This window comes from Streptomyces sp. NPDC047981 (assembly GCF_040653315.1).
Classification (GTDB): Bacteria; Actinomycetota; Actinomycetes; order Streptomycetales; family Streptomycetaceae; genus Streptomyces.
Genome location: NZ_JBEZNQ010000037.1, coordinates 1 through 54,644, shown reverse-complemented (window position 1 = coordinate 54,644; position 54,644 = coordinate 1). Strand labels below are relative to the sequence as shown.

Annotated in this window: 55 protein-coding genes and 1 pseudogene (1 of these 56 running past the window's edge); 14 read left to right on the top strand and 42 right to left on the bottom strand. The window is 72.6% G+C overall.

From position 1 onward, the window contains the following. Window positions 1-26: the start of an aromatic acid exporter family protein gene (locus AB0E14_RS22485; RefSeq protein WP_362420875.1), read on the bottom strand. 1,180 nt of this gene lie to the left of the window's left edge; 26 of the gene's 1,206 nt are visible here — the first part of the coding sequence; it begins with the start codon at window positions 24-26; its stop codon lies off the left edge, out of view. Window positions 27-251: 225 nt separating this feature from the next. Between AB0E14_RS22485 and AB0E14_RS22480 the strand changes: the two genes are divergently transcribed. Next, a complete protein-coding gene (locus AB0E14_RS22480; RefSeq protein ID WP_362420785.1) occupies window positions 252-980 on the top strand; it encodes a VOC family protein in 729 nt (242 codons plus the stop codon). 82 nt (window positions 981-1,062) lie between these two features. Here the strand turns inward: AB0E14_RS22480 and AB0E14_RS22475 are convergent, their stop codons facing one another. Beyond that, window positions 1,063-1,674, bottom strand: coding sequence for a hypothetical protein (locus AB0E14_RS22475; protein WP_362420782.1), 612 nt, complete (start codon window positions 1,672-1,674; stop codon window positions 1,063-1,065). A 170-nt stretch (window positions 1,675-1,844) separates the two neighbouring features. Between AB0E14_RS22475 and AB0E14_RS22470 the strand changes: the two genes are divergently transcribed. Then, window positions 1,845-3,422 (top strand): GMC oxidoreductase, encoded by a 1,578-nt coding sequence (locus AB0E14_RS22470; protein ID WP_362420779.1) that lies wholly within the window; start codon window positions 1,845-1,847, stop codon window positions 3,420-3,422. 29 nt (window positions 3,423-3,451) lie between these two features. On the opposite strand, the gene AB0E14_RS22465 is transcribed toward AB0E14_RS22470, so the two are convergent. Both AB0E14_RS22465 and AB0E14_RS22460 read right to left on the bottom strand, forming a co-directional pair. Next, on the bottom strand, window positions 3,452-3,937 hold the full coding sequence (locus AB0E14_RS22465) for a carboxymuconolactone decarboxylase family protein (protein WP_362420776.1): 486 nt from the start codon (window positions 3,935-3,937) through the stop codon (window positions 3,452-3,454). After that, entirely contained in the window at window positions 3,934-5,013 is a 1,080-nt protein-coding gene (locus AB0E14_RS22460; RefSeq protein WP_362420773.1) for a dihydrodipicolinate reductase, read from the bottom strand. The genes AB0E14_RS22465 and AB0E14_RS22460 overlap by 4 nt, the downstream gene beginning before the upstream one ends. A 139-nt stretch (window positions 5,014-5,152) precedes the next feature. Between AB0E14_RS22460 and AB0E14_RS22455 the strand changes: the two genes are divergently transcribed. From AB0E14_RS22455 to AB0E14_RS22445, 3 genes are all read left to right on the top strand, one after another. Next, window positions 5,153-5,512 carry a DUF779 domain-containing protein gene (locus tag AB0E14_RS22455; protein ID WP_362420770.1) on the top strand — a complete coding sequence of 120 codons (360 nt, stop codon included), beginning with the start codon at window positions 5,153-5,155 and terminating at the stop codon, window positions 5,510-5,512. A 74-nt stretch (window positions 5,513-5,586) separates the two neighbouring features. Next, on the top strand, window positions 5,587-6,804 hold the full coding sequence (locus tag AB0E14_RS22450) for a phosphodiester glycosidase family protein (protein WP_362420767.1): 1,218 nt from the start codon (window positions 5,587-5,589) through the stop codon (window positions 6,802-6,804). Between the two features lie 139 nt (window positions 6,805-6,943). Continuing rightward, entirely contained in the window at window positions 6,944-7,744 is an 801-nt protein-coding gene (locus AB0E14_RS22445; protein ID WP_362420764.1) for a VOC family protein, read from the top strand. Window positions 7,745-7,836: 92 nt separating this feature from the next. On the opposite strand, the gene AB0E14_RS22440 is transcribed toward AB0E14_RS22445, so the two are convergent. From AB0E14_RS22440 to AB0E14_RS22430, 3 genes are all read right to left on the bottom strand, one after another. Then, entirely contained in the window at window positions 7,837-9,393 is a 1,557-nt protein-coding gene (locus AB0E14_RS22440; protein ID WP_362420872.1) for a hypothetical protein, read from the bottom strand. Window positions 9,394-9,534: 141 nt separating this feature from the next. After that, window positions 9,535-9,729: a hypothetical protein gene (locus AB0E14_RS22435; RefSeq protein WP_352190023.1), complete on the bottom strand. Its 195-nt coding sequence runs from the start codon at window positions 9,727-9,729 to the stop codon at window positions 9,535-9,537. A 113-nt stretch (window positions 9,730-9,842) separates the two neighbouring features. Next, window positions 9,843-10,694 carry a phosphatidylinositol-specific phospholipase C/glycerophosphodiester phosphodiesterase family protein gene (locus AB0E14_RS22430; RefSeq protein WP_362420761.1) on the bottom strand — a complete coding sequence of 284 codons (852 nt, stop codon included), beginning with the start codon at window positions 10,692-10,694 and terminating at the stop codon, window positions 9,843-9,845. A 138-nt stretch (window positions 10,695-10,832) separates the two neighbouring features. On the opposite strand from AB0E14_RS22430, the gene AB0E14_RS22425 reads away from it, so the two are divergent. Then, window positions 10,833-12,389 carry an oxidoreductase gene (locus tag AB0E14_RS22425; protein WP_362420758.1) on the top strand — a complete coding sequence of 519 codons (1,557 nt, stop codon included), beginning with the start codon at window positions 10,833-10,835 and terminating at the stop codon, window positions 12,387-12,389. A gap of 15 nt (window positions 12,390-12,404) precedes the next feature. Here the strand turns inward: AB0E14_RS22425 and AB0E14_RS22420 are convergent, their stop codons facing one another. The 10 genes from AB0E14_RS22420 to AB0E14_RS22375 all read right to left on the bottom strand — a co-directional run bounded on the left by AB0E14_RS22420 (window position 12,405) and on the right by AB0E14_RS22375 (window position 22,593). Continuing rightward, window positions 12,405-13,298 (bottom strand): NAD-dependent protein deacetylase, encoded by an 894-nt coding sequence (locus tag AB0E14_RS22420; protein WP_362420755.1) that lies wholly within the window; start codon window positions 13,296-13,298, stop codon window positions 12,405-12,407. A gap of 50 nt (window positions 13,299-13,348) precedes the next feature. Then, entirely contained in the window at window positions 13,349-14,017 is a 669-nt protein-coding gene (locus AB0E14_RS22415; protein WP_362420752.1) for an ATP-binding cassette domain-containing protein, read from the bottom strand. Beyond that, window positions 14,010-14,930: an ABC transporter ATP-binding protein gene (locus AB0E14_RS22410; RefSeq protein ID WP_362420869.1), complete on the bottom strand. Its 921-nt coding sequence runs from the start codon at window positions 14,928-14,930 to the stop codon at window positions 14,010-14,012. The genes AB0E14_RS22415 and AB0E14_RS22410 overlap by 8 nt, the downstream gene beginning before the upstream one ends. A gap of 101 nt (window positions 14,931-15,031) precedes the next feature. Continuing rightward, window positions 15,032-15,868: an ABC transporter permease gene (locus AB0E14_RS22405; RefSeq protein ID WP_362420749.1), complete on the bottom strand. Its 837-nt coding sequence runs from the start codon at window positions 15,866-15,868 to the stop codon at window positions 15,032-15,034. Beyond that, the gene (locus AB0E14_RS22400) at window positions 15,861-16,826 is read right to left on the bottom strand and encodes an ABC transporter permease (protein ID WP_362420746.1); all 966 of its coding nucleotides are present in this window, start codon (window positions 16,824-16,826) and stop codon (window positions 15,861-15,863) included. Before AB0E14_RS22400 ends, AB0E14_RS22405 begins: the two co-directional genes overlap by 8 nt. Window positions 16,827-16,849: 23 nt before the next feature. Continuing rightward, the gene (locus AB0E14_RS22395) at window positions 16,850-18,457 is read right to left on the bottom strand and encodes an ABC transporter substrate-binding protein (protein WP_362420743.1); all 1,608 of its coding nucleotides are present in this window, start codon (window positions 18,455-18,457) and stop codon (window positions 16,850-16,852) included. A 121-nt stretch (window positions 18,458-18,578) separates the two neighbouring features. Further along, window positions 18,579-19,658, bottom strand: coding sequence for an acyl-CoA dehydrogenase family protein (locus AB0E14_RS22390; protein WP_362420740.1), 1,080 nt, complete (start codon window positions 19,656-19,658; stop codon window positions 18,579-18,581). Then, on the bottom strand, window positions 19,655-20,851 hold the full coding sequence (locus AB0E14_RS22385; RefSeq protein WP_362420737.1) for an acyl-CoA dehydrogenase family protein: 1,197 nt from the start codon (window positions 20,849-20,851) through the stop codon (window positions 19,655-19,657). The genes AB0E14_RS22390 and AB0E14_RS22385 overlap by 4 nt, the downstream gene beginning before the upstream one ends. Then, window positions 20,851-21,816 (bottom strand): NADPH:quinone oxidoreductase family protein, encoded by a 966-nt coding sequence (locus AB0E14_RS22380; RefSeq protein ID WP_362420734.1) that lies wholly within the window; start codon window positions 21,814-21,816, stop codon window positions 20,851-20,853. The genes AB0E14_RS22385 and AB0E14_RS22380 overlap by 1 nt, the downstream gene beginning before the upstream one ends. A gap of 126 nt (window positions 21,817-21,942) precedes the next feature. Further along, window positions 21,943-22,593: an XRE family transcriptional regulator gene (locus tag AB0E14_RS22375; protein ID WP_362420731.1), complete on the bottom strand. Its 651-nt coding sequence runs from the start codon at window positions 22,591-22,593 to the stop codon at window positions 21,943-21,945. A 76-nt stretch (window positions 22,594-22,669) separates the two neighbouring features. Here AB0E14_RS22375 and AB0E14_RS22370 point away from each other — a divergent pair, with 76 nt between their 5' ends. From AB0E14_RS22370 to AB0E14_RS22360, 3 genes are all read left to right on the top strand, one after another. After that, window positions 22,670-23,650, top strand: a complete 981-nt coding sequence (locus AB0E14_RS22370; protein ID WP_362420728.1) for an NAD(P)/FAD-dependent oxidoreductase — start codon at window positions 22,670-22,672, stop codon at window positions 23,648-23,650. A gap of 41 nt (window positions 23,651-23,691) precedes the next feature. Then, the gene (locus AB0E14_RS22365) at window positions 23,692-24,591 is read left to right on the top strand and encodes an SDR family oxidoreductase (protein ID WP_362420726.1); all 900 of its coding nucleotides are present in this window, start codon (window positions 23,692-23,694) and stop codon (window positions 24,589-24,591) included. Between the two features lie 124 nt (window positions 24,592-24,715). Then, on the top strand, window positions 24,716-25,495 hold the full coding sequence (locus AB0E14_RS22360; RefSeq protein WP_362420723.1) for a VOC family protein: 780 nt from the start codon (window positions 24,716-24,718) through the stop codon (window positions 25,493-25,495). Between the two features lie 13 nt (window positions 25,496-25,508). Here AB0E14_RS22360 and AB0E14_RS22355 read toward each other — a convergent pair whose 3' ends face one another. The 6 genes from AB0E14_RS22355 to AB0E14_RS22330 all read right to left on the bottom strand — a co-directional run bounded on the left by AB0E14_RS22355 (window position 25,509) and on the right by AB0E14_RS22330 (window position 34,045). Continuing rightward, entirely contained in the window at window positions 25,509-26,342 is an 834-nt protein-coding gene (locus AB0E14_RS22355; protein WP_362420720.1) for an enoyl-CoA hydratase/isomerase family protein, read from the bottom strand. An 89-nt stretch (window positions 26,343-26,431) separates the two neighbouring features. Continuing rightward, the gene (locus AB0E14_RS22350; protein ID WP_362420717.1) at window positions 26,432-27,187 is read right to left on the bottom strand and encodes a PIG-L deacetylase family protein; all 756 of its coding nucleotides are present in this window, start codon (window positions 27,185-27,187) and stop codon (window positions 26,432-26,434) included. An 85-nt stretch (window positions 27,188-27,272) separates the two neighbouring features. After that, window positions 27,273-29,906, bottom strand: a complete 2,634-nt coding sequence (locus AB0E14_RS22345) for a P-loop NTPase fold protein (protein ID WP_362420714.1) — start codon at window positions 29,904-29,906, stop codon at window positions 27,273-27,275. A gap of 274 nt (window positions 29,907-30,180) precedes the next feature. After that, window positions 30,181-31,080, bottom strand: a complete 900-nt coding sequence (locus AB0E14_RS22340; protein WP_362420711.1) for an SIS domain-containing protein — start codon at window positions 31,078-31,080, stop codon at window positions 30,181-30,183. 113 nt (window positions 31,081-31,193) lie between these two features. After that, window positions 31,194-32,492 carry an alpha/beta fold hydrolase gene (locus AB0E14_RS22335; protein WP_362420708.1) on the bottom strand — a complete coding sequence of 433 codons (1,299 nt, stop codon included), beginning with the start codon at window positions 32,490-32,492 and terminating at the stop codon, window positions 31,194-31,196. 95 nt (window positions 32,493-32,587) lie between these two features. Further along, complete coding sequence (locus AB0E14_RS22330) at window positions 32,588-34,045, bottom strand: cellulase family glycosylhydrolase (RefSeq protein ID WP_362420705.1); 1,458 nt, start codon at window positions 34,043-34,045, stop codon at window positions 32,588-32,590. 153 nt (window positions 34,046-34,198) lie between these two features. Between AB0E14_RS22330 and AB0E14_RS22325 the strand changes: the two genes are divergently transcribed. Continuing rightward, window positions 34,199-35,362 carry a betaine/proline/choline family ABC transporter ATP-binding protein gene (locus AB0E14_RS22325; protein ID WP_362420702.1) on the top strand — a complete coding sequence of 388 codons (1,164 nt, stop codon included), beginning with the start codon at window positions 34,199-34,201 and terminating at the stop codon, window positions 35,360-35,362. Window positions 35,363-35,372: 10 nt separating this feature from the next. Here the strand turns inward: AB0E14_RS22325 and AB0E14_RS22320 are convergent, their stop codons facing one another. Genes AB0E14_RS22320 through AB0E14_RS22310 form a run of 3 tightly spaced genes read right to left on the bottom strand, consistent with a single transcriptional unit; the run spans window position 35,373 to window position 37,674 of the window. Continuing rightward, window positions 35,373-36,305 (bottom strand): ABC transporter substrate-binding protein, encoded by a 933-nt coding sequence (locus AB0E14_RS22320; RefSeq protein WP_362420866.1) that lies wholly within the window; start codon window positions 36,303-36,305, stop codon window positions 35,373-35,375. Between the two features lie 17 nt (window positions 36,306-36,322). Next, a complete protein-coding gene (locus tag AB0E14_RS22315; protein WP_362420699.1) occupies window positions 36,323-36,997 on the bottom strand; it encodes an ABC transporter permease subunit in 675 nt (224 codons plus the stop codon). Beyond that, a complete protein-coding gene (locus AB0E14_RS22310; protein ID WP_362420696.1) occupies window positions 36,994-37,674 on the bottom strand; it encodes an ABC transporter permease in 681 nt (226 codons plus the stop codon). Before AB0E14_RS22310 ends, AB0E14_RS22315 begins: the two co-directional genes overlap by 4 nt. Window positions 37,675-37,798: 124 nt before the next feature. Between AB0E14_RS22310 and AB0E14_RS22305 the strand changes: the two genes are divergently transcribed. Next, the gene (locus tag AB0E14_RS22305) at window positions 37,799-38,263 is read left to right on the top strand and encodes a hypothetical protein (RefSeq protein ID WP_362420693.1); all 465 of its coding nucleotides are present in this window, start codon (window positions 37,799-37,801) and stop codon (window positions 38,261-38,263) included. Window positions 38,264-38,276: 13 nt separating this feature from the next. Here the strand turns inward: AB0E14_RS22305 and AB0E14_RS22300 are convergent, their stop codons facing one another. The 13 genes from AB0E14_RS22300 to AB0E14_RS22240 form a co-directional block, all read right to left on the bottom strand. Continuing rightward, window positions 38,277-38,663 carry a VOC family protein gene (locus AB0E14_RS22300; protein WP_362420690.1) on the bottom strand — a complete coding sequence of 129 codons (387 nt, stop codon included), beginning with the start codon at window positions 38,661-38,663 and terminating at the stop codon, window positions 38,277-38,279. A gap of 174 nt (window positions 38,664-38,837) precedes the next feature. Next, on the bottom strand, window positions 38,838-39,668 hold the full coding sequence (gene nadE / locus AB0E14_RS22295) for an ammonia-dependent NAD(+) synthetase (RefSeq protein WP_362420687.1): 831 nt from the start codon (window positions 39,666-39,668) through the stop codon (window positions 38,838-38,840). A 125-nt stretch (window positions 39,669-39,793) separates the two neighbouring features. Next, complete coding sequence (locus tag AB0E14_RS22290; protein ID WP_362420683.1) at window positions 39,794-40,708, bottom strand: amino acid ABC transporter permease; 915 nt, start codon at window positions 40,706-40,708, stop codon at window positions 39,794-39,796. Next, window positions 40,705-41,370: an amino acid ABC transporter permease gene (locus tag AB0E14_RS22285; RefSeq protein ID WP_362420680.1), complete on the bottom strand. Its 666-nt coding sequence runs from the start codon at window positions 41,368-41,370 to the stop codon at window positions 40,705-40,707. The genes AB0E14_RS22290 and AB0E14_RS22285 overlap by 4 nt, the downstream gene beginning before the upstream one ends. 10 nt (window positions 41,371-41,380) lie before the next feature. Further along, entirely contained in the window at window positions 41,381-42,223 is an 843-nt protein-coding gene (locus tag AB0E14_RS22280; RefSeq protein WP_362420677.1) for a glutamate ABC transporter substrate-binding protein, read from the bottom strand. Between the two features lie 45 nt (window positions 42,224-42,268). Then, window positions 42,269-43,009, bottom strand: a complete 741-nt coding sequence (locus tag AB0E14_RS22275; protein ID WP_362420674.1) for an amino acid ABC transporter ATP-binding protein — start codon at window positions 43,007-43,009, stop codon at window positions 42,269-42,271. A 112-nt stretch (window positions 43,010-43,121) separates the two neighbouring features. After that, window positions 43,122-43,580 carry a type II 3-dehydroquinate dehydratase gene (gene aroQ, locus AB0E14_RS22270; RefSeq protein WP_362420671.1) on the bottom strand — a complete coding sequence of 153 codons (459 nt, stop codon included), beginning with the start codon at window positions 43,578-43,580 and terminating at the stop codon, window positions 43,122-43,124. Between the two features lie 32 nt (window positions 43,581-43,612). Continuing rightward, window positions 43,613-44,758 carry a 3-oxoadipate enol-lactonase gene (gene pcaD / locus AB0E14_RS22265; RefSeq protein ID WP_362420668.1) on the bottom strand — a complete coding sequence of 382 codons (1,146 nt, stop codon included), beginning with the start codon at window positions 44,756-44,758 and terminating at the stop codon, window positions 43,613-43,615. Then, window positions 44,755-46,095, bottom strand: coding sequence for a 3-carboxy-cis,cis-muconate cycloisomerase (gene pcaB / locus AB0E14_RS22260; protein ID WP_362420863.1), 1,341 nt, complete (start codon window positions 46,093-46,095; stop codon window positions 44,755-44,757). Before pcaB ends, pcaD begins: the two co-directional genes overlap by 4 nt. A gap of 11 nt (window positions 46,096-46,106) precedes the next feature. After that, entirely contained in the window at window positions 46,107-46,676 is a 570-nt protein-coding gene (pcaG, locus tag AB0E14_RS22255; RefSeq protein WP_362420665.1) for a protocatechuate 3,4-dioxygenase subunit alpha, read from the bottom strand. A gap of 5 nt (window positions 46,677-46,681) precedes the next feature. Further along, window positions 46,682-47,452 (bottom strand): protocatechuate 3,4-dioxygenase subunit beta, encoded by a 771-nt coding sequence (gene pcaH, locus AB0E14_RS22250; RefSeq protein ID WP_362420662.1) that lies wholly within the window; start codon window positions 47,450-47,452, stop codon window positions 46,682-46,684. Between the two features lie 22 nt (window positions 47,453-47,474). Further along, a complete protein-coding gene (locus AB0E14_RS22245; RefSeq protein WP_362420659.1) occupies window positions 47,475-48,152 on the bottom strand; it encodes a CoA transferase subunit B in 678 nt (225 codons plus the stop codon). Then, a complete protein-coding gene (locus tag AB0E14_RS22240) occupies window positions 48,149-48,901 on the bottom strand; it encodes a CoA transferase subunit A (RefSeq protein WP_362420656.1) in 753 nt (250 codons plus the stop codon). Before AB0E14_RS22240 ends, AB0E14_RS22245 begins: the two co-directional genes overlap by 4 nt. 147 nt (window positions 48,902-49,048) lie before the next feature. On the opposite strand from AB0E14_RS22240, the gene AB0E14_RS22235 reads away from it, so the two are divergent. Both AB0E14_RS22235 and AB0E14_RS22230 read left to right on the top strand, forming a co-directional pair. After that, window positions 49,049-49,507, top strand: a complete 459-nt coding sequence (locus AB0E14_RS22235) for a MarR family transcriptional regulator (RefSeq protein ID WP_362420653.1) — start codon at window positions 49,049-49,051, stop codon at window positions 49,505-49,507. Between the two features lie 79 nt (window positions 49,508-49,586). After that, window positions 49,587-49,928, top strand: coding sequence for a hypothetical protein (locus AB0E14_RS22230; RefSeq protein WP_362420650.1), 342 nt, complete (start codon window positions 49,587-49,589; stop codon window positions 49,926-49,928). 22 nt (window positions 49,929-49,950) lie between these two features. Here the strand turns inward: AB0E14_RS22230 and AB0E14_RS22225 are convergent, their stop codons facing one another. Next, window positions 49,951-51,645 (bottom strand): IclR family transcriptional regulator C-terminal domain-containing protein, encoded by a 1,695-nt coding sequence (locus AB0E14_RS22225; protein WP_362420860.1) that lies wholly within the window; start codon window positions 51,643-51,645, stop codon window positions 49,951-49,953. Window positions 51,646-51,792: 147 nt separating this feature from the next. On the opposite strand from AB0E14_RS22225, the gene AB0E14_RS22220 reads away from it, so the two are divergent. Further along, entirely contained in the window at window positions 51,793-52,983 is a 1,191-nt protein-coding gene (locus tag AB0E14_RS22220) for a 4-hydroxybenzoate 3-monooxygenase (RefSeq protein WP_362420647.1), read from the top strand. Window positions 52,984-52,998: 15 nt separating this feature from the next. On the opposite strand, the gene opcA is transcribed toward AB0E14_RS22220, so the two are convergent. Then, window positions 52,999-53,922 (bottom strand): glucose-6-phosphate dehydrogenase assembly protein OpcA, encoded by a 924-nt coding sequence (gene opcA, locus AB0E14_RS22215; RefSeq protein WP_362420644.1) that lies wholly within the window; start codon window positions 53,920-53,922, stop codon window positions 52,999-53,001. 56 nt (window positions 53,923-53,978) lie between these two features. After that, window positions 53,979-54,644: pseudogene (locus AB0E14_RS22210) on the bottom strand (MFS transporter); the annotation flags it as partial.

Sequence of the window (54,644 nt, the reverse complement as noted above, 5' to 3'; positions counted from 1 at the left end):
CCGGCTCGTCGTAGCGCCGCGCGCACGTCCCTCACCTTGTCAGGTTTTCGCAACGGTTGCCTCTTCGCATGCCGGACACGGACGGTGAGGGGGGGACGCGTGCCGGAACCGGCTCGGGACGGGCGTGCCGGAATGGCGATCTCGCCGGGGTTACGGTGGGATGAGAGCGATCACGCGTCCACGACGGATGGATGAAGGTTGTGTCGACCTCGAGCCATGCGGTGTCCGGCGCCCCTTGTTGGGTCTCTCTCATGACCCGCGACCTCCGCGCCGCCGAGACCTTCTACGGGGGTGTCTTCGGCTGGGAGTTCCGGCCCACCCGACTGGGTGAGGAGTTCTCCGTAGCGCTGCGTGACGGTGCCCCGGTCGCCGGCATCGGCGCCCTGGCCCCGCGCCTCGCGGTGGCCGTCGCCTGGACGCCGTACTTCGCCGTCGACGACGCCGATGTGACGGCGGCGCGCATCAGGGAGCGCAGCGCGACGGTGGCCGTGGGGCCGCTGCGCTTCGGGACGGGTCGGGCGGCGCTCGCCTCGGACCGCGAGGGGGCCGTCTTCGGTATCTGGGAGGGCGAGCTCATCCCGGACTGGAGCGTGGGCAAGGGCGGTGCTCCGGCGTGGCTGGAGCTGCGGACGAGGAACGCGTTCGACGCGGCGATCTTCTACGCCGAGGTCCTCGACTGGGCCGGTGAGCGGCCCGGCTGCTGTCAGGTGAGCTACGAGGACGACCATGTCGTCCTGAGCCACGGGGGCACCACGGTCGCGCGGCTCTACGGCGGCGCGGTGGAGGCGGCCCCGGACCCGCAGGTGAGGCCCCGCTGGCACGTGCACTTCCGGGTCCCCGACGTGGACGTGGCGGTCGAGGACGCCGTCGGTCTCGGCGGGACGGTCATGTCGCCGGTCCGGCCCTCGGGCAACGGCCGTTGCGTCACGCTGCGCGATCCCGACGGCGCTCTCTTCACCGTGGCCGACAGCGTGGAGTGAGGCGGGGGGGGGCGCCCCAGTGAGCCGGGCACGCGTCCTGGGGGCGCTGTGAGTGGGCGTCCCGTCCCGGGCGCCCCCGGCATCACTCCCCCGCGTGGGCGGCGCGCCGGATGGTCGCGTCGACGAGGGCGAGGGCCTGCTCGGCGGTGCGCCCCGGGGCGCGGTTCCAGGGGCCGATGAGTCCGGTCCAGCCCTGGGCGCGCAGTTCGGTGACGATCCAGGCGGCGGAACGGTTCATGGTGTCGGTGCTGCCGTGCCCGAGGCGGTGCGCGGTGAGCAGGGCGCCGCAGAGGCAGCGTGCGCCGCGGGCGTCGCGGAGCCGGTACGGCCTGTTCTGCCAGCCCCACTCGACCAGGACGCGGCGGGCGTGCGCGAGGTGGACGGAGGGGCGCACGTCGGGCTGTCCGAGCCGGCGCCAGGTGTGCAGCCGGTCGGGCAGGATCGCGCCGAGCCGACCGGGGAGCGGCCGCTCGGCCGGCGGGGTCGCGGGGATCGCGTCGAGCGCGGTGGCGACGAGCTGGTCGACGGGGACGGAGAGCAGCCGGCGCCAGTCCTCCGGCTCCGGCTTCTTCACGCCAGGTTCGGGCGCCGGCGGGAGATCCCAGTGACGGACGATTTCCTGCCACGCGGCGGTGTCGTGGAGCGCGGCGGCGGCGCGGTCGAGGTCGTCGGGGGCGCGGGTCGACGGCGTCATGCGGGCTCCAGGATCGGCGTGTCTCGGCAGGGGAACGACACATCAATATGTCGGCTTTGTCCCGAACATTCTTGAGCGATCCAGCCAAAAGTTACCCATAGGTATGCCGTGACTTCCCATGCGGGCAGCAGTAGAACTCGTTCCCATTCCACCGACAGTGAGGACTCCTCATGGCTGTTACACGCCGTGGATTCATCACGGGAACAGGTTCTATTCTCTCCGCTCTGGCACTCCCCACCCACGCCTACGCCTCGGCCACCCAGTCCCGAATCCCCGCCCTGGTGATCGGTACCGGCTACGGCGGCTCCGTCGCCGCGCTGCGGCTGGCCCAGGCAGGTGTCGACGTGCGCATGGTCGAGATGGGCATGGCCTGGGACACCCCCGGACCCGACGGAAAGATCTTCGCCAACACCACCACCCCGGACTACCGGTCCTTCTGGCTGCGCACCCGCACGAAGCAGCCACTCAGCCAGTTCCTGGGCTTCCCGCTCGACAAGGACGTCCCGCGCCACACCGGGATCCTGGACGCCGAGGAGTTCGGCGGCATCACCGTCTACCAGGGCCGGGGGGTCGGCGGCGGCTCCCTGGTCAACGGCGGCATGGCGGTCACGCCGCGCCGGGAGAACTTCGCCGCGATCCTCCCGACCGTCGACGCCGCCGAGATGTACGACGTCTACTACCCGCGCGCCAACGCCGGGCTCGGCGTCAACCAGGTCGATGTGTCCTGGTGGGAGAGCGCGGCCTGCTACCAGTACGCCCGGGTGGGCCGTAAGCACGCCGAGCGCTCGGGGTTCCCGTTCGTCTTCGTGCCCAACGTCTACGACTGGGAGTACATGAAGCAGGAGGCGGCGGGCGCGGTCCCCAGGTCGGCGCTCGCCGGCGAGGTCCTGTACGGCAACAACCACGGCAAGAAGTCGCTCCAGAAGACCTATCTGGCGCAGGCCCGGGCGACCGGGCGGGTCACCGTCTCACCGCTGCACCGGGTCACGTCCGTGACTCCCGCGTCCGGTGGCGGCTACACCGTCGACATCGAACGCCTGGACACCGGCGGGAACGCCACGTCCACCGAGACCGTCGTCGCGGACCGGGTCTTCTTCGCGTGCGGCAGCGTCGGCACCAGCAAACTGCTGACCAAGCTGCGGGCCACCGGTGCGCTGCCGGGCCTCAACGGCGAGATCGGCAAGGGCTGGGGCGACAACGGCAACGTCATGTGCGGCCGGGCCAACCACATGTGGGACGCGACCGGCAAACTCCAGTCGTCCATGCCCACCGCCGGCATCGACAACTGGGCGGCGGGCGGCGCCTTCGCGGAGGTGGCTCCGCTGCCGACCGGCATCGAGACGTACGCCTCGTTCTACCTCTCCATCACCAAGAACCCGAACCGCGCCGAGTTCACCTGGAACCCCACGGCGGGCCGGGTCGAACTGAACTGGCAGACGGCCTGGAAACAGCCGTCGATCAACGCCGCCAAGACCATCTTCGACAAGATCAACGCGAAGGAGGGGACGATCTACCGCACCGACCTGTTCGGCGCGTACAAGATCTGGGGCGACCACCTCACGTACCACCCGCTCGGCGGCGCGGTGCTCGGCCGGGCCACCGACAACTACGGGCGCCTGCACGGGCATCCGGGCCTCTATGTGATCGACGGCGCGCTGATCCCGGGCAACACCAGCGTCAACCCGTTCGTCACGATCACCGCGCTCGCCGAACGCAACATCGAGAAGATCATCGCCACCGACCTCTGAGTCGGTCCCGGCTCAGGAGGGTCACGCGCTCAGGACGTCGGCAGCACGCAGGCCGCGTCGAGTCCGAAGACCCGGTTGAGCCGGCCGAACGACAACCAGGAACCGATGCTCATCGTCAGCTCCACGATCTCGGGCTGGCTGTAGTGCGCGGTCATACGAGTCCAGAAGTCCTCGTCCTCGTCGAGACCGTGGTGATCCAGGGCGTACCGCTCGGCGTACTCCGCGGCCAGCCGCGTCCGGTCGTCGAAGGCATCGGTGGTACGCCACTGGGTGACGGCGTCCGCGAACGACTCCTCGACCTTCTCCCCGTCCCGGTCGGTCCGCCAGTCGAGGCAGAACAGACAGCCGTTGATCTGCGCGACGCGCAGCCGGGCGGCCTCGAACTCGCGCAGGCCCAGGGTCGTATGGGCGTAGACGGAGAGCGAGAAGTTCGCGGCGGCCGTACCGATCTCGGGGACGATCTCGCCCCATACGTACTCGATCGGGTGCTTGCCCTCGGGAACGTCGATCCTCATGGTCGCTTCCTTCCCAGTCTGCCCACTGCCGGGCGCAGCGGGACGTCGAGCGCGTCGTAGAGGCCTGGCTCGGCGTCCACGAGCCAGTCGATCGCGTTCACCAGCCGGCCGACGGCCGTGGCGTTCCCGCCCGCGGAGCGGTTCGCGTCCTCGTCGGTGGCCTCGACCGTGACCTCGATGCGCGGGCGGCCCTCGATGACCACCCGGTGGGCGCCCACGCCGTCGGGCGGGGTGGGCCAGTCGGGGGCGCAGGAGGGGTGGATCCGGGTGACGTGCTCGATGACGATGCGGGGTTCGCCGCCGACGACGCCCTGCACCTCGAACCGCACGGCGCCCTGGGTGCCGGCCTCGAAGACGCCCATCGTGCGAGTGGTCACGGTGGTGTCGAGGGCGCGACGGGCCATGGTCTCGCGGATCTCGTCGAGTTCGACGCCGAGGGCTCGGGCCATCAGCCGGACCTGGCCGCCCCAGACCATCGTGGGTATGGAAGGGGCGAGCATCAGCGGTTCGTACTCCATGGGATGCCCCATGCCGATGAGATGGCGGACCGACTCCTCCTGCTCGTACGTCGAGTAGTCGAAGATCTCCTGGCAGCGGACGACGTCGACGGTGGAGCCGAGGCCGCTGATCAGCAGCGGCAGCACGTCGTTGCCCCAGCCGGGGTCGACGCCCGAGACGAAGAGCGAACCGCCGCCCTCGGCGACGGCGGCGAGCACCGGGTCACGGAACTCGGGCGGGGCGCCGCGCTGGTCGTAGAGGGGGTAGAGCGCGGGGGTGACGACGACGGCTCCGCCACCGACGGCCCGGACGACGTCGGCGAGGGCCTCGTCGGGCCGGACGTCCCCGGAGGCGGCGTACACCACCGCGTGGGGGCGCGCGGCGAGCACGGCGTCGATGTCGTCGGTCGCCGCCACCCCGAGAGGGCGGTCGAGTCCGGCGAGGGCGCCCGCGTCACGGCCGACCTTGGCGGGGTCGTGGACGAGGACGGCGGCGAGGGCGAGCCCCGGGTGGGCGTCGACGGCCCTGATGGCCGCGCGGCCGACATTTCCGGTACCCCAGACAACGGTCGGAATCATGCGGGGAGAGTAACCTGACGCATCGTCAGTTCCTAGAGCCGGGAACGACTTCGGCTCACCTCTTGAGGCGACGCAACGCGGTCGCAACCTCCGGCGGTGTTCCCTGGGCCCTTCGAGAGCGTCGCGAAGGGAGCGGGAGATGGAGCAGCCCGGCGCACGTGTGGAGTTGACGCCCGTGGCGGCCGAGCTGCTGCGCGGCCTGCGCGAGGCGCACGGCCCCCTGATGTTCCACCAGTCGGGCGGCTGCTGCGACGGCAGCGCCCCGATGTGCTACCCCGCGGGCGAGTTCCGCACCGGTGCCGCCGACGTCCTGCTCGCCTCCCTGGAGGTCGAGGGCGTCGCGGAGCCGATCGCCTTCTGGATGTCGAAGGCCCAGTTCGAGGTGTGGAGCCACACGCGGCTCATCGTGGACGTCGTCCCGGGGCGGGGCAGCGGATTCTCCCTGGAGGCCCCGGAGGGCGTCCGTTTCCTCATCCGTTCCCGGCTGGTCGGCTCCTGACCCCGTCATCGCCATGCGCGTGCGCTGAACTGCTCGGCACACCCGTCAGTTGACTTCACGTCAGGGGAGCGATCGTGAGGATTCGGGTCGCGCGTCCACGCGTGCCGGCGATCGTCCTGCTGGCGTGGTGCGCCCTCCTCGCGGCGGCCACGCCGGGCACGGCCGACGCCGTCCGGACCGAGGTCGCCCGGGGCGTCGCGTACCGCACGGTCGATGTGACCGGCGTCGGCGGTCCGGCCCGGATCCATCTGGTCTCGGTGGACCTGCGGGCGCCCGGGGTCCGCGTCGGCCTCCTCACGCCCGGCGCGGTCGCGGCCCGTGCCCCGCTGTCGCAGCTCGCGGACGCGCGTGGCGCGGTCGCCGGGGTCAACGGGGACTTCTTCAACATCACCGAGACCCAGCACCCCGGTGTCGAGGCGACCGGCGCCTCGGTCGGCCCCGCGGTCGCGGGACGGCGCGCGCTGAAGTCGGCCGTACCCACCGGTCAGCGCTTCGGGCCCGCGCTGCCGCCGGGCATCGACACCCGTGAGGTCCTGGCCGTGGGCGTGGACGGCCGGGCCCGGCTCGGCCGGCTCGCACTGGACGGCACGGTGGCCACGCCCGACGGCCGGATCCCGCTCGGTGGGCTCAACGTCTACGCGCTGCCCGTCGGCTCGGTCGGCGTGTTCACCGCCGACTGGGGCGCCGCCTCGCGCGTCCGCGCCACCTGTGGCACGGACACCGACCGTTCCGCCCCCTGCTCCACGGAGACGTACGAGGTGACGGTGCGCGACGGCCGTGTCGTCGACGTCGCCGACACGCCCGGGCGGGGGCCGATTCCGCAGGGCTCCGAGGTTCTGGTGGGCCGGGAGGACGGCGCGCGGCGGCTGCGGGCCCTGGGGGTGGGCGACCGGGTCGGCGTCCACCACCGACTGGTCGCGGAGGGTTCCCGGGTGCCGTCCCTTCTCGCCGTCGGCGGGTATCCGGTCCTGCGGGCCGGTGAGCCACTGCCCGGTCTCGACGGGCGGACGACCGCCGTCCGCTCGGCGGCCGGGGTCGCGGACGGCGGCCGCACGCTCCTGCTGATGGCCCTGGACGGAGGCCCGGAGTTCCGCACCGGGCTGACGGTCGCCGAGGTGGCGGCGGTGCTCGACCAGGTGGGCGCCGTCGACGGCTTCAGCCTCGACGGCGGCGGCTCCTCGACGCTCGTCACCCGGGAGCCGGACGCCCCGTCCGTCACCGTGCGCAACCACCCCTCCGGGGGCACCGAGCGTCCCGTGCCGAACGGCATCGGCGTCTTCGCGCGTCGCTGACTTCCCGCCGACGGCCTGCCGGCACGGACCGGACACGTTCGGTCACCGAGCGGTGCGCGCGAGCCCTGGCTAGCGTGGGTGGCGACAACCTCATCGACACCGTTTCGCACACCCCTCGATCGGAAGAGAGAGATCCGTCATGGCCGCACGACCTGAAGGCACCCCGGTCTGGACCGACGCGATGTTCACCGACGTCGAAGGTGCCAAGACCTTCTACGGCGACGTGCTGGGCTGGACCTTCGGTGAAGCCTCCTCGGAATTCGGCAACTACACGCAGGCGTACCGCGACGGCAAGGCGGTGGCGGCCGTCGTCCCGCCCATGCCGGGCCAGGACGGCTCCCCGCAGTCGGCCTGGTGTCTGTACTTCGCCTCGCCCGACGCCGCCGCCACGGCCGAGAAGATCAAGAGCAGCGGCGGCACGGTCCTGATGGAACCGATGGCCGTGGGCGACTTCGGCTCCATGTGCCTGGCCCAGGACCCGGCCGGCGTCACGTTCGGCGTCTGGCAGCCCGGTACGCACAAGGGGTTCGAGCTGGAGGGCGAGCCCGGCTCCTACACCTGGGCCGAGGTCTTCACCCGGGAGCCGGAGAAATCTGACGCCTTCTTCACCTCGGTGTTCGGCTACAACGCACAGAAGATGGTCGACGACACCATGGACTTCAAGGTCTTCGACCTGGGCGGCGAGATGCCGGTGCTGGGGCGGATGAGGATGTCGCCGGACGACTTCCCGTCCGAGATCCCCTCGTACATCCAGGTCTACTTCGTCGTCGACAACTGCGACCAGGCGGTGGACAAGGCCGTGAGCCTCGGCGGGCAGAAGCTCTTCGGGCCGATGGACAGCCCCTTCGGGCGGTTCGCGGCGGTCATGGACCCGCAGGGCGCGGCGTTCGCGGTGATCGACACAAAGACCACCGTGGGAGAGATGCCCGAGATGGTCTGACCGTACGAGGTCCGATCCGTACCGGGTCCGATCCGTACGCGCGAGGGTGCCCGGGGCCGCGCGGCGCCGGGCACCCTCGCGCCCCCGCTCCGTCAGCCGCCGTCGCGGACGGCGACGATCCCGTTGAAGACGCCGACGTACGCCGTACCGTCGGGCCCGATGGTGATCGGGGCCCAGTTGTTGTCGTAGGCGGGGCCGGTGCCGGTGAGCCGGCTCCAGGCGCGCTGTCCGGTGCGGAAGTCGACGGCCGTCAGGTACCAGGCGTCCACGCCGAGGGGGTTGGGCTGCTTCTCGTAGAAGTAGAGCAGTCCGTTGGCGGTGGAGAGCTTGGGGACGGTGGAGGGCGAGCGGACGTCGCTCTCCCAGACGGTGTCGCAGCCGCTGCCGTCGGGCCGTACGTCGATCCGGGTGGCGCCGCCGACGACGCTGCGGCCGAAGGTGAGCGTGGTGGGGTTCTCGTAGCCGTAGTTGTTCTCGACGACGAGGCTGTTTCCCCAGCTGATCAGGGAGTTGTCGGTGGTGGAGGCGCCCGACCGGAAGACCGGCACCTTGCAGACCAGGCGTTCGGCGTCGCGGACGTCCCCACCGCGCCGGTAGACGAGGACGTTCATCCTGTCGTCGGCGTTGTCGGTGATCGCGACATAGGCGTCACCGACGCCGAACAGGTCGGGGGTGGTGCCCGAACCCTGGTTCACGGAGCCGGGCTTGGTGCCGGTCCCCCGGTCGTAGGTCTGCCGCCACTGGATGCGCGGGGTGCCGTCGGGGTCGGCGCGGAAGCTGTAGAGCGCGTGGTCGGAGACGATGGAGACGCCGTCGCGGGCGACGGAGAAGGAGTTCTGGATCTCCTCGCCGTCCAGCCGGACCGAGCGGAGCGTGCCGGTGGCGGGGTCGACCGTGCCGACCCGTCCGAGCCGCGTCACCCACCACACCCTGCCGTCGTAGTCCGGCATGACGGAGGTGATGGGGTCGCAGACACCGCTCGGGAAGAGATTGGTCCAGCTCACGCAGTCGTGCGGGACGAGCGGGGTGAGGTCCCAGTCGTTCTCGACGACGAACTCCCATGCCCCGTCGGCCTTCTGACGGTGTGCGATCCGCAGGACGTGCTGGCGGGAGTCGGCGAGGACGACCCGGTCCTGGTGGTCGAGGTAGAAGTAGGCGCCGCCCGAGGTGTCCTTGAAGATCTTCTCGAAGTCGAGCCGGGTGATGGCCTCGACGGTCGACGAGCGCTGCGGCAGCTTGTACTCGGCGAGGGTCTCCAGGGTGCGCGGGTCGAGCAGCTTGAGCAGGAATCCCGAGAACGTTCCGCAGACGGTGACGAGCCGGCCGCCCGCGTCGAAGGTGGCGGTGGCGCACTCGCCGCCGACGGCGGCCATCTTCTCGCTGGAGACCTGCGGGTCGCGCCCGAGCGGCCCGGAGAAGGGGTGGGTGCCGCTGCCGGCGCCGTCGGCGTGCATACCGCTGCGCCCGTTCGGCGCGAGGTACGGATGCTGATCGGGCGCGTCGCCCGGCACGGGCCGGGCGGTCGCGGGAGCTCCCTCGTAGGCGTCGACGAGCCGGTGTCCTGGGGCTCGCGGTATGTCGTCGGCGAGGGCGGCGGGGGTGGCGAACGCGAGGGCGAGCGCACTCGCCACGGCGATCAGGGCGAGCACACGGGCTCGCCCGGCGGAGGTGGTCAATACGGCTCCTCGGGTGCGTACGTCGGTCGCGCCGGCGGCCGACGTTAGGCCCGAGTGCGTGAGATGTACATGGAACTGCCGCCGGTTTCATGGGCAGTTGATGTACCCGAAACGTTACGGCTTGAGGCTGCTGACCACGTTGGCGGTGGCGGCGACCCCGTTCTGGATGGTCGGCGCCATGCTCGTGCCCGCGAGGAAGAAGCCGAGCAGGGCGCAGACCAGCGCGTGGGAGAACTTGAGGCCGCCGTTGCGGAGGAAGATCACCGCAAGCACGAGCAAGAGAAGTACGACAGAAACGGACACAGCCATCGCCCACACCCTCCTTGCGCCGCGCCGGAATCGCGGCGTTCGGCGGCCAGTGTGGCCCAGTGGGAGCGCCGTCCGGCCGAACGGCGTGTCGGCCGAACGGGTGGGATTCGGTGTCAGCGGTTCAGGAAGGCGCGGAGCCCGGCGAGGTCGTCGGTGTTGATGTGGTCGACCCGAGCGGCGCGCAGCTCGCTCCAGAGGGCGTCGCGCGCGGGTCCGGGAGCGTCGGGGGTGGCCCAGAAGCGAACCCGCTGCCCGCGTGCGTGGGCGGTCCGGACGATCGAGCGGAGCCGGTCGCGTTCCTCGGCCGGGAAGGGCCCTGTGCCGGTCCAGCCGAAGGAGTGGGTCCAGTTGGAGCTGATGAGCGGGATGAGGGAGGCGGGCGCGGGGGCCGCGGCGGCGAGGTCGTCGAGCCGGCCGTCGTAGAAGGCGTGGCGGAAGGCCTGCGCCTCCATCGGGGCGCGGGCGGCGCGGTCTCCGGAGACGACCGGGGTCACGGCACCGAGCCGGACGTGACCGGCGGCGTAGGTCGACAGCATGCGTCGGTAGGGCCGGAGTTGACGGTGCAGCTCCTGGTACGCGGCGACGCCGTCGGCCTTGATGTCGATGAGCAGCTGCACCGGATTGCGGTAACCCGGGTACACGGCCCCGTGGTTGGCGCGCACGCGGGCGAACAGCGGGTCGAGGTAGAGCGAGCGGAGGGTCCGGCTCGGGTCGAGCTCGGCGGGCTCGTGCGCGACGAGCAGCTCCCCGTCGACGAGGAAGATGTCGGCCTCGACGCTGGTGAACCCGTGGGCGAGGGCGTCCTGGAGGGGCCGGGGGTGCAGGTAGTCGTTGTGCGCGTGCGCCTGCGGCAGGGGCCTGACGCGGTGGGCGGCGACGGCGGTGCCGGGCAGCGCGAGGCCGGCGGCCCCGGCGGCTCCGGCAGCGAGGGCGGCGACGGCGGTACGCCGGGACAGGGGCGCCATGGGGAGCCTCCAAGCGGTACGGGTGGGCACGGACCCGACCGAGTATGGCCGCCGGACGACACCAACTTGACTGTTTCGCACAGGAGTTGGTGGAGCGGACGCCGTCCGTCCGCCGATGGTTCGCATTACCCTCGAAAGGTGGTCTCCTACGATGAGTTGACGCCACCGGAACGCGCTCTCTGGGACGCCTTCCCGGACGGCCGCCGCCTGGACCTGCGTACGGGAACACCCGAGGCCGACCACGTACGCGGTGGCGGGCGGTGGGGCGCCGAACGCACGGTGCGGGCCGCGGTGATCGCCGCGCTGCTCCTGGGCGCGAACACCACGCAGTCGGGCGCGGTCGGGTCACTGCGGCTCGCGGGGGCGCGGATCACCGGCCCCCTCAACCTGTCCGGAGCGCAGATCGGCCACTCCCTCTGGCTGGAGGAGTGCTGGTTCGAGGAGAGCGTGGACCTGTTCGCCGCGTCCACCCAGACGCTCTCGCTCATCGGCAGCCGGTTGCCCGGCCTGAACGCCGGGTCCTCCCGCATCGAGGGGCGTCTCGATCTGCGCCGGTGCGTCATGGACCGCGGTCCCGTCTCGCAGTTCCACGGCAAGGTGACCGTCGTCCTGCTCATCCACGCCCATGTGGCCGGCGAAGTGCTCCTCAGCGGGGCCGAGATCACCGCGCCCGGCGGGTGGGCGGTGTCCGCGGGCGGGATGGTGTCCGAAGGCGGGGTGTTCTTCCGGGACGGATTCGTCGCCCACGGCGGCGTCCGGATGAGGGGAGCGCAGCTGCCGGGCGGTCTTTTCATGCGGGGCGCGCGCCTGGAGAGTCCCGGTCCCGACGGAGTGGCCCTCGCCGTGGACAACGTCGTGGCGTCCTCGCTCAACTTCTCCGGAGGGTTCACCGCGAACGGGACCGTGCGTCTGCGCGGCGCCCAGATCTCGGACAGCCTGTCGTTCGAGGGGGCCGTCCTGAACGGGGCACCGGACGGCGAGGGCCCGGTGCTGCTCGGCATGCTGCTGCAGGCGGTCGACTTCGACTTCACGCTCGCCCGGCCGCCGGCCGGCGCCGTGGACCTGCGCGGAGCGCGGGTCTCCTACCTCCACGACAGCCGGCAGAGCTGGCCGGACGTGGTGGAGCTGGACGGATTCGTCTACGGCACGATCAAGGTGGACGAGGCGGGAGAACGGCGGGAGGCCGCGGTGAGGCGCGAGCCCGTGGCCGACCGGGTGGAGTGGATCCGGCGCAGCTCGGGCTACAGCCCGCAGCCGTACGAGCAGTTGGCGAGCTGGTACCGGAGCGTCGGCCACGACGACGACGCCCGTCGGGTGCTCCTGGCCAAGCAGCGCCACCGGCGCCGCACGCTGCCCCCGGCCAACCGCGTCTGGGGACTTCTGCTCGACCTGACGGTCGGCTACGGCTACCGCCCCTGGCTGGCCGGCCTCTGGCTGGTCGTCCTGACCCTCCTCGGCACGCTGGCCTTCGACGCGCACACACCGTCGCCGATGAAGCCGGGCGAAGGCGGTCCGTTCCAGCCGCTCGTGTACACCCTCGATCTCCTGATCCCCATCGGCGGTCTCGGCCAGCGCACCGCGTGGTACTGGACGCAGGACAGCCTCCAGTGGCTGGCCTATCTGCTGATCGGCTGCGGCTGGGTCCTCACGACGACCTTCATCGCGGGCATGACCCGGACGCTCCAGAAGAACTGACGGTGGGGCGACGGGTCACGCCGGTCGGCCGAGGTCGATGTCCAGGCGCTCCGCGACCGCGGTGAGCGCGACGCCGAGCGGCAGCGCGACCCTGGCGGCGGCCAGTGTGTCGCCGCGCGTCGGATCCCGGTTGACGATCACCACGGGCGTACCGGCGTGCGCGGCCTGCCGGACGAACCGGAGTCCCGACATCACCGTCAGCGAGGACCCGAGGACCAGCACCGACGCCGCCCCGCGCACCAGCTCCCGGCAGTGCTCCACCCGCCCCACCGGTACGGTCTCGCCGAAGAACACCACGTCCGGCTTGAGTACCCCGCCGCACACCACGCACGCCACCACGTGGAACCCCGCGACCTGCTCGTCGGTGAGGTCGGCGTCGCCGTCCGGGTTGATCGCGGCGGGAACCGGGTCGAACCCGGGGTTGGCCTCTTCGAGGCGCCGGGCCAGCTCACCGCGCGCGCTGACATCACCGCAGTCGAGGCAGACCACCCGGTCGAGACTGCCGTGCAGCTCCACGACGCCGTCGCTGCCGGCGGCCTGATGGAGCCCGTCGACGTTCTGGGTGATCACCCCCGCCAGTGCTCCCTCGCGCGCGAACGCGGCCACCGCCCGATGCCCCTCGTTGGGGCGCGCCCGCGCGAACGTGCGCCGGCCGAGGTGGCTGCGGGCCCAGTACCGCCGTCGCGCCGGGGCGCCCGCGGTGAAGTCCTGGTAGGTCATCGGCGTGTGCCGGCTCAGGCTCCCGCCCTCTCCCCGGTAGTCCGGGATTCCCGACTCGGTCGAGATCCCGGCTCCGGTGAGCACGAGGACACGCCCCGCCCGCACCAGGTCGACGACCGGCTCCAGGTCCGTCGTGCCCGGCGGCAGGTCCTCGGTCGGTGTCCAGCTCAGGGTGGGCCGCATGCGCATACGGCAAGCGTACGAAAGGACACGCCGATCACGGGCACGGCCGGTCCGTTCTACGGCTTCTGCGCGGTCACGCAGTCCGTCCACTCGACCGTGCGGTCGCACCAGCGGGTCAGCAGGACGCGGTCGTGGGCGACGGCGAGGAGGCCCGCGCCGGTCTCCGCGCGGTAGGTCTCCACCGCCGCGACGAGCGCGGCCGTCGTCGAGGCGTCGAGCATGGCGGTCATCTCGTCGCAGATGAGCCAGCGCGGGCGGAGCACCAACGCCCTTGCCAGGCAGGCGCGTTGCAGCTGTCCGTCGCTGACCTCGTGGGGGCGGCGGGCCAGCAGGTCCTCGGTGAGACCGACCGTCGGGGCGAGCTCGGCGAGGCGCGTCCCGGCCTCCGCGCGGCGGCCGGTGGCGCGCAGGGGCTCGGCGATGAGGTCGCGCAGCGTCAGCCGGGGGTCGGCGGACATCCGGGGCTGCTGGAACACCACGCCCACAGCCGTCCGCAGCGACCGCGGCGCCCGGTGGCGCCAGCCGCGTACGGATTCCCCGTCGACGCGGACGCGCCCCGCCTCCGGACGGTGGAGCAGCGCGGCGACCCGGGCGAGCGTGGACTTGCCGCAGCCGCTCGGGCCGAGGAGGCCGACGGACTCGCCGGGGGCGATCGTCAGGGAGGCGCCCCGGACGACCGGGCCGCGACGGTCGTATCCGGCGGTGATGGAGTCGAGTTCAAGCACGGGGCACTCCGGGTGCGTCGGTCGGCCGGTCCTCCGGGTGGTGGCAGGCGACGCCCGCGAGCAGGGGCGGCTGGGTGGCGCACGCCTCCGTCGCCCGGGGGCAGCGGGGCGCGAAGGCGCAGCCGGGCGGCAGGGCGGTCAGCTCGGGGGGCATGCCGGGGATCGGGGTGAACGCGCGGTCGGGCAGGGCGTTCAGGAGGCCGCGGGCGTAGGGGTGGCCGGGGCCCGGCTCGCCGAAGAAGCGGCGGGCCGGGGTCGACTCGACGATCCGGCCCGCGTACATCACGGCGACCCGGTCGGCGATCCGCTCGGCGGCGGCCAGGTCGTGGGTGATGAGCAGCAGCGCCCGGCCGTCGTCGGCGTGGCGGCGCAGTTCGTCGACGGTCCGGTCGACCAGGTCGCGGTCGAGGCCGGTGGTCGGCTCGTCGGCGAGCAGGAGCGGGGCGTCGCCGATCAGGGCGAGCGCGGTGGCCGCGCGCTGGGCGAGGCCGCCGGAGAGTTCGTGCGGGTACCGGTCGAGGTGCCCGGCCGGGAACGCGGCCCGTTCCGCCGCCTTCTCGGCCGCCGCCCTGCGCTCCCGGCGCGCGGTGCCGGTCAGCTCGCGGACGGTCTCCTCCAGCTGGGCGCGGACGGTCCGCACGGGCGTGAGGTGGGCGGCGGGGCTCTGCGGTACGAGACCGACGCGCCGGCCTCGTACCGTACGGGCCAGGGTCTTCTCGTCGGCGGTGAGCAGGTCGACGCCGTCGAGCAGCGCGCTGCCGGAGGTCTCGGCGTTGCCCGGCAGGAGGCCGAGGAGCGCGGAGGCGAGGACGGACTTTCCGCAGCCGCTCTCGCCGACGAGGGCCAGGCACTCCCCCGCCGCCAGGTCGAAGTCGGCGTCGGTGACGGCGGCGACGTGGCGTCCGCCGCGCATCCGGAAGCGGACGGAGAGCCCGCGCACGCTGAGGACGGCGCCGTCGGCCTTCTCGGCGGTCACCGCCTCCAGGGCGCGTACGACACGCGAGTCCGGGGCGGTCACAGCATCAGCTCCGATCGGCGGCGCGGGTTGAGCCGGTCCCGCCACGCCCCGGCGAGCCCGGCGATGGCCAGGGTCGGCACGATGAGGAGGAGTCCGGGGAAGAGCGTCGGCCACCAGTCGCCGGCGAGCAGCGAGGAGCGCGCGGACTGCACCAGGTTGCCGAGGCTGGCCTGGTGGCTGGGCAGGCCGAGGCCCAGGAAGGAGAGCGCCGACTCGTGCCACATGGCGTGCGGCACCATCAGGACGGCGGCCAGTCCGGCCTGCGGCAGGACGGCGGGCAGCAGATGGCGCACGGTCACCCGCCATCGTGAGGCGCCGCCGGAGATCGCCGCGTCCACGAAGGGGCGGGAGCGCAGCGAGAGGACCTCGGAGCGGACGATCCGGGCCGTCGACAGCCAGTGGGTCAGGGCGACGGAGACGACGACCGGCCAGACGCCCGGCCGGAACATGGCGACGATGAAGATGCCCAGCAGCAGGTGCGGTACGGAGGCGAAGGCGTCGACGAGCCGCATGAGGACCCGGTCGGTCCAGCCGCCCAGGGAGGCGGCGGCCGCGCCCACGGCGGTGCCGATGACGGTCGCGACGAGCGCGGCGACCAGACCGACGAGCAGCGAGATCCGCAGGCCGTAGACGCACCGCAGGAGCAGGTCGCGGCCGACGTCGTCGGTACCGAAGGGATGCTCCCAGGACGGCGGCAGCAGCTTCAGGGAGAGGTCGACGGCCTGTTCGTCGAGCTGGACGATCGGCGGGACGAGCAGGACGGCCAGGAGGACGGCCCCGGTGATCACGGCCGAGGACCACAGGCGCAGGCGCCGGGTGCGGGGGTCAGCCATCGAAGCCCACCCTCGGGTCGGCGAGCCCGTACAGCAGGTCGGAGAGGAGGTTGCCGAGGAGGACGGCGGCGGTCGCGAGCACGGTGAGCGCGGCGAGCAGCGGGAAGTCCACGGACGTGGCGGCCTGCACGGTCGCGGCGGCGATACCGGGCCAGCTGAAGACGGTCTCCACGAGCAGCGCCCCGGTGATGAGTTCGGGGACGCGGGAGCCGACGAGGGTGAGCATCGGAAGCATTCCCGAGCGCAGGGCGTGGCCGAGCAGCACGGTCCGGTCGCGCAGTCCCCGCGCGCGTGCCCCGCGCACGGGGTCCTCTTCGAGGGCGTCGCCGACGCCCTGGCGGACGTACAGGAAGAACCAGGGCAGCTGGGAGACGCCGAGGACGAGGGCGGGCAGCACGAGGTGGGTGGCGACCTGGTCGAAGGTGACCGTGTCGCTGGCGGTGTCGGTGAGTCCGCCGGCGGGCAGGGCGCCGAGCTTGAGGGCGAAGAACCAGATGGCGAGCAGTCCGAGCCAGAAGGCGGGGGCTGCTTCCAGGGTGTACGCGGCGGAGCTGACGGTCCGGTCGAGCAGGCCGCCCCTGCGCCGCCCGGCGAGGACGCCGAGGCCGGTGCCGAGCGCGATGGCGACGAGGAAGGCGGTGGTGGCGAGCAGCGCCGACCAGCCGATCCGTTCGGCGATGACGTCGGCGACGGGCTGGCGCATGACGCTGGAGTCGCCGAGGTCGCCGTGGAGCGCCGAGGTGAGCCACTCCCACCAGCGGGTGGTGAGCGGCTGGTCGACGCCGAGGTTGGCGCGGAGCTGGTCGAGGTTCTCCTGCGAGGAGGTGAGCCCGGCGGTGCCCGCGTAGGCCTTGACGGGGTCGAAGGGGGACGCTTCGGCGACGGCGAAGACGGCGAAGGTGACGCCGAGGAGGACGGGGGCGGCGAACAGGGCCCGCCGTCCCGTCATCCGGGCCATGGCCCCCCAGGGGAGGCGTCGGCTCACTTCGCGGCGCCCTTGGGCTTCCAGCTCTCGACGTTCCACCAGGGGCCGGACGCGAGGCCGTGGTCGTGCGGCTCGGTCTGGGTGGACAGGCCGTCCCAGTCGTCGTTCACCACGTAGAGGTGGTCGATGTGCGTGAGGAAGGTGTAGCCGGGGTTCTTCACCAGTTCGCGCTGCACGGTGTCGTACGCGGCGCGCCGCTTGACCGGGTCGTTCGTCTGCCGGCCGTCGACGAGAGCCTTGTCGACGGTCTTGTTGTCGTACCAGGCCATGTTGTTGAAGCCGTCGCCGCCGAGGCTGGAGGTCAGCAGCAGGTACTGGTCGAAGTCGGGGTCGCCGGGCGAGCCGCCGCCGGCGAGGACCGCGTCGGTCTTCATCCGGGGCTCGATGACCTCCCAGGTGCCGGCCTGGGTCTTGATGTCGATGCCGGCCTTCTTGGCGTCGGAGGCGTAGGCGAGGGCGTGGTCCTGGCGGAGCTTGTCGCCGGAGAGGTACCAGAGCGGGAACTCGGCGCGTACGCCGTCCTTGACGCGGACCCCGTCGGCGCCGGGCTTCCAGCCGGCCTCGTCGAGGATCTTCTTGGCGGCGTCGAGATCGTGGCGGCGCTCGGTGCCCTTGGCGAACCACTCGCTGTCGGTGGGGACGGGCCCGTAGGCGGGCTTGCCGGCGCCTTCGAGGATCTTGTCGACCATGGCCTGCCGGTCCACGGCGACGTCGAGGGCGCGGCGGACGGCGACGTCGCCGCTGACCTTGTTGTGCGTGGGGAGCGTGACGGTGCGGTAGTCGTACGTCTTGGCGGCGTACGTCTTCTTCGCCTTGTCGCTCTTGAACCCGGCGGCCAGGTTCGGCGGCAGGATGGCGCCGTCGAGGTCACCGGAGCGCAGCCGGGTGGCGCGGACGTCGTCGTCCTTGACGATCGCCATGGTGAACTTCTTCACCTCGGGCGCGCCGGCCCAGTGGGTGGGGTTGGCCTCGAAGCTGAGCTTCTCGCCCTTGGACCAGCCGGTCAGGACGTACGGTCCGGTGCCGATCGGCTTCGTGGTGAAGGCGCCGGTGTTGACGTCCTGCTTGCCCGCGACGTGCTCGGGGGCGATGCCGAGGACGGTGCGCTCGGCGAAGGGCGCGTAGGGGTACTTGAGGCGGAAGACGACGGTGTCGTCACCGACCGACTCGACACTCTTGAGGGCGTCGAGCTCGGTGCGGGAGGGGTTGTTCGTCTTGGGGTCGAGGATCGTCCGGTACGTGAAGACGACGTCCTTCGCCGTGAACCGGGCGCCGTCGCTGAAGGCCACGTCCTTGCGGAGGGTGTACGTGTAGGTGAGGCCTCCGTCGCTGATGTGCGGCAGCCCGACCGCGAGCGCCGGCTTCAGCTTCATGTCCCCGTCGAAGGCGAGGAGCCCGTCGAAGATCTTGGAGTTGCCGTCCTTGCCGTAGCCGAGGAGCGGGCTGAGCGTCTCGGGCTCGTAGGCGATGCCGACGACCGCGGAGTCCTTCGCGCCGCCGGAGCCCGCGGCGGAGCCGCCCGGGTTCGAACAGGCCCCCGCCGTCAGGGCCAGGGCCCCGGCCAGGGCGACGGCGGCCGTGCCGCGTATGGATCGGGCGGTCATCGTGCCCACACCCCTTTTGAAGATCAACTGTTGTTGCGAACAACTCGCAATTAAACAGCATGTAAAGGGGTGCGGGCACAGGGGGACCCTTACGTCGGCGCTGCCGGGCCCCGTCCCGCCGTCAGACGGGGGCCGGGAGGTCGACCAGGGCCGCGACGGTGTCCTGGTGCCGCCCCGCCGAACCCAGGGCGATCTGGTCGGACTTGGCCCGCTTCAGCGCGAGGTGGGCGGGGTGCTCCCAGGTCATGCCGATGCCGCCGTGGAGTTGCACACACTCCTCGGCCGCGTGGACGGCGACCTTCGAGCAGTACGCCTGGGCGACGGCGACGGTCAGCGGGGCCTCGGGGCTGCCGGTGGCGAGCGCGTCGGCGGCGGCACGGGCCGCGGCACGGGCGTTGACGACCTCCAGCCAGAGCTGCGCCATCCGGTGCTTCAGCGCCTGGAAGGAGCCGACCGGCCGGTTGAACTGGAACCGCGTGCGGGTGTGCCGGACGGTCTCCTCCAGACACCACTCGGCGAGCCCGAGCTGCTCGGAGGCGAGCAGCCCGGCGCCGGCGAGCAGCCCACGCTCGACGGCCGCGCGGGCGGTGTCGGCGTCGGCGAGCCGGGTGCCGGTGCCGGGCGCGGTGGTCACCGTCGCGAGCGGACGGGTCAGGTCCAGCGGGGTCAGCGGGGCGATCGTGGCCTCGTCGGCGGGGACCGCGTAGAGGCCGTCCGGCCGCGGGACGAGCAGGACGTCGGCGGCGGCCGCGTCGGCGACGCCGCTCACCGGGCCGGACGTCGGGACCGCGGCGCCCGGGGCCGTGGACAGCGGCAGCGCGAGCACCCCGACCGTGCGCCCCGCGGCGAGAGCGGCCAGCAGCTCGGCGACGGGGGCGCTGCCGGTGTCCAGGGCCAGCAGCGTCTCGGTCGCGACCACGGCGCTGGTCAGGTACGGAGCCGGGGCGACCGCGCGTCCCAGCTCCTCCAGGACCACGGCCGCCTCGCGGTGGCTCGCGCCCTGGCCGCCGAGCTCCTCGGGGACGAGGAGCCCGGCCGCGCCGATCTCGCCGGCGAGGGACTTCCAGAGGCCGGGGACGTACGGGTCGCCGGTCTCGATCCGGCCGAGCAGCACGCCCGGTTCGGCCCGGTCGGCGAGCAGGGAGCGGACGGCGGCCCGCAGGTCGTCCTCGGTCTCGGTGTAGAGCAGGGCACTTGTCATCGCGCGAGGTCCTTCCAGGCGACGTCCTTGTCGTTGCGGGGCTCGGCGGGCAGGCCGAGGACGCGTTCGGCGACGATGTTGAGCAGGACCTCGGTCGTGCCGCCCTCGATCGAGTTGCCCTTGGAACGCAGATAGCGGTAGCCGGCGTCGCGGCCGGTGAAGTCCACCAGCTCGGGGCGGCGCATGGTCCAGTCGTCGTACAGCAGCCCTTCCTCGCCGAGGAGTTCGACCTCCAGACCGCTGATGGCCTGGTTGAGCCGGGCGAAGCCGAGCTTCATCGCGCTGCCCTCGGGGCCCGGCTGCCCGGCGACGAGCTGCTGGCGCAGCCGCTCACCGGTGAGGCGGGCCACCTCGGCGTCCACCCAGAGGTCGAGGAGGCGTCGATGGAGGTCGTGGGTGCGCAGTTCGGGGCGTTCGCGCCAGGTCCGCGAGACCGGGCCGATCATGCCGCCCTCGCGGGGGATGCGGGCGCCGCCGATGGAGACCCGCTCGTTCATGAGCGTGGTCTGGGCGACCCGCCAGCCGTCGCCGACCGCGCCGAGCCGGTGGGCGTCGGGGATACGGACGTCGGTGAGGAAGACCTCGTTGAACTCGGCCTCGCCGGTGATCTGGCGCAGCGGCCGCACCTCGACGCCCGGGTCGGTCATGTCGCAGACGAAGTACGTGATGCCCTGGTGCTTGGGCAGGTCGGGCTCGGTGCGGGCGATGAGGATGGCCCAGCGGGCGACGTGGGCGCTGGAGGTCCACACCTTCTGCCCGTTGACGATCCAGTCGCCGGTGGCCTCGTCCCGGACGGCGCGGGTGCCGAGCGCGGCGAGGTCGGAGCCGGCGCCGGGCTCGCTGAAGAGCTGGCACCAGACCTCCTCCCCCACCCAGAGCGGCTTGAGGAAGCGCTCCTTGACCTCGTCGGAGCCGTAGGCGAGGAGGGTCGGCGCGGCCATGCCGAGGCCGATGCCGATGCGGCGCGGGTCGTTGTCGGGGGCGCCGACGGCGGCCAGTTCGGCGTCCACGACGGCCTGCAGGGCGCGCGGGGCGTCGAGGCCGCCGAGGCCCTCGGGGTAGTGGACCCAGGCGAGCCCCGCGTCGAAGCGGGCGCGCAGGAAGTCGGTGCGGTCCGTGCCGGCGGGCGGGTGCTCGGCGAGCAACCGGCGGGTGCGGGAGCGCAGTTCGTCGGCGTCGATCACGGTCGCCATCACGCGGTTCCTTCCGGGAGGACGACGAGCCGGCCGGTGGTGACGCCCTCGCTGACGCGCTGCACGGCGTCGGCCGCCGCCTCGAACGGGACGCGCTCGCTGACCAGGGGCTTGATCAGGCCCTTGGCGGCGTACTCGGTGAGGGTCTCGTGGCAGCGCAGGATCGCCGCGGGGTCCTTGAGGTTGTACAGGCCCCAGTGGAGCCCGACGATCGAGTAGTTCTTGACCAGGGCGTGGTTGAGGGCGGGCGAGGGGATCGCCCCGCTCGCGAAGCCGACCACGACGATCCGGCCCTCGAAGGCGACGACCTTCGCCGACTGGGCGTACGCCTCGCCGCCGACGGGGTCGTAGATCACGTCGGCGCCCCGGCCGGCGGTGGCCTCCTTGACGGCGGCGATGACGTCCTCGGAGCGCCGGTCGACGACGACGTCGCAGCCGAGCGCCCGGGCCACCTCGGCCTTGTCGGCTCCGCCGACGACCCCGATGACGGTGGCACCGGCCGCCTTGCCGAGCTGGACGGCGGCGCTGCCGACGCCGCCCGCGGCGGCGTGCACCAGCAGCGTCTCGCCCTCCTTCAGGGCGGCGCGACGGTGCAGACCGAACCAGCCGGTCTGGTAGCCGATGTGCAGCGCGGCCGCCTCGGCGTCGTCGAGGGCCTCGGGGGCGGGCAGCACCGCCGCCGCGTCCGCGAGCGCGTAGTCGGCGAAGCCGCCGTACGGCAGGGCGGGGGTGGCGATGACCCGGCGGCCGTCCTCGGTCTCGCCGCAGATCTCCACCCCCGGGGTGAAGGGCAGCGGGGGCCGCACCTGGTACTGGCCCCGGCAGAGCAGGGCGTCGGGGAAGTTGACGTTGGCGGCGCGCACCCGGAGCAGCAGCTGCCCCTCGCCGGGCGTGGGCGGCTCCACCTCGTCGCGCTGCATCACCTCGCCCGGCTCGCCGTTCTCGTGCACTCGCCATGCCTGCATCGCGGTCCTCCACCAGCCGTCGTCCGTACTGCACGGTCGGTCGCATACTAAGCGGTCGCTTGTGTCCGTGGAACCATGTGCGGCGGACTTCTTGCCCGGGTCGCGCCGGGGTGCCCGCACCGGACCTCAGGACTGCTTCGGGCGGGCCCGGACGTGCATCCGCTCGCCCTGCGGCCCGAAGAGGCTCAGGAACTCCACCGGCCCTTCAGGCGTGGGCCCGAACCAGTGCGGCACGCGGGTGTCGAACTCGGCCGCCTCCCCCGCCCCGAGGACCACGTCGTGCTCCCCGAGGACGAGCCGGAGCCTCCCGGAGAGGACGTAGAGCCATTCGTACCCCTCGTGGACCCGGGGGTCGGGCTGCTCGTACGGCTTCTCCTGGACCACCTTGTACGCCTGCAGGCCGCCCGGCTGGCGGGTGAGCGGGAACATCGTGCGGCCGTGGCGCACGATCGGCTTGGCCCGGACCCGGGGGTCGCCCACCGGGGGCGCGCCGACCAGTTCGTCCAGCGGCACCTGGTGGGCGCGGGCGATGGGGAGCAGCAGCTCCAGGCTGGGCCTGCGGCGGCCCGACTCGAGACGGGAGAGCGTGCTCACGGAGATGCCCGTGGAGGCGGAGAGGTCGCCCAGGGTCGCGCCGCGCTCGCGCCGGATCCGGCGCAGCCGTGGGCCGACCTCGTTCAGGACGGCGTCGATGCGCTCGTCGCCGGTGTCGGTCGCCGGTTCGGTCACGGGTGCGGTCACGGGTGCGGTCGCAGGTTCGGGCACGGGATCGGTCATGCCTCCATGATGCCTCCGGTTGCCGAAACGGCAAGAATGTTTGTCGGGACCACCACCCGGGGGCGACGCTCCCCTCATGAGCGCACACATGGACACACAGGAACCCGAGCGGTACGACGTCGTGGTGGTCGGCGGCGGTGCTGCCGGGCTGAGCGCGGCCCTGATCCTCGGCCGCTCGCGGCGCAGGACCCTGGTCGTCGACGCGGGCGAGCCGCGCAACGCCCCCGCCGCCCACATGCACGGCTACCTCTCCCGGGACGGGATGAGCCCGGCCGCGTTCCTGGAGGCGGGACGGCGCGAGATCGCCGCGTACGGGGTGGAGTGGACGGCGGGCCGCGTGACGGCGGCCGTACGGGACGGCGCCGAAGGGTTCGTCGTCACCGTGGCCGACGGCCGTCGGGTCCGGGCGCGCCGGCTCGTCGTCACGACGGGGCTCGTCGACGAGCTGCCCGCGATCGACGGGGTCGCCGAGCGGTGGGGGCGGGAGGTGCTGCACTGCCCGTACTGCCACGGCTGGGAGGTCCGCGACCGGGCCTTCGGGGTGCTCGCGCACCCCGCCTTCGGCGCCCACCAGGCACTGATCGTCTCCCACTGGTCCCCGGACGTGACCCTGTTCCTGCACACGGCCGGGCCGCTCGACGAGGAGCAGAGCAGGCGGGTGGCGGCCGCCGGGATCGACGTGGTCGAGGGCGAGGTGGCCGGCCTCGCCGTCGAGGGCGACCGGTTCGTCGGCGTACGGATGGCGGACGGCCGGGTCGTGGAGCGTGATGTGCTCTTCGTCGGTACGCGGATGACGCCCAGGGACGGTCTGCTGACCGCGCTGGGCGCCGAGACCCGCGAGACACCGCTCGGCGCCTTCGTGGCCGTGGACGAGACCGGCCGGACGAGCGTGCCGGGCGTGTGGGCGGCCGGCAACGCGATCGGCGCCCAGGAACAGGTGATCAACGCGGCGAGCGGTGGCTACCGGGCCGGCGTGGCGATCAACATGGAGCTGATCGCGGAGGAGCTGGAACGCAAGGTCGCGGCCGCCGAACGTCGAGCACCGAAGGTGAGTTGACGGGTCTTCAGTTCTTGGCGCCGGCGCGCTATCGATGCGGCATGACCGACGAAGCGACGGACCCGCCGGGGCTGCCCGCCCCTCCCCCGCTCGGCGCGAGCGCGCTGCCGCCGGGGACGTACGAGGGGCGGCTGGTCCTGGTGACGGGTGGCGGGACGGGACTCGGGAAGGCGATCGGGGCCGAGTTCGCGCGCCTCGGCGCGGAGGTGATGATCGTCGGCCGGACGGCCGCCCGCCTGGAGGCCGCCCGGCGGGAACTGGCGGCGATCGCCGGGACCCGGGTGGCGACGGCGGTCTGCGACATCCGCGAACCGGGCTCGGTCGCCGGGGCCTTCGACGCCTGCGAGAGCGCCCTCGGCGCCCGGCCGGACGTGCTCGTGAACAACGCGGCCGCCAACTTTCCTGTTCCGGCGGAGGAGTTGTCGCCGAACGGCTGGCGGGCGGTGGTCGACATCACGCTGACCGGGACCTGGTTCATGACCCGGGAGTTCGCCCGCCGCCACCTCGCGGCGCGCACCCCCGGCTCCGTCGTCAACGTCGGTGCCTCCTACGCCTGGACCGGAGGCCCCGGGTTCGCCCATTCGGCGGCGGCGAAGGCCGGGGTGAAGAACCTGGTGGAGACCCTGGCGGTGGAGTGGGGGCCGTACGGGATCCAGGTGAACGGTCTTGTTCCGGGGCTGATGCCGCACGAGGACATGACGGCCGACATCCGGGGCGCGCTGGCGCGGGCGCCGCTCCAGGACGCCCGGCAGCCGGCGCTCCGCGTCGGGTACCCGCGTGAGCTGGGCTGGGCGGCGACGTTCCTGGCCTCTCCGTACGCCCGGTTCGTCTCCGGGCACACCCTGGTCGTGGACGGCGCGAACTGGCAGCGGCGCGTTCTGGTGAACGATCCCGTGGTGCCGGTCCGGGAGCAGCTGGGCCGGGGGCCGTTCGGCGAGTGACGGGGCGGGTTGGTCCACGCGGATGAACCCGCGCGACTGCGGCTGCGGGGGCGGTGGCGAGGCGCGAGGATCGGCGAGGGTGGCCGGAAGGACCTCCTGAGACACCGAAAGGCAGGCACACCACATGCTCGGTACGGACTTCACCAAGGGCTCGCCCAACTGGGTCGACCTCGGCAGCCCGGACACGGCGGGCGCGGCGGCGTTCTACACCGCCGTCTTCGGCTGGGAGTTCGCCTCGGCCGGTCCGGACGCCGGCGGCTACGGGTTCTTCCAGCAGGACGGGCAGACGGTCGCCGCCCTCGGTCCGCTGACCGAGGAGGGGGCGAGCAGCGCGTGGACGCTGTACTTCCAGACCCCCGACGCCGACGCCACCGCGAAGGCCGCCGAGAGCGCGGGCGGCTCGGTGCGCGCCGAGCCCATGGACGTGATGGACGCCGGGCGGATGGCGCAGCTGTCGGACCCGGCGGGCGCGCAGTTCGCGCTGTGGCAGCCGGGGACGACGAAGGGTCTTCAGCGGACCTCGGAGAACAACACGCTGTGCTGGGCAGAGCTGCACGTGCCCGATCCCCTGGCCGCGCTCGACTTCTACGGGAAGCTGTTCGGCTGGCGCTCGCAGGAGATGGAGGCGCCGGGCATGACGTACCGGGTGCTGTCCACGGCCGAGGGAGACCTGGAGGACACCTCCTTCGGCGGTGTCGCCGAGCTCCAGGAGGGCGGGAACCACGCCCGCTGGATTCCGTACTTCGCCGTCGCCGACGCGGACGACGTCGTCGCCCGGGCCCAGGGCAACGGCGGTTCGGTCGTCATGCCGGCGGCGGACATCCCCGACGTGGGCCGCATCGCGTGGCTGGCCGACCCGTTCGGCGCCCCCTTCGCGGTCCTGAAGCCCGCGCCGCAGCAGTAGCGCCGGGCGCGGCTCAGCCTCCCTCGAAGCGCGGGGTCCGGCGGGCCGCCCTGGCGGCGTAGCCCTCCCGGGCGTCGGCGGAGGAGAGGGTCAGGGCGGCGGCGGAGGCCGTGCGGTCGAGGACGGCGGCCAGGCCCTGGTCGGCGTAGGCGTCGATGTCGCGTTTGATCGCCCGGACCGCGAGGGGCGCGGCGGCCGCGATGGCGGCCGCCGTCTCGCGGGCGGTGGCCGCCAGCTCGTCGCGCCCGGTGACGAGCTGGACGAGCCCGAGCCGTTCGGCGGTCGCCGCGTCGATCCGGCGGCCGGTGAGGGCCAGGTACTTGGCCCAGCCCGCGCCCGCCTCCCGGGCGATCCGCAGATCGCCGCCCGCGTCGACGGCGACACCGATCCCGGCCTCGGGAAGGGCGAACACGGCGTCGTCGGCGGCGATCCGGATGTCGGCCATGAGGGCCAGCTCGAAGCCGAAGCCCAGGCAGTAGCCCTGGACGGCGGCCACGACCGGCTGCGGCAGCCGGGCGAGCGCGGCGAACCGCTCGTGCGCCCAGCGGATGCCCTCCTCGTACCGCTGGATCTTCTCGGCGGTGGTCCGCCCGGTGATGCCGCCGCCGGGAGCGGTGACGTCGATCCCCGCGCAGAACGCGCGCCCCTCGGCCCGCAGCAGCACGACGCGCACGCGCTCGTCGAAGCGGATCCGGTCGGCCATGATCCCGAGCTGCCGACTGGCCTCCCAGCTCCACCCGTTGAGCTTCTCGGGACGGCAGAGGGTCAGCACGGCGACCCCGTCCTCGACGAGGAGCGTGAGCCGTTCCTCACCCTCCGGGATCTCCCTGTCGAGCGTGTCGATCACCGCGCGCCTCCCTGCCCCTGACGGATCGTCAGATGAAGGGTCAGGCTAAGGGGTCGGCGCCACGGGAGGAAGCCCGTGGCGCCTCGGCCTCAGCGGGAGAACAGTTCGAAGGCGACGGCGGGCCGGCCGCCGTACCGGGCGGCGAAGCGCTCGCCGTTCTGGGCCAGGAAGCCGCGGACATACTCCTCGGGGTCCTGGTCCGTGAGTCCCTCGATGTAGGCGCGGTGGGCGAGCAGCGAGTGCACGGCGCGTTCGGCGCCCGGGGTGGCGTCGACGGCGTGGGTCGGGGTGCTCGATCCGGCGACGGCCACCCAGCGGACGCCGTTCCAGGGCTCCAGGCCCCGCTCGGTCAGCTCGGGGAAGATCCAGCGGTTGCCCGCATCGCCCGCCGCGTCGAGCGTGGCCCGGCCGACGGCCACGTGGTCGGGCGTGTTCCAGAAGCCGCCCGGCCCAGGGCCCCAGGTGTCACGGTGGTTGAGCGTGACCACCAGCTCGGGGCGGTGGCGCCGGATCGCCGCCGCGATGTCACGGCGCAGGTCGAGGCCGTACTCGATGACGCCGTCCCGGTGGTCGAGGAACTCCACCGCCGACACCCCGACCACCTCGGCGCTCGCCCGCTGCTCCTGCTCGCGCAGGGGCCCGCAGGTGGCGGGGTCGAGGGTGTCGATGCCGGCCTCGCCCCGGGTGGCGAGGACGTACACGACCTCCTTGCCGGCGTCGGTCCAGCCCGCGACGGCGGCGGCGCAGCCGTACTCCAGGTCGTCCGGGTGGGCGACCACGGCGAGCGCGCGCTGCCAGTCGTCGGGCAGGTCGGCCAGGTCGGTGGTGCTCGTCTCGTCGATCATGGGCGCAGGATACGGTCCCCGGGGTGCACCCAGGTCTTTCGTTCGGATCGGGCCCACCGGCCCGGCCTGGTCCGAACGAAAGACCCTAGGTCCGAGCCGGGGGAACGCGGGCGGGCAGCAGCGTGCTGCTGAGCACCCGAAGGCTCCAGGCCCCTCGGGCCGCGTCGATCAGTGGCCGCGCGCTGTGCGGAGAGACCGTCAACTCGAGCCTGGCCTCGGCAAGGTACGGAAACCGCCCCGCCGGTGTCGCACTCGCACGGACGCGTCGGTCCTCGAAGTCGTCGGGGCGGAAGATCTGCAGGAGGGTGAGCGCGTAGTACGTGTATGCCGATGCTTCGGTGATCAGTTGCCGAGCAGCTTCCGGCGGCTCGGTCGGAGCACCCGTCGGTGGAACCGCTCCCGAAGCCGCGAGGTATTCCAGAGCTCCCATGAGTTCGGTCGTGGTGCCAAGGAGCGAATGACGCAGGTGGTCTATCACGATGCGGTAGCTGGACAGCCAGCCCGCGTTCTCGTGCGTCCACTGCTGCTTCGCGAGAAGGGTGCGGAAGCCGGCCAGCGTGTCGTACAGCTCTTCCACGATCAGGCGCCCGGAGATCTCCTTGAGTTCCACGGCTGGTGATTGCTGGGCCGAGGAGATCTCCGCGTGCATCTCCAGCATGCGGCGTCCGTATCGGATCAGATCCCGGGGGAGGCCTCCCGCGAGGGCGTGCGCGAGGAGGACGTACGGCTCGGGGAGGTCGCTCGCACGTTTGCCCATGATGGCGATCGACTGCGCGAGGTCACCGGGCTGCACGTGCAGGATGTCGTCGAGCGAGCTGTCCGTGGAATCGCGGTGCGGCAGCCCTCGGCGAACGAAGGCGGCACCGACATCCTCGGCGACCGAAATGAGGTAGTACACCCGGGGAACACCCAGGATCGCCTTGACCTCGCTGAGGAATTGCAGGGCCTGCTGCTCCGACCCCAGACGGTCGAGTTCATCGATGCAGATGATGGTGCGCCCCTGCTGCAGGTGCACGTACTCCGCGACCTCGGCCAGGCGTGCCCGCAGGTCTTCGACGAGCTGGGGGAAGTTCGGGGGAACACTGGCGAGCGAGGAGGCGTGGGCGCTGCCGAGAACCGCGGCCCCCGCGAGGCCCATGTTCAACGTGGCCGAGGTCGACTGCGTCGTCTTCAGCTGATAGAGGTGGTTGCGACACTTGGCGACGAGTCCGGGTTCCTCCGGCCTGCCTCGCCAGCGGCTGACGCGATGCAGCAGGAGACCGGCCACGAAGCAGGCGACCCGGACAGGGTTCTCCGAGTCGAGGAAGAGCGCCTGGAACGTGTCGCTCTGGACAACGATCAGCGCGGCCAGCAGGAGGAGCGCAAAGCCGGCCGCCTCCCACAGGCGTTGCTTCATGAGGCCGGCGCTTCGGGTGCCGATGAGGAACACGGCAAGAGACATGACCAGCAAGGGCATGATCGACAGCGCTTGGAGCGCGCCGAAGGTCGTCAGGTTCTCCAGTTTCGAGAGGTGACGATTGAGTTCGGGGTCGAACGGGAGGCTCAGGACCGGGCCGACCATGAGGCAGGTCGCCGCGATGCGCAGCAGCGCGACAGGGCCTCGAAGGATCCTTCGCCGCCACGTGGTGGATTTCCGCAGTTGCCAGATGAACAGGCCGACCAGCGTCACGGTGAGACCGGCGCCGATGCTCCGGCCGTGCCAGATGTCCTGAGCGTTGTTCGTGCCCCAGTCGGCCACCGTGACCGCCCAGGAGCGCACACGGACGTTGTACTTGTCCCAGGAGGCCCGCACCGCAGCACATATTCCGAGTGCCACCAGTGCCGCGGCGGGCACTCCGAAGAAGAGTCCGCGTCTCAGCCTCCGGAAGGCGCGGCGCACGCGCTTCCGGGTACGCACGAAGCCGGACAGTCGATCCAACTGTGGTGCCTCGAAGCCTTCACGTGCGATGAATCGTTCACACAGCTTGACGAACGCCAGGAAGACCAGATCGTAGGGCTGGTATGCGGCCGGCACGCGGATCGTGATGGAGAAGTCCTTCTCACCTGCGGCTTCGTGGAGCAACGTGGTCTTGCCGGCCCCACGAGGGCCGGATACGGCAATCGTTCCGCCTTCGACCGCGGAGAGTTTCCCCTCCAGTTGGCGAGATGCCTCGCCGGCGACCACCCAATCGTGACCGGTGCCGGTGCGTAGCCCGTCATAACGGCCGGGCAGCAGCACCGAGTGCGGATCGGCTCCCATGAGCTCGTCGATCACCGCGAGCGCCGCTGGGGGAATCCCGTTGTCCCGCAGATCGCCTTCCCACCGCTTCGCCGCCGCGCGGAGGGTGAGGACGGCACTGAACAGCGCTCTGATGCCCCTGATCAGGGCCACCTGATCCTTCAGGTTCTGCCTCGAACGAGCCTTGGCGAAGGCGACGAACGAGGGCAGGAGCGGCGCGGCCAGCACGCTGACGAGCACCGCCGGTTCGGGCCAGAACGCGGCGGAACTCGGCTCCTTCAGATAGAGGTAGGCGGCGACACAGACGAACCAGGACACCCAGGTGAGAACCGACCACACATCAGCGCCCAGCCTGTCACCCATTCGCCTCAGCGCCAGGCGCGTTCGGGCGAACTCGCGGACGGCCCCGCGATAGTCGGCCAGCGACAGCTCGGCATGCGCCAGGGCTCGGCCGACCGCGTCGGGGGACTGCATCGCGGCCAGCACCGCGGCGGCGGTCACGCCGGGGCGGGCATCGAAACGTCGTCGGACCTGGAGGGAGTCGAGACCTGCCGTGACAGCCCGTGCGTATGCCGCACGCTCGGCAGGAGTGCCGCAACTGAGTAATGGAGCCGTCGCTGTTGCCGCCTGTGACCCCGTCTGCATGGAGCGATTCCTTCCCCCTGGAGAGGTGCGCGAGTGTACTGCTCGCGTCGGCTCCCGGGGGGCTTCGCCCGTGAAACAGCAGGTCAAGTGAGACTTCAGGCGGCCGAAGCAGGGCCTTCGGCGACGCCCTTCAGCCGCGGAGCGCTCCGGAAAGGATCACCGAGCGTGTGGCGTGCCGGGGGCGGTCCGGGTTGAGGCCGCGCCGCGCGGCGAGCGTCACGGCGAGCCGCTGGGCGCGCACGACGGCGGCCACCGGGTCGATGGCGTCGGCGGCGAACAGCGCCCCGGTGGCCTCCACTTCGTCCCGCAGACCGGCGGGCTCGGGCCCGAGGCAGCACACGAGGCTGGAGCGGTCGCTGATGACGATGGGCCCGTGCCGGTACTCCATCGCCGCGTACGACTCGGCCCACGCGCGGGCCACCCCGCGCAGCTTGTGCGCGGCCTCGTCGGCGAGTCCGGCCGTCCAGCCCGCGCCGAGGAAGGTGAACTGGGCCTGCCGTTCCCAGACCGCCGGCAGCGGTTCGTACAGGGCGAGTTCGGCGTCCGCGATCGAGGGGCCGAGGTCCACGCCCAGGCCCGCGCGCAGCAGTTGGAGGGCGGTGGTGGCGAACCGGGTCTGGGCGACGGACCGTTCGTCGGCGTAGTCGAGGCCGATGACCCGGTCCGCGTGCAGGGCGGCCGGGCTGTCGGGGACGGCGGTCAGGACCAGCGTCGGGATCCGGCCGGAGGCCCGGGCGAGCAGGGTCACCACCTCGGTGGTCGAGCCGGAGCGGGTGAGCGCGACGATCCGGTCGTAGGCGCGGCCGAGCGGGGTCTCGTCGGAGGCCGGGAAGGCATCGGTCTCGCCGGCACCGAGGGACTCCCGCAGGGCGGCGTACGCGCGGGCCATGAAGTACGAGGTCCCGCAGCCGACGACGGCGACCCGCTCACCCGCGCGGGGCAGGAGCCGGGCATGGTCGGCGGCGGTGTCCGCGGCCCGCCGCCAGCAGTCGGGCTGGGCGGCGATCTCGGCACTGACGTGGGTGGTCATGGTCCGGTCCTCTCCTCGGTGCTCCGAGGAGTTCTACCGGCCGCGCCCCGGCGGCACCATGCGCAATCAGGCCGCACTGCTTGGACTTTTCGGCACGGGGCGCGGCCGGACGGTCAGTACTCGCCCCGGGCGAGCGACAGCAGCCGGTCCAGGACGCGCGGGCCGCCGGCCCGTACGCCGTCGTGCTCGAACTCGTCCGTCACCCAGGTCCGCAGGCCCCGGATCGCGCGCGCGGTCTCCAGGGAGTGGGTCGTGTCGACGTACATGTCGTCGTGGTAGACGGCGGCGGCGACGGGCACCTCGTTGGCCGCGAGCCGGGCGGGGTCGTAGAGGGGAGCCCAGTCCGTCCGCTCGGCGAGCAGGCGGGCGGTCTCGCGCAGCGGGCGCAGTGCCGGGTCGGTCTCGAAGTGCCAGGGGTGCACGGTCTCCCCGGTGAACAGCAGCGGCCCGTCGCCCGCCAGGGTCTTCTCCGCGTCGAACTCGGGAAACTCCGCGCGGACCCGTTCCGCGGCCCAGGCGGTCGGCCCCTGCCCCTGGGCGTAGATGGCCTCGTGGAGCACGGCGTAGAGCGGGTGCCCGGCGTACGAGAGCTGGGCCTGGACGTTCTCCAGGAAGTCGTCGGAGAGCGCGGGGCCCGCGGCGGTGGGGACGAAGGCCTCCTCCAGGAGCAGGTGGAGCTGGTGGGTGCCCTCGCCGCCGCCGAGCAGGATGCCGAGGGACTGGAAGGCGCGGGCGGTGAGGAGCCCGCCGTTCGGCAGGGCCGCGGGGCGCTCCAGAAGGTGGGCGGCGATCCGGCGGGCGCGGGCGACGTCCTGCGGGTAGCGGGCGTAGTGGGCCTCGACCTTGCGCCGGATCCGGGGGTAGGCGGCCCGGTAGACGTCCTCGGCGCCCGCGTGCAGGGAGGGCAGCCCGCCGGTGACGAGCGCGGTGCTCAGTCCCTCGGGGGCGGCGGAGAGGTAGTGGGTGACACAGAAGCCGCCGAAGCTCTGGCCGAGGACGGTCCAGGGGGCGCCGCCGGTCAAGCGCTTCCGGATGGACTCGCAGTCCTGGACGATCGCGTCGGCGCGGAAGTGCGCGAGGTAGTCGGCCTGCTGCCGGGGGGTGCCGCGCAGTGGCAGGGTCTGGCGGTTGGCGGGGGTGGAGTGGCCGGTGCCGCGCTGGTCGAGGAGGAGGACGCGGTACTCCTGGACGGCCCGGCCGAGCCACGCCTGCGGGCCGATGAAGCGGCGGGCCCCGAAGCCGGGCCCGCCCTCCAGGTACACCAGCCACGGCAGGTCCTCGCCCGCCCGGCCACCCGCGACGACCTCGCGGCCGTACACCTCGATCCGTTCGCCGTCGGGGACGGCGTGGTCGAGCGGGACGGTGAACCGGTGGTCGGTGAGGACGAGGCCGGGCTGGCGGTAGCTGGTCAACGCTGCTCCTGTTCGATGCGCCCCCGCCCGTCCAGTCCATCACAGGGAGCCGTGCGGGGGCGCATCGAGGGCCGGGCGGCCCTCCAGGGGGTCGGTCAGGAGGTCGGGAAGCTGTCCGCGGACCTGATCCGGTCCCGGATCCAGACGCCGGCCTCCTTCAGGGACGACGTGCCGGTCCAGGGACCGTTGCTGTTGCAGGTGCCGGTCTTGAAGACGGCGCCCGAGCGGTGGTCGTCGGAGAAGTTCCAGTTGGTCCAGCTGATCTTCTTGCTCGCCATCAGGTCGATGTACTTCTGCGTCATCGCGAAGTCGTTGGCGCCCTCACCCGCGTAGTTCTGGGTGCCGAACTCGGTGACGAACATGGGGATCCGGTCGGCGGCCCGGGACAGGGTGGCGAGGTACTCGTCGCGGTGCGAGGAGGCGTAGAAGTGGAAGGTGTACATGATGTTGGAGGCGTTGACCTGGTTGTTCACGACCTCGGTCTCGTTGCCGCCCTCCGAGACGCCGAGGGAGGACCAGGCGCGGGTGCCGACCAGGACCGGGGCGTTGCCGTCGATGTTCCGGATGACCGGGATGATCTGCTCGGCGTAGCTCTTGATCGCGGACCAGCTCACGCCGCTGGGCTCGTTGGCGATCTCGTAGAAGATGTTGTTCTTGTCCTTATGCCGGCCCGCGATGTCCGTGAAGAACTTCTTCGCGTTGGCCAGGTTGGCGTTCGGGTCGCCCGGGTCGAGCATGTGCCAGTCGACGATCACGTACATGCCGCGCGCGGTGGCCTGGTCGATGAGGGTGCTGGCGAGGTTGGTGAACTTCGCGGGGTCGGTCTCCCAGCCGTCCTCCTGGACGTAGGTGGAGACGCGCAGGATGTCGGCCTTCCAGTCCGTGGCCAGGGCGTCGAGCGAGCCGTTGGTCAGGCACTGCGGGTACCACTGGGTGCCGTGGCTGGACATGCCGCGGAGCTGGATCGGCTTGCCGTACTGGTTGCAGAGCTTGGTGCCGCAGACCGACAGCTGGCCGTTGATCTCGACAGGGGTGCCGGTGACGGGCGGGGTGGTGGCGGTGTCGACCTTGAGGTGGTCGACGTTGGGGCCGCCGTTGGCGGTGGTGGCGGTGGCCCGGATGGTGTTGGCCCCGGCCTTGAGGTTCACCGTGACGGTCCTGGTGGCCCAGGTGGTCCAGGCGCCGGTGCCGGCGAAGGACGTGCCGGCGGCGGCGACGGTGCCGTTGACGGCGATGTCCATCGGCCGGTTGGTCGTGGTCCCGTTGGCGTAGCGGAAGGTCACGGTGGCGGAGCCCGCCTGGGCGGCGTCGACGTTCCACTGCACGGAGCTGCCGGCGACGTTGTCGTAGTTGACGAAGCCGGTGCCGGTGAAGCCGGTGTGGTTGGACTCGACGACGCCCTGGGAGACGGCGGCGGTCTCCGCCTCGTGGGTGACGGGGGCCGCGACCGCGGCGGTGGGCGCGGTGGCCAGGCCGATGAGGAGCGCGGCCGCGGCGGTGCCGGCGGCGCCCAGGGATCGCAGCCGGAGACGTGCTGATCGTGCCGATGTCATGGGGGGCTCCCGGACGGGGGTATTGGAAGGAAACTTTCCTAACGAAAGATGAATAGCAGCCGGGCGGACCGTCTCGCAAGGGTCATGACAAGTCCCCTCCCCTACTGGACCCCTCCCCGTGCGCCGGGCCCTCGCGGCTCCTAGCGTGGTTCCATGATCCGGTTCGAGCAGGTCGGCAAGGTGTATCCGGACGGCACGACGGCGGTCGACGGACTGAGCTTCGAGGTCGCCGAGGGCGAACTGGTCACCCTGGTCGGGCCGTCCGGCTGCGGCAAGACGACCACGATGATGATGGTCAACCGGCTCATCGAGCCGACCTCGGGCCGGATCCTGGTCGACGGGAAGGACATCGCCTCGGTCGATCCGGTCAAGCTCCGCAGGGGCATCGGCTACGTCATCCAGCAGGTCGGGCTCTTCCCGCACCGAACGATCCTGGACAACACCGCGACCGTGCCCGCCCTGATCGGCTGGAAGAAGGCCAGGGCCCGGGCCCGCGCCGCCGAACTGCTCGACCTGGTCGGCCTCGACCCGAAGACCTACGGCCCGCGCTACCCCTCCCAGCTCTCCGGCGGCCAGCGCCAGCGGGTCGGCGTGGCCCGCGCGCTCGCCGCCGACCCGCCCGTCCTGCTGATGGACGAGCCCTTCGGCGCGGTCGACCCCGTGGTGCGCGAGCGGCTGCAGAACGAGTTCCTGAACCTCCAGGCCACCGTGCGCAAGACCGTCCTCCTGGTGACCCACGACATCGAGGAGGCCGTCCGGATGGGCGACCGCATCGCCGTCTACGGGCAGGGCCGCATCGAGCAGTTCGACACCCCGGCGGCCGTGCTCGGCGCGCCCGCCACGCCGTACGTCGCGCAGTTCGTCGGCGCCGACCGGGGACTGAAACGGCTCTCGGTGACCACGATCGAGCCGGACGACCTGGAGCAGCCGCCGGTCGCCCGCCTCGACGAGTCGGCGTCCGACGCGGCCGCCCGGCTGCGCGCCGACGACGCCCGCTGGGCGGTCGTGCTCGGCGCCGACGGCGACCTGCACGGCTGGGTGGCGGCCGACGCCCTGGCGCTCGCCGGCCGGGAGGGCACGGTCGGCGATCTGGCCCGCCGCATGGAGGCCTGGGTGCCGGTGGGCGCCCCACTGAAGCACGCGTTCAGCGAGATGCTCCAGCACGACGCCGGCTGGGTCGCCGTCCTCGACGGGACGCGCTTCCTCGGCGTCCTCACCCCGGCCAAGCTCCACGAGGCGCTGCGCCGCTCGGTGGACGCGGACGCCCGGGGCGTGGCCCGGGACGAGGTGGAGTTCGACTCGGTCGCGGACGCGTGAGGCCGACGGGCTACTCCGCCCGGATCAGCCCCTTCTCCTGGAGGTAGTTCCGCGCGACGTCCTCGGGGAGCCGGCGCCAGCTGTCCACCTGCTCGTTCAGGGCGGCCAGGTCCGCCGTGGTCAGGACCGTGTTGAGGCGGTCGAGGGCCTCGGTCACGCCCTCGCTCCCCGCGCGGGAGTGGTTGACCACCGGGACGATGTGGTCGGCGTTCTGGAGGTCCTTGTCGTCGGCGAGCAGCACCAGGCCGAACTCGTCGAGCGTGCCGTCGGTGCTCGTGGTGAGGACCATCTGGTCCTGGCCGCTCTGCACCGCCTGCTTCGCCGGCGTGGTGCCGACGCCCTTCGGGTCGACGTGCGTGATGTCGATCCCGTACGTCTCCCGCAGCCCCGGGGCGCAGTACGGCCGCTGGACGCACTCGTCGCCCGCGGCGAGCCGGACGGGCAGTTTCGCCGCGCCGAGGTCGCTCAGCGTCTTGAGCCCGTGCTCGGCGGCGTACCCGCGCGTGACGGCGAAGGCGTTCTGGTCGACGGCCCTGCCCGGGTCGAGGACGGTCAGCCCCCGGGGTGCGGCCAGCCCGCGCAGCGCGGTCATCGTGGTGGTCAGGTCGGGCGAGCCGACGGTCGGCGCGTCCGGCCCGTTGGCCTTGGCGTTCAGCCAGTCCGCGAAGGTGGCCGCGTACTCCGGCACGACGTCGATCTGGCCGTTCTCCAGGGCCGGCTCGTAGATCTCCCGGTTGGTGACCGCGAGGATCTTCGTGCTGTAGCCGGCCTCTTCGAGGAGCAACGCGTACATCTGGGCCAGCAGGTCGCTCTCGGTGAACCCGGCCGAGCCGATGGTGAGATGGCGGCTGTCGCCGGGTGAGCCGGTGACCTCGCCCTGGTTCTCCAGGGAGGGTCCCGTCGCGCAGCCCGCGAGGGCGAGCAGGGCGAGTACCGCCGTCACCGCCGCTCGCCGCGCCCTCACCCCGCGCTCCCCCGCGCCCAAGCGGGGCCGAGCCGTTGGGCGCCCTCGAAGAGGCCCTCGACGATCAGCGCGAAGACGGCGACGAGCACCGCGCCCGCGACGACCTGCGGAGTGGAGGCGAGGTTGAACCCGGCGGTGATGATCCGGCCGAGGCCCCCGCCCCCGGCGAGCGCCGCGACGGTCGCGGTGGCCACGAGCTGCACGGCGGCGATCCGGACCCCGGTGAGGATCAGCGGCAGCGCGAGCGGCAGCTCCACCCCGAGGAGCAGCTGCCGGCCCGTCATCCCCATGCCGCGCGAGGCCCGGACGACATCGGCGTCGACCTCGCGCATCCCCACGTACGCGTTGGTGAGCAGCGGCGGGATGGCGAAGAGGACGAGCGCGATGATCGTCGGCCAGTCCCCGTACGTGCCGATCGGGCTGAGCAGCAGCAGGACGAGGACGGCGAAGGTGGGCACGGCGCGACCGACGTTGGAGAGGTTGACGGCGAGCGCCCCGCCCTTGCCGAGGTGTCCGAGGACGAGCGCCACCGGGAGCGCGACCGCGCAGCTCAGCGCCAGGCAGACGACCGTCAGGTAGAGGTGCTGGGCGAGGCGGTGCCAGACCCCGTTGTCGCCGGACCAGTTGGCGCCGGTGGTGAGCCAGTCCCAGGTCGCGGGGAGCGTGTTCACGCGGCCTGCCTCCGGGTCCAGGGGGTGAGCAGCCGCTGCAGGCCGAGCAGGAGCAGATCGGCGGCGACGGCGATGATCACGCAGAGGACGGAGGCCGTGAGGACCTGCGCCTTGAAGTAGCTGTTCATCCCGGAGTAGATGAGGTTGCCGAGACCGCCGTGTCCGACGATCGCGCCGATGGTGACCAGGGAGACGGCGGAGACGGTGGCGATGCGCAGCCCCGCCATCGCGGCGGGGAGCGCGAGCGGCAGTTCGACGGTGAGCAGCAGCCGGACGGGGCCGTAGCCGAGGCCGCGCGCGGCCTGCCGGGTCTCCTCGGGGACGGCGCGGAGACCGGCCAGGATGTTCCGCACGAGCAGGGTGAGCGAGTACAGCACGAGCCCCGCGATCACGATCGAGGCACTGAGTCCGTAGACCGGCAGGAGCAGCGAGAACATCGCGAGGGACGGGATCGTGTAGAGGATCGTGGTGATCCCGAGGACCGGTCCCGCGGCCCAGCGCCAGCGGCGGGCGGCGACGGCGAGCGGGACGGCGAGGAGCAGCCCGAGGACGACCGAGACGACGGTCAGCTCCAGGTGCTGGAGGACGGAGTCGCCGAGGATCTCGCTCCGCGAGGAGAGGTAGTCGCCGCAGATCCACTCGTTGCGCGCGAGGCAGTCGTCGGGAGGCGCGGTCATCCCCCCATTGCAGGTCCCGGCCCCGCGCGGCGCACGCCGGACCGGTCCGTTCGGGGTCCGCACCCAGGCGGCATGGCGCCACGCCACCCTTGCGATGGCGCCACGATGATGCCACTATGGCGCCATGGATCTGATGCCGTACGTCGAGAACCTCCGCCACGAACTCGCCGTCGCCGCCGCCACCGGCGGGGAGGAGGCCGGTGCGCTCGCCGAGCGGCTCGCCGCGCCCTTGGAGTCGGCGGCGCGGCTCACCCTGCTCGACGCGCTCTGCGCCGCCATGGACGAGGTCACCGGCGAGCTGGCGCCCGGCTCCGTCGACGTACGGCTGCGGGGGAACGACCCGGAGTTCGTCGTGACCCCGCCGCCCTTCGCGCCCTCCGTCGCACGGAAGCCCGCGCCGGCCCAGGCGTCGGCCCCGGTGTCGGCAGCGGCAGCGGCACCGCTCCCGGCCGACGGGGACGACGCAGCCACCGCACGCGTCAACTTCAGGCTGCCGGCCCGCCTGAAGTCCCGGGCCGAGGAGGCCGCCGGGCAGGAGGGCCTCTCCGTCAACGCCTGGCTCGTACGGGCCGTCGCCACGGCGCTCTGAGAACGCCCGGGCACTACTCCTGGAGGACGGAGAGCACGTTGCCCGCCGGGTCGGTGAACCAGGCGATGGCGGGCCCGCCCCGCGGGGTCCTCACGATGCCCTTGGCGTCGTGCTCGAAGTCCGGGTACTGCTCGAAGGAGACGCCCCGCTTCGCCAGCTCGTCGACGGCGGCCTCGATGTCGTCCACGGGGAAGTTCAGGATCGTGAAGGACGCCGGCGTGTGATTGTCCTTCGGGTAGACGAAGACGTTCGCTCCGCTGCCCAGCTTGATCGTCAGCATCCGCATCTCCGCGTCTCCGGTGTCCTCCACCGAGAGCCCGAGGGTGTCGCCGTAGAACTGCCGGGCCCGGTCGAGATCGTCGACCGAGAAGCCGCTGAACGCCTTCGACTGTCCGAACATGCCGTTGTCTCCTTCAGGTGTGCCGCTCGGGACTTCCGAGGACACACCCAGCGGACCACCGTCCGGACGCGTGGCACGCGGGCTCGCGTCCGGATGGTCTCCGCCCGTCACCCTCAGGGACTCAGGGACTCAGCTCAGGCACTCAGGCACTCAGGCACTCAGGCACTCGGGCACTCAGGGAGCGATCGGCAGCCGGCGCTTGTGGTCGGTGAGCCGGTAGCGGCGGACGATCGCGTCGAACGCGGCCTCCCCGACCGGCTTGCCCTCCAGGAAGTCGTCGATCTCGTCGTACGTGACGCCCAGCGCGTCCTCGTCGGGCTTGCCCGGGTCGAGGGTCTCCAGGTCGGCCGTCGGGGTCTTCCAGACCAGCTCGGCCGGGGCGCCGAGGGCCTCGGCGCAGGCCCGCACGCGGCGCTTGGTCAGGCCGGTCAGCGGGACGACGTCGGCGGCGCCGTCACCGTACTTGGTGAAGAAGCCGGAGACCGCCTCCGCCGCGTGGTCGGTGCCGACGACCAGGCCGTCATGGGCGCCCGCGACCGCGTACTGCGCGATCATGCGCTGCCGGGCCTTGATGTTGCCCTGCACGAAGTCCTGGTGGTGCGCGTCCCGGAAGGTCACCCCGCCCGCCAGACCGGCTTCGAGGGCGGCGTCGCTCGACGCCTTCACGTCCACGGTCAGGACCCGGTCGGCGGCGATGAACCCCAGGGCGAGCTGGGCGTCCTTCTCGTCGGCCTGTACGCCGTAGGGCAGCCGCATGGCATAGAAGGTGGCGTCGTGGCCCGCCGCCCGCGCCCGCTCCACGGCGAGCTGACAGAGCCGGCCCGCGGTGGTGGAGTCCACGCCGCCGCTGATCCCGAGGACCAGGCTGCGCAGCCCCGTGGAAGTGAGGCGCTCGGTGAGGAAGGCGACCCGGCGTTCGATCTCGACCATCGGATCGAAGGTCGAGGACACCTCGAGTTCCTCGGCGATCTGCTGCTGCAGGGCGGTGGACGCCGCGTCGGTCACGTCAAGCTCCTCGGGTGGTCGGCGGTACGGAAAAGCCAGGTCGACTCTATGCGGCCGGTGCCCACAGACCGAAACGCGGCCGCCGCCCCCGGGCCCGCCTCCGCCCCGGCTTCGTGGGACGGCGCTCACTTCTCCGGGCCGGTCGGACCCATGTGCTCGCCGGGGCGGTTCAGCTCCTCCACGGCGTCGACGCCGACGACGGCGCCCGTCGACTTCCTGGCCCGCCGCAGCCTGCGCTCCAGCCAGGCGGCGAAGGTGGTGAGCGCGAAGTTGAGGATGACGAAGATGACGGCGACGACGGTGAAGCTCGCGATGGTGTTGGCCCCGTAGTTCGCGCTCATCGGGCGGACCGAGGCGAGGAGCTCGGAGAAGCCGAGCATCGCGCCGCCGAGCGCGGTGTCCTTGACGATCACGACGAGCTGGCTGACCAGCGCGGGGAGCATCGCGGTGACCGCCTGCGGCAGCAGGACGGACGTCATGATCTGGCCCTTGCGCATGCCGATCGCCTTCGCGGCGTCGGTCTGGCCGCTGGGCAGCGAGAGGATGCCTGCCCTGACCACCTCGGCGAGGACCGAGGCGTTGTAGAGGACGAGTCCGGTGACGACCGCGTACAGCGGCCGGTTCTCCGGGCTGACGTCGGTGAACTCGGCGTACGCGGCGTTGGCGAAGAGCATCAGGATGAGGACGGGGATCGCGCGGAAGAACTCCACCACCGTCCCCGCGACGCCCCGCGTCCAGCGGTGCTCGGAGAGCCGGGCGATGCCGAGGAGCGCGCCGAGGGGCAGCGCGATGACCATGGAGAGCGCCGCCGCGATCAGGGTGTTCTCCAGCGCCGGGAGGATGTACGTCGTCCAGACCCGGGAGTCCGTGACGAAGGGCTCCCACTTGTCGGCCTCCAGCTGGTCCTTGTCGGCGAGGCTCGCGAGGACCCACCAGATCAGCGCGGCGACGGCGAGCAGGAAGAGCAGCGTGTAGAGCAGGTTCCGGCGCTTCGCGCGCGGTCCCGGGACGTCGTACAGGACGGTGGGGCGCTCCTTCATCGCTTCACCGCCACCTTCTTGGCCAGCCAGCCGAGGAAGAGGCCGGTGGGGAGCGTGAGACAGATGAAGCCGACGGCGAAGATCACCGAGATGAGGATCAGCTGGGCCTCGTTCTCGATCATCTCCCGCATCAGCAGGGCCGCCTCGGCGACGCCGATGGCGGCGGCGACGGTGGTGTTCTTGGTGAGCGCGATCAGGACGTTGGCCAGCGGGCCCACCACGGAGCGGAAGGCCTGCGGGAGCACGATGAGGCGCAGGACCTGGGGGAAGTTGAGCCCGATCGCGCGGGCCGCCTCGACCTGGCCGAGGGGCACGGTGTTGATGCCCGAGCGCAGCGCCTCGCAGACGAAGGCGGAGGTGTAGGCGATCAGTCCGAGGACGGCGAGCCGGAAGTTGATCGTGGTGAAGTCCTTGGCGCCCATGTTCACGCCGAGGGTCTGGAACAGGCCGAGCGAGGTGAAGACGATGATGACGGTCAGCGGGATGTTGCGGACGACGTTGACGTAGACGGTGCCGAAGCCCCGCATCAGGGGGACGGGGCTGACGCGCATGGCGGCCAGCAGCGTCCCCCAGATCAGGGAGCCGATCGCGGAGTAGACGGTCAGCTGCACCGTCACCCAGAACGCTCCCAGCAGGTCGTAGCCTTCGAGGAAGTCGAACACGGCGGCCCACTCACTTCACGACGACGCCGATCTCCGGTGCGGGTTCGTTCTGGTACTCGGCCGGACCGAAGTTCTCCTTGACGGCCGCGTCCCAGGATCCGTCGGCGACCATCTGCTCCAGGGCGTCGTTGATCTGCTGCTTCAGTTCGCTGCCCTTCTGTACGCCGATGCCGTAGTTCTCGTTGCTCATCTCGAAGCCGCCGAGCTTGAACTTGCCTTCGAACTCGGGTTGCGAGGCGTAGCCGGCGAGGATCGAGTCGTCGGTGGTCAGGGCGTCGATGACGCCGTTCTCCAGACCGGTCAGGCACTCCGAGTAGCCGCCGTACTCCTGGAGCTGGGCCTGCGGAGCGATCTTGGTCTTGACGTTCTGCGCGGACGTGGAGCCGGTGACCGAGCAGAGCTTCTTGTTGTTGAGGTCCTCGGGTTTGGTGATCGAGTTGTCGTCCGCGCGGATCAGCACGTCCTGGTGGGCCAGGAGGTACGGTCCGGCGAAGTCGACCTTCTCCGCCCGCTCGTCGTTGATCGAGTACGAGGCCGCGATGAAGTCGACGTCGCCGCGCTGCAGCAGCGTCTCCCGGTCGGCGCTCTTGGCCTCCTTCCACTCGATGTCGGCGGGGTCGTAGCCGAGCTTCTCGGCCACGTAGGTCGCCACGTCGACGTCGAATCCGGTGTACGTGCCGTCCGGCGTCTTCAGGCCGACACCGGGCTGGTCGAACTTGATGCCGACGGTGATCTTCTCGTCACCGCCGCCGGATCCGTTGCCCCCGTCGTCGCCGCAGGCGGCCAGGGAGAAGGAGAGGGCGAGCGCGGCGGCCGCGGCGACGCCGGCCTTGGTGAGCTTGCGAGGGTTCATGGGGTCACCCCTGGGGCTGCTGGGCGGTCGTGGGGGCCGCCGCGGTCAGTGGTGCAGGATCTTCGAGAGGAAGTCCTTGGCGCGGTCGCTGCTGGGGTTGCTGAAGAACTGCTCGGGGGTCGTCTCCTCTACGATCCGGCCGTCCGCCATGAAGACCACGCGGTTGGCGGCGGAGCGGGCGAATCCCATCTCGTGGGTCACGACGACCATGGTCATGCCGTCGCGGGCGAGCTGCTGCATGACCTCCAGGACCTCGTTGATCATCTCGGGGTCGAGGGCGGAGGTCGGCTCGTCGAAGAGCATCACCTTCGGGTCCATGGCCAGCGCCCGGGCGATGGCCACGCGCTGCTGCTGGCCGCCGGAGAGCTGGGCGGGGTACTTGTCCGCCTGGGTCGCCACCCCGACCCGGTCGAGCAGCTGCCGGGCCCGCTCCTCGGCGGTCTTCTTGTCCTTCTTGCGGACCTTGATCTGGCCGAGGGTGACGTTCTCGAGCACCGTCTTGTGCGCGAAGAGGTTGAAGGACTGGAACACCATGCCGACGTCGGCGCGGAGCGCGGCCAGCTCGCGGCCCTCGGCGGGCAGCGGCTTGCCGTCGATGACGATCTCGCCGGAGTCGATGGTCTCCAGCCGGTTGATCGCGCGGCAGAGCGTCGACTTCCCGCCGCCGGACGGGCCGATCACGACGACGACCTCGCCCCGGCCGACGGTCAGGTCGATCGACTGAAGCACATGGAGCGCACCGAAGTGCTTGTCGACGTTCTTCAGCACGACGAGCGCGTCGGGCATGGCAGCCTCCTGTCGCCGCCCCGCGGCACCCTCCTCACGTTCATGCTCCGCCCTCGGCCGATCCCGCGCACGCCGGACGCCCCGCGCGGGGGCATCGGGGCGGGTCGTTCCGTCATGGGCGTGCCGTGGTGATCAGCCGGGCGAGGTGGGTCAGGGCGAGGGCGTAGCCGTGCGCGCCCGCGCCGCAGATCACCGTGTCGGCGACGCCGGAGACGTAGCTGTGGTGCCGGAACTCCTCGCGCTTGTGGATGTTCGACAGGTGCACCTCGACGACGGGCAGTCCGACGGCGGCGAGGGCGTCACGCAGCGCCACCGAGGTGTGGCTGTAGCCGGCGGGGTTGATGACGATGCCCCGGTGGGCGGTACGGGCCTCCTGCACGGCGTCGATGAGGACGCCCTCGTGGTTGGACTGGCGGAAGTCGACACGGAGGCCGAGCGGGTCGCCGGTCGCGTGGCAGAGCCGCTCGATGGTGTCCAGCGTGTCCGTGCCGTAGATCGCGGGCTCGCGCAGGCCCAGGAGGTTCAGGTTGGGCCCGTTGAGGACGAGGACGGGGGTGGACGACGTTTCCATGACACGGCTCCTCTGCGTACGGACTGGAGCGCTCAGTACACCGGATCCGCGAGGACGCGCTGCGCAACGGCGAAGGCCGCGTTGGCCGCGGGGACGCCGCAGTAGACCGCGGTCTGGAGCAGGACGGCTCCGATCTCCTCGGGGGTGAGGCCGTTGCGGCGGGCCGCGCGGACGTGGATCGCCAGCTCGTCGAGGTGGCCGTGGGCCACCAGGGCGGTGAGGGTGATCATGCTCCGTTCGCGCCGGGACAGGGTGGGGTCGGTCCAGATCTCGCCCCAGGCGTAGCGGGAGATGAAGTCCTGGAACGGGGCCGTGAAGGCCGACTGGCCCGCCTGCGCGCGGTCCACATGGGCGTCGCCGAGGACCTCGCGGCGCACGGCCGTGCCCCGCCTCGCCGGGCCGCCCGCCGCGAGGTGGCCGCGGAGCGCGGCGAGCACGGCCTCGGGGCGTTCGGCCGGTGCCAGGTGCGAGGCGCCGGGGATCTCGGTGAGCGCGGCCCCCGGGATGGCGTCCGCGATCTCCCTGGCGTGGGCGGGCGGGGTCGCCGGGTCCTCGCGGCCGGCGAGGACGAGCGTGGGGGGGGTGTTCGTCGTGAGCCGGTCTCGCAGGTCGAAGGCGGCGAGCGCGTCGCAGCAGGCGGCGTACGCCTCGGGGTCGGCCCGGCGGTGGTCGGCCACGAGCGCCGGCACGGTGAAGCCCGGGGTGAACCAGCGGGCGTCCGCCCCGGCCGCCAGCGTGTCGAGCCCCTCGCGGCGCACGGTCGCGGCCCGCTCCCGCCAGGGCGCGGAGCCGCCGAAGTGGGCGGAGGAGCAGACGACGGCGAGCGATTCCAGCCGGTCGGGGTGGTGGGCGGCCAGGTGTAGACCGACCGCGCCGCCGAGCGAGACGCCGGCGTAGGAGAACCGGTCGGCGCCGAGCGCGTCGGCGAGGCCGAGGACGAGCCGGGCCAGGTCGTCGACGGTCGCCCCGGGGCCGATGAGGGAGGCCGGGGAGCCGCCGTGGCCGGGCAGGTCCCAGCGGACGACGCGGTGCGTGGCCGACAGTTCGGGCGCGACCGCGTCCCAGAGGGCGGTGGAGGTGCCGAGCGAGGGGCCGAGGACGAGGACGGGCGCGCCGGCCGGCCCTTCGACGCGGTGGTGCAGCACTTCGTACGGCGGTGGCGGGGTGGTGGCGGTCACGGTCGCTCCAGGGCGCGGTCGGTCAGGGCTCCGGCGGAGCCGGTGCAGCGGGTGGGGTCGGTCAAGGTGCTCAGGTCGAGCCCCTTCAACTCCTCTACCTCCGCTAGGAGTTCGCCCAGCGTCCGCGTCTCCGCGCGGACGCGCTGGGCGAGTTCGGTGAGGAGTTCCTTCGCGCGGGCGCGGCCGAGGAGGGGCGCGAGGGCGACGGACAGCCGTTCGGAGACGATCGACCCACCGGTCAGGTCGAGGTGGTGGCGCATCACGTCGGCGTGCACCCGGAGCCCCTCGGCCAGTTCGGCGGTGTCGCGGGCGGCGCCGCCGACGAGCCGCAGCAGCTCACGCAGCGGCTCCCACTCGGCGTGCCAGGCCCCTGCGGGCCGCTCGTCCTCGGCGACCAGCGAGCCGTACAGCGTGGCGGCGAGGTGCGGGGCGCGGCGGGCGGCCGCGGCGACGAGTGTGGCGCGCACCGGGTTCGCCTTGTGCGGCATGGCGGAGGAGCCGCCGCCGGCGCCTTCGGCGACCTCGCCGATCTCGGTGCGGGAGAGGGTGAGGACGTCCGCCGCTGTCTTGCCGAGCGCCCCTGCCGTGAAGGCGAGGGCGCCGGCCAGGTCGGCGATCGGCGTGCGCAGGCTGTGCCAGGGCAGGAGGGGCACGGCGAGGCCGGTCTCCCGGGCGTAGGCGGCGACGAGCCGTTCGGCGCTCCCGTCCGCCCCGTCGCCGTACGCCTCGAAGGCCGCCAGGGTCCCGGCCGCGCCGCCGAGTTGGGCGGGCAGGGAGTTGCGTACCGTACGGATCCGGTCGCGGGCGTCGAGGGCGAGCGCGCGCCAGCCGGCCGCCTTGAGGCCGAAGGTGGTGGGCACCGCGTGCTGGGTGAGGGTGCGGCCGGGCATGGCCGTGTCCCGGTGGGCGGCGGCCAGCGCGGCCAGGGCCCGGCCTGTGCGGTCGAGGTCGCCGAGGATCAGGTCGAGGGTGCGGCGCGCGACGAGCATCGCCGCGGTGTCCAGGATGTCCTGGCTCGTCGCGCCCCGGTGGACGTACTCCCGCCACTCCCCCGGCACGGCGGCCGTCAGGTCGGCGACGAGCGGGATCACGGGGTTGCCTCCGGCGCGGGCGCGCAGGGCGATGTCCCGCGCGTCGAAGCGGGCGGGGTCGGCCGCGCCCGTCACGGCGTCGGCGGCCGGGGCGGGCGCATGGCCGAGGGCGGCCTGGGCGCGGGTGAGGGCCGCCTCCGCGTCGAGCAGCGCCCTCAGGAACGCGCTGTCGCCGGTGGCGGCCTCGGCCGGTGAGCCCGCCCGGCCGGGGGCGAGGAGACCGACGTCGGTGGGGTCGGAGGTCACGCGATCGAGGTTCATGCGAACTCCAGGAAGACCGTCTCGCCCTCGCCCTGGAGCCGTATGTCGAAGCGGTACGTCCGGGGGGCGACCGGCCGCTCGTCGGGCCGGGCGAGCAGGGTGGCCCGGCGTGCGGCGGGCAGCGCGTCGAGCAGGGGGTCGGCGCCGTCCCGGAGGTAGGCGCGGGAGAAGAGGTGGTGGAGCAGCCCCCGGGCGAAGACGCAGACGCTGATGTACGGCAGGCCCGCGTTGCCGGGCGGCAGAGTGGCGAGCGCGTAGTGGCCGTCGGCGTCGGTGGGGACGCGCCCGAATCCGGTGAAGCCGGTGGTGGAGCGGCCGAGATGGCGGCCCGTGACGGGGTCGCGGCGCAGCGATCCGGGCGCACCCGTGCGGGATCCGTCGGGGGCGGCCTGCCAGAAGTCGAGGAGCGCGTCGGGGACCGGGGCCCCCTCGCCGTCGTACACGTGTCCGTGCAGCACGATCCGGTCCGGGTGGCCGTCGGGGGCCATCCGGTCGCCGTCGGGGAAGGGCAGGGCGTAGCCGTAGAAGGGGCCGACGGTGTGGGAGGGGGTGGGGAGCGGCGTCATGGCGGTCAGCGTCCTTCCTCGATCCAGGTGGCGGACGGTCCGTCGAGGACGATGTCCCAGGCGTAGCCGAGGGAGAGTTCGGGCCGGGACAGGGCGTGGTCGTAGCGGGCGACGAGCCGTTCACGGGCCGCCGGGTCGGTGACCGAGCGGAGGATCGGGTCGTGGGCGAAGAGCGGGTCGCCGGGGAAGTACATCTGGGTCACGAGCCGTTGGGCGAACGCGGTGCCGAAGACGGAGAAGTGGATGTGGGCCGGGCGCCAGGCGTTGGTGTGGTTGCGCCACGGATAGGCGCCCGGCTTGACGGTGGTGAAGGTGTAGCGGCCCTCGTCGTCGGTGAGGGTGCGGCCGACGCCGGTGAAGTTCGGGTCGAGCGGCGCCGGGTGCTGGTCGCGCAGATGGGCGTACCGCCCGGAGGCGTTGGCCTGCCACACCTCGATGAGCTGGCCGCGCACCGGGCGGCCGGCCCGGTCGAGGAGGCGGCCGGAGACGGTGATGCGTTCGCCCAGTGGCTCGCCCGCGTGCTGCCGGGTGAGGTCGTGGTCGATCTCGGTGATGTCGGTGGGTCCGAAGACGGGTCCGGAGAGTTCCACCGTCTCCGGGTCGCCGCCGTTCACGGCGACGAGCGGCTGGTGGGGGTGGCGCAGCAGCGAGCTGCGGTACGGGGCGTAGTCGCGGGCCGGGTGGCTGCGGGGCGCCGCGCCTTCGGCCAGTTCCTTGTCGTACGCGGCCTGCTGAAGGCCGATCTCGGTGTCGATGTCCGACTGTGTGAGGGCCATGGAGGGCTCCCGGTATGGGGGGTCAGTGGGCGGGGGCGTGGAGGGGCCGGGCCCCAGCGGCGAGGCGGAGCGGCGCCGCGGTCCGGGCGAGGACGTCGGCGGGTGTGACGCCGGGGGCGGTCTCGGTGAGCACGAGGCCGTCGTCGGTGACGTCGAGGACGCCGAGGTCGGTGACGATCCGGTCCACGCAGCCCCTGCCGGTCAGCGGCAGGGTGCACTCCTCGACGATCTTCGGGGTGCCGTCCTTGGCGGTGTGGGTCATGACGACGATGACGGTCCGGGCGCCGTGGACGAGGTCCATGGCTCCGCCGATGCCGGTGACGAGCTTGCCGGGAACGGCCCAGTTGGCGAGGTCGCCGCGGGCGGAGACCTGCATGGCGCCGAGCACGGCGACGTCGATGTGGCCGCCGCGGATCATCCCGAAGGAGAGCGCGGAGTCGAAGAAGGAGGCGCCGGGCAGGACGGTGACGGTCTCCTTGCCGGCGTTGATCAGGTCGGGGTCGACCTCGTCCTCGGTGGGGAACGGGCCGGTGCCGAGGATGCCGTTCTCGGATTCGAGGACCACCTCGACCCCTTCGGGGAGGTGGTTGGGGATCAGGGTGGGAAGTCCGATGCCCAGGTTGACGTACTGACCGTCCGTCAGCTCGCGCGCGGCGCGGGCGGCCATCTGTTCGCGGGTCCAGCCCGTCACCGGCTTCATCGCGTGGTCCTCTTCTCTATCCCCTTGTGCGCGGCCTGTTCGGGCGTGAGGGCCACGACCCGTTGGACGAAGACGCCCGGGAGGTGCACGGCGTCGGGGTCGAGTGCGCCGGGTTCGACCAGTTCCTCGACCTCGGCGACGGTGATCTTCCCGGCCATCGCGGCGAGGGGGTTGAAGTTGCGGGCCGCCTTGTTGAAGACCAGGTTCCCGTGGCGGTCGCCGCGCGCGGCGCGGACGAGGGCGAAGTCGGTGCGGATGCCGTGCTCCAGGACGTGGTCGCGGCCGTCGAACGCGCGCACCTCCTTGGGCGGCGAGGCGAGGGCGACGCCGCCGTGGCCGTCGTAGCGCCAGGGCAGTCCGCCGTCGGCGACCTGGGTGCCGACCCCGGCGGGTGTGTAGAAGGCCGGGATGCCGCAGCCCCCGGCGCGCAGCCGCTCGGCGAGCGTGCCCTGCGGGATCAGTTCGACCTCCAGCTCGCCGGCCAGGTACTGCCGGGCGAACTCCCTGTTGGCGCCGATGTACGAGCCGGTGACGCGCGCGATCCGCCCGGCGGCGAGCAGGACGGCGAGGCCGGAGTCCAGGGCGCCGCAGTTGTTCGACACGACCCGCAGGCCGCCGACGCCACGCCGGTGGACCGCGTCGATCAGGACGTTCGGCACCCCGCTGAGACCGAAGCCGCCCACGGCGAGCGACACCCCGTCCACGACATCGGCCACCGCCTCGGCGGCGCTCGGGACCACCTTGTCCATCGCGAGCCTCCCATTTAGTCAGTGCACTGAGTATCTGTTCGTGCCCGGCCGAGCGTCAAGAGCGCACCGAGACGTACCGGGGTGGCCGACGTGAGCGCGTATCGTTCCGTACACCGACGAATCCGTACCGATCACGGGAGGCCGACGATGACCGCGGTGGATCTGACCACCCATCCCGGGCACCTGGCCCGGCGGCTCCAGCAGGCGCACCACCTGCTCTGGACGACGATGGTCTCGGAGGAGATCACCTCCCCGCAGTTCGGCGTCCTCAACGCGCTGACCGCCGAACCAGGTCTCGACCAGCGGACCGTGGGCGAGCGGGTGGGCCTGGACCGCTCGACGATCGCCGAGGTCGTCGCCCGGCTCGGCCGCCGCGGCCTGATCGACAAGGTGCGCGATCCCGGGGACGGCAGGCGGTTCCTGCTGCGGCTCACGGAGGAGGGCCGCCGGACCCACCGTCGGTTGACCGTACGGACGGCGCGGATGAACCAGGTCTTCCTCGCCCCGCTCTCGGCCGAGGAGCAGACCCAGTTCATGAGCCTGCTCCTGCGGGTCTCGGACGCGGCGGAACGGCTGCGCGATCCGGCGGAGCCGCTCGCGTCCTGAGCGAGACGGCCGTGCGCCGGTCGACGGCGAGACGACTCCCCGCGGCCGTGGGCACAGGGTTCTGCGAGAGACTTCCGCCATGGCACACGATGACGCGGTAGCGGTGACGATGGCCTCTCTTTTCGACCCGGAGCCGGAGAGGTGGGGCCTGCGGGGCGACCCCCACGTCTGGCGGGCCCTTCGCGACCGGCTGTCCGGTACGGACGTACCGGCTTCGCCCGACGAGGCGGTCGCACTCCTGCGGACGGCGTTCAGCGGGCTCGTGGGGGTCGACCTCGCCCATGACCCGGCGTCGTCCGTGTACCGGGAGTCCTTCGCCCACGGCGGCATGTCCAGCGGCATGGTCTCGCTCGACACATGGCGGGAGAGCCTGATGCCTCTGCTCGCGTCGCGCGTGCGGGCGCTGACGACGCCCTCCTGATCGCAGCAGGTCCGCGGCGGTCTCAGACCTCCGGTACGTGCGCGAAGCGGCCCGCCGTGCGCAGGTCGTCCTCGATGCGGGCGGCCGCCGCGCGCAGCTCGGGCAGGACCTCGGCGACGCACTCCTCGGCGGTTCGGCGGCTGCTGTGCATGGCCACGTTCACGGCGGCGACGACGGCCCCCGTGCGGTCGCGCACGGGCACGGCGATCGAGCGGAGCCCCTGCTCCAGCTCCTCGTCCACGAGCGCGTACCCCTGCTCCCGCACCCGCTCCAGGACGGCGGCGAGTTCCGGGCCCGAGGTGACGGTGTGCGGAGTGAGGGCGCGCGGCTCCATGTCCGCGAGCAGGGCGGCGCGGGTCGCGGGCGGCAGGTCGGCGAGCATGACGCGGCCGAGCGAGGTGGCGTGCGCGGGGAAGCGGGTGCCGACGGTGATGTGGACGCTCATGATCCGGCGGGTGGCGACCCGGGCGGTGTAGCGGACGTCGTGTCCTGCGAGGACGGCGAGGGACGCCGAGTCGTGGACGCGCCGGGAGAGTTCGGCCAGGTGCGGCGCGGCGATCTGCGGGAGCGGCAGCCGGGAGAGGTACGGGAAGCCGAGCGCGAGCACCCTCGGGGTGAGCCGGAAGAGCCGCCCCTCGACGGCGACGTATCCGAGGTGCTCCAGGGTGATCAGCGCCCGGCGCGCGGTGGCCCGCGCGAGCCCGGTGGCCTCGGCGACGGCGCTCAGGGACAGCGCGGGCCGCCCCTCCCCGAAGGCGGTGAGCACGGTGAGCCCGCGGGCGAGCGACTCGACGAAGCCCCGCCCGAGCTCCTGCTTCGAGGTATGGGTCCAGTCGGCGAGGCCGACAGCGGGGCGGGGGGCCGGTGCTGCGACGGTCTCGCGCGCCAGCACCTCCTCCCACGCGGCCGTCGCGGCGCGCAGCCGCGGCAGGAGCGCCTCGCGGAGGGACTCGGCGGTGTGCCGGCTGGTGTGGCTGACCACGCTCGCCACGCAGGCGACGCTGCCGTCGGGGGCCCGTACGGGGACGGCGAGGGCGACCAGACCGGGTTCGATGAGCTGGTCGTCCAGGGCCCAGCCGCACTCGGCGGCCCGTGCCACGCGCGCGGCGAACGCCGCCTCGGCCGCCCGCTCGTCGGCGGGCTCCACGACGCCGGGCGCGGCGCCCGGCACGGCGGGGAAACCGGGGTCGCCCGCCTCGGCCGCCCGGCGCGCCCGGCGGCGCTCCCACTGCGCCGTGGTCCAGTCGGCGGCGAACAGCGCCCCCGGGGCGGTCCGTTCGGCGGGCAGCGGATCGCCGATCCGGAAGCTCAGGGACATCGCGCGCCGCCGGGTCGCCTGGTGGACGAAGCGGATGCCGTCGCCGTCGGCGACCGCGAGCGAGACGGACTCGTCCAGCTCGTCGGCGAGCGCGTCCACGCGGGCGCCGAGCAGACCGGGAACCCCGAGGGCGCCCAGATAGGCGTTGCCCAGCTCCATCAGTCGGGGGGCGAGGAAGACGTCGCGGGCGTCGAGGCGTACGTACCCCATGCGGGCGAGCGTGCCGGTGATGCGGTCGACGGTGGAGCGGGCGAGGCCGGTGGTGCGCTCCAGCTCGCTCAGGCTGAGGACCCCGTCGGCGTCGGTGAGCCGACGCAGCAGCATGAGCCCGCGCATCAGCGGTGCGACGGCCTCGGGCGGTGGCGGCGCGAAGTCCGTCGGCGCGGGATCCGTCGGCATGGCATCGGTCGGCACGGGATCGGTCGGCACGGGCCCTCCCTGAGAGGTCTCGCCGGCGGATCCGGCCGTTGACAGCCGGGAGCGGCGGGCGCACACTCACCCCACTCTGAGGTGAAGTTTTCTTCACTATACGAACATGGAGGCCAGATGCACACCACCGTCGGCATCGTCGGCGGCGGCCCCGCCGGGCTGCTGCTCGCCCGTCTGCTGCACCGCGCCGGTGTCGACAGCGTGGTCCTGGAGGCCCGCGACCGCGCCTATGTCGAGCGGCGGCAGCGCGCCGGGATCCTGGAGCAGGCCACGGTCGACGCGCTCCGCGCGGCCGGCGCCGGGGCGCGCCTGGACGCCGAGGGGATCCCCCACGACGGCATCGAGCTGCGCTTCGACGGCCAGGCGCACCGGATCGACTTCCCCTCGCTCACCGACGGCCGCCGGGTCTGGGTCTACGCGCAGACCGAGGTGGTGAAGGATCTGATCGCCCTTCAGCTCGCGGACGGCGGGACGCTGTCGTTCGGCGCGCAGGTGCGCGCAGTGGAGGGCGTCGACACGGACCGGCCGGTGATCCGGTATCTGCACGAGGGCCGCGAGCAGACCCTGACCTGCGACTACGTGGTGGGCTGCGACGGTTTCCACGGCGTCGCCCGCGCGGCCGTCCCGGCGGCCGAGCGGACGACGTACGAGCGGACGTACCCGTACTCCTGGCTCGGCGTCCTGGCCGAAGCGCCGCCCGTGTACGAGGAGTTGATCTACGCCCACTCCGACCGGGGCTTCGCCCTGGCCAGCATGCGCTCCCCCCACGTGAGCCGGCTCTACCTCCAGGTGGAGAACGGCGCCGACCCGGCCGCCTGGCCGGACGAGCGGATCTGGGACGAGCTCGACGCGCGCCTCGCGCTCCGGGACGCGCCCGGGTGGCGGCTGCGGCGCGGCCCGATCACGCAGAAGTCGGTGCTGCCGATGCGGAGTTCGGTGACCGAGCCGATGCGGTACGGCCGTCTCTTCCTCGCCGGGGACGCGGCGCACATCGTGCCGCCGACCGGCGCGAAGGGGCTGAACCTGGCCGCCGCCGATGCGATCGTCCTGGCACGCGCCTTCGCGCGGTGGGCGGCGAACGGCTCGACCGAACTGCTCGACGCGTACTCCGCCACGTGCCTGCGCCGGGTCTGGCGCGCCGAGCACTTCTCGTACGCCATGACGACGACGCTGCACAACGACCCCGCGCAGTCCGGTTTCGACACCCGGCTCCAGCTCTCGCAGCTGGCGCGGATCGCCGACTCCCCGCACGCGGCGGCCGAACTCGCCCAGAACTACGTGGGGTTGCCGCTCGACTCCCCCGCCTGATCAGGAGGGCTGCGGCTACGCCACGGCCGTCGGCACCGTCCGCAGCGCGGAGGCGTACACCTCGTCGGGGTCGAGCCTGCGCAGCTCCTCGGCGATCAGCTCGGCCGTCGTACGCACCTTCAGGGCGAGGACCCGGCTGGGCTGACCGGGGATGGAGAGCCGGGCGACCGGACCCTCGGGCCGGTCGATGCGGATCTCGCCGTCCGGTGTGCCGAGGCGCACGGCGGTGACCACCGGGCCGTCCGTGGTGACCCGTTCGACCGGGATCCGCAGCCGGTCCTCGAACCAGCGGGCCAGCAACTCGGCGCTCGGGTTGTCCGCCTCGCTCTCCACCGCGGCCGAGACGACCGTCGCGCGGGCCTGGTCGAGGGCGGCGGCGAGCATCGAGCGCCAGGGGGTCAGCCGGGTCCAGGCGAGGTCGGTGTCGCCGGGGGCGTACGAGGCGGCGCGGACGTCGAGCGCGGAGAGCGGGTCCTCGACGGCGTACGCGTCGGTGATCCGGCGCTGGGCGAGCGAGCCGAGCGGGTCCGTGGACGGCACCTCGGGCGCGTCGACCGGCCACCAGACGACGACGGGGGCGTCGGGGAGCAGCAGCGGGAGGACCACGGAGTCGGCGCGGGCGGAGAGTTCACCGTGCATCCGGAGCAGGACGGTCTCCCCCGAGCCGGCGTCGCTGCCGACGCGGACCTCCGCGTCGAGACGGGCCTCGTGGCGCCGCCGGGGCGAACGGTCGTGCCGCTTGATGACCACGAGCGTGCGGGACGGATGCTCGCGGGAGGCGTCGTTGGCGGCCTTCAGCGCGTCGTAGGCGTTCTCCTCGTCGGTCACGATGACCAGGGTGAGCACCATGCCGACGGCGGGGGTGCCGACGGCCCGGCGGCCTTCGACGATCGCCTTGTTGATCTTGCTGGATGTGGTGTCCGTGAGATCGATCTTCATGGCCCGCGCCCGTTCCCTCCGTCGCGCCGTGATCACCCTGGCCTGTCCCCACGAGCCTACGCGGGCGGCGGCGTTCCCGCCCCCGTCACCGGCGCCGCGGGCTCCCGCAGCGTGCGCAGCAGCAGCCAGCCGACGGCGGGCAGGGCGATCAGCGGGGCGAGGGCGGTCCGCAGGGAGGTCGCGTCGGCGAGCGCGCCGACGAACGGGGTCGCGATGCCGCCGACGCCGACGGCGAGGCCCAGGGTCACCCCGCTCGCCGTTCCGACCCGCCCGGGCAGGTAGTCCTGCCCGAGGGTGACGTGCAGGGAGAAGGGCACGTACAGTCCGGCCGAGGTGAGCGCGACGAAGACGTACAGGAGCGGTCCCGGCACGAGGACCACGCCGGTCACGGCGAGGACGCTCAGGGCGTAGGACCACCGCACGACGGTGGTCCGGGGGTGGCGGGCGGCCAGCTTCCCGCCGGCCACGGTGCCGAAGGCGCCGCCGAGGTAGAGCGTGAACAGGGCTGCCGTACCGGCGAGTTCACCGCCGCCCGTACGCTGGCGCGCGTACAGGGTGAGGAACGCGCTGAGGCCGACGAAGACGATCGAGCGGCAGACGACCGCCCCGGACAGCCGCGCGAACGAGGCCCAGTCGTCCCGCGGTACGGTCGTCACGGAGCCCTCGGCGGCCGCGTCGGCGGCCGGCGCGCGCATCGCCCGGAGGGCCGCCGCGCACAGGGC

Coding starts and splice junctions, on each gene's coding strand:
- AB0E14_RS22290 (WP_362420683.1), bottom strand. CDS start 40,708: ATGAAGGAGCGCCCCACCGTCCTGTACGACGTCCCGGGACCGCGCGCG.
- AB0E14_RS22445 (WP_362420764.1), top strand. CDS start 6,944: ATGGCCGCACGACCTGAAGGCACCCCGGTCTGGACCGACGCGATGTTC.
- AB0E14_RS22225 (WP_362420860.1), bottom strand. CDS start 51,645: ATGCCGACGGATCCCGCGCCGACGGACTTCGCGCCGCCACCGCCCGAG.
- AB0E14_RS22385 (WP_362420737.1), bottom strand. CDS start 20,851: ATGGCGACCGTGATCGACGCCGACGAACTGCGCTCCCGCACCCGCCGG.
- AB0E14_RS22230 (WP_362420650.1), top strand. CDS start 49,587: ATGGCACACGATGACGCGGTAGCGGTGACGATGGCCTCTCTTTTCGAC.
- AB0E14_RS22220 (WP_362420647.1), top strand. CDS start 51,793: ATGCACACCACCGTCGGCATCGTCGGCGGCGGCCCCGCCGGGCTGCTG.
- AB0E14_RS22340 (WP_362420711.1), bottom strand. CDS start 31,080: ATGACCACCCACGTCAGTGCCGAGATCGCCGCCCAGCCCGACTGCTGG.
- AB0E14_RS22370 (WP_362420728.1), top strand. CDS start 22,670: ATGAGCGCACACATGGACACACAGGAACCCGAGCGGTACGACGTCGTG.
- AB0E14_RS22375 (WP_362420731.1), bottom strand. CDS start 22,593: ATGACCGATCCCGTGCCCGAACCTGCGACCGCACCCGTGACCGCACCC.
- AB0E14_RS22400 (WP_362420746.1), bottom strand. CDS start 16,826: ATGGCCCGGATGACGGGACGGCGGGCCCTGTTCGCCGCCCCCGTCCTC.
- opcA (WP_362420644.1), bottom strand. CDS start 53,922: ATGAAGATCGATCTCACGGACACCACATCCAGCAAGATCAACAAGGCG.
- AB0E14_RS22480 (WP_362420785.1), top strand. CDS start 252: ATGACCCGCGACCTCCGCGCCGCCGAGACCTTCTACGGGGGTGTCTTC.
- AB0E14_RS22280 (WP_362420677.1), bottom strand. CDS start 42,223: ATGAACCCTCGCAAGCTCACCAAGGCCGGCGTCGCCGCGGCCGCCGCG.
- AB0E14_RS22235 (WP_362420653.1), top strand. CDS start 49,049: ATGACCGCGGTGGATCTGACCACCCATCCCGGGCACCTGGCCCGGCGG.
- AB0E14_RS22420 (WP_362420755.1), bottom strand. CDS start 13,298: ATGCGCATGCGGCCCACCCTGAGCTGGACACCGACCGAGGACCTGCCG.
- AB0E14_RS22395 (WP_362420743.1), bottom strand. CDS start 18,457: ATGACCGCCCGATCCATACGCGGCACGGCCGCCGTCGCCCTGGCCGGG.
- AB0E14_RS22435 (WP_352190023.1), bottom strand. CDS start 9,729: ATGGCTGTGTCCGTTTCTGTCGTACTTCTCTTGCTCGTGCTTGCGGTG.
- AB0E14_RS22390 (WP_362420740.1), bottom strand. CDS start 19,658: ATGACAAGTGCCCTGCTCTACACCGAGACCGAGGACGACCTGCGGGCC.
- AB0E14_RS22455 (WP_362420770.1), top strand. CDS start 5,153: ATGGAGCAGCCCGGCGCACGTGTGGAGTTGACGCCCGTGGCGGCCGAG.
- pcaG (WP_362420665.1), bottom strand. CDS start 46,676: ATGACGCCGCTCCCCACCCCCTCCCACACCGTCGGCCCCTTCTACGGC.
- AB0E14_RS22300 (WP_362420690.1), bottom strand. CDS start 38,663: ATGTTCGGACAGTCGAAGGCGTTCAGCGGCTTCTCGGTCGACGATCTC.
- AB0E14_RS22460 (WP_362420773.1), bottom strand. CDS start 5,013: ATGATTCCGACCGTTGTCTGGGGTACCGGAAATGTCGGCCGCGCGGCC.
- AB0E14_RS22350 (WP_362420717.1), bottom strand. CDS start 27,187: ATGATCGACGAGACGAGCACCACCGACCTGGCCGACCTGCCCGACGAC.
- AB0E14_RS22240 (WP_362420656.1), bottom strand. CDS start 48,901: ATGGACAAGGTGGTCCCGAGCGCCGCCGAGGCGGTGGCCGATGTCGTG.
- AB0E14_RS22475 (WP_362420782.1), bottom strand. CDS start 1,674: ATGACGCCGTCGACCCGCGCCCCCGACGACCTCGACCGCGCCGCCGCC.
- AB0E14_RS22360 (WP_362420723.1), top strand. CDS start 24,716: ATGCTCGGTACGGACTTCACCAAGGGCTCGCCCAACTGGGTCGACCTC.
- aroQ (WP_362420671.1), bottom strand. CDS start 43,580: ATGGAAACGTCGTCCACCCCCGTCCTCGTCCTCAACGGGCCCAACCTG.
- AB0E14_RS22470 (WP_362420779.1), top strand. CDS start 1,845: ATGGCTGTTACACGCCGTGGATTCATCACGGGAACAGGTTCTATTCTC.
- AB0E14_RS22405 (WP_362420749.1), bottom strand. CDS start 15,868: ATGGCTGACCCCCGCACCCGGCGCCTGCGCCTGTGGTCCTCGGCCGTG.
- AB0E14_RS22310 (WP_362420696.1), bottom strand. CDS start 37,674: ATGACCGCGCCTCCCGACGACTGCCTCGCGCGCAACGAGTGGATCTGC.
- pcaH (WP_362420662.1), bottom strand. CDS start 47,452: ATGGCCCTCACACAGTCGGACATCGACACCGAGATCGGCCTTCAGCAG.
- AB0E14_RS22380 (WP_362420734.1), bottom strand. CDS start 21,816: ATGCAGGCATGGCGAGTGCACGAGAACGGCGAGCCGGGCGAGGTGATG.
- AB0E14_RS22430 (WP_362420761.1), bottom strand. CDS start 10,694: ATGGCGCCCCTGTCCCGGCGTACCGCCGTCGCCGCCCTCGCTGCCGGA.
- AB0E14_RS22410 (WP_362420869.1), bottom strand. CDS start 14,930: ATGCGCGGCGGACGCCACGTCGCCGCCGTCACCGACGCCGACTTCGAC.
- AB0E14_RS22275 (WP_362420674.1), bottom strand. CDS start 43,009: ATGCCCGACGCGCTCGTCGTGCTGAAGAACGTCGACAAGCACTTCGGT.
- AB0E14_RS22465 (WP_362420776.1), bottom strand. CDS start 3,937: ATGAGGATCGACGTTCCCGAGGGCAAGCACCCGATCGAGTACGTATGG.
- AB0E14_RS22245 (WP_362420659.1), bottom strand. CDS start 48,152: ATGAAGCCGGTGACGGGCTGGACCCGCGAACAGATGGCCGCCCGCGCC.
- AB0E14_RS22325 (WP_362420702.1), top strand. CDS start 34,199: ATGATCCGGTTCGAGCAGGTCGGCAAGGTGTATCCGGACGGCACGACG.
- AB0E14_RS22365 (WP_362420726.1), top strand. CDS start 23,692: ATGACCGACGAAGCGACGGACCCGCCGGGGCTGCCCGCCCCTCCCCCG.
- AB0E14_RS22305 (WP_362420693.1), top strand. CDS start 37,799: ATGGATCTGATGCCGTACGTCGAGAACCTCCGCCACGAACTCGCCGTC.
- AB0E14_RS22330 (WP_362420705.1), bottom strand. CDS start 34,045: ATGACATCGGCACGATCAGCACGTCTCCGGCTGCGATCCCTGGGCGCC.